The sequence below is a fragment of the Microvirga alba genome (genome assembly GCF_015694465.1).
Lineage (GTDB): Bacteria > Pseudomonadota > Alphaproteobacteria > Rhizobiales > Beijerinckiaceae > Microvirga > Microvirga alba.
Map to the genome: position 1 here is coordinate 225453 of NZ_JADQDO010000003.1, position 57671 is coordinate 283123.

The 57671-nt window shown below is 63.2% G+C and carries 45 protein-coding genes, 1 other RNA gene and 1 pseudogene (2 of these 47 cut by a window edge); 13 read left to right on the top strand and 34 right to left on the bottom strand.

The genetic code is table 11. From position 1 onward, the window contains the following. Window positions 1-1917, bottom strand: partial view of an AsmA family protein gene (locus I2H38_RS09285; protein ID WP_196271567.1) — the 5' portion only. The gene continues 1596 nt to the left of window position 1, outside the view; only the first 1917 of its 3513 coding nucleotides appear in the window; it begins with the start codon at window positions 1915-1917; its stop codon lies beyond the left edge, outside the window. 84 nt (window positions 1918-2001) lie between these two features. Then, the gene (locus I2H38_RS09290) at window positions 2002-3417 is read right to left on the bottom strand and encodes an FAD-binding oxidoreductase (RefSeq protein WP_196271568.1); all 1416 of its coding nucleotides are present in this window, start codon (window positions 3415-3417) and stop codon (window positions 2002-2004) included. Between the two features lie 182 nt (window positions 3418-3599). Here I2H38_RS09290 and I2H38_RS09295 point away from each other — a divergent pair, with 182 nt between their 5' ends. From I2H38_RS09295 to I2H38_RS09315, 5 genes are all read left to right on the top strand, one after another. Further along, window positions 3600-4142 carry a thioesterase family protein gene (locus I2H38_RS09295; protein ID WP_196271569.1) on the top strand — a complete coding sequence of 181 codons (543 nt, stop codon included), beginning with the start codon at window positions 3600-3602 and terminating at the stop codon, window positions 4140-4142. A 393-nt stretch (window positions 4143-4535) separates the two neighbouring features. After that, window positions 4536-6917, top strand: a complete 2382-nt coding sequence (locus tag I2H38_RS09300) for an ATP-dependent helicase (RefSeq protein WP_196271570.1) — start codon at window positions 4536-4538, stop codon at window positions 6915-6917. Window positions 6918-7212: 295 nt separating this feature from the next. After that, window positions 7213-8478: an SAM-dependent methyltransferase gene (locus I2H38_RS09305; protein ID WP_196271571.1), complete on the top strand. Its 1266-nt coding sequence runs from the start codon at window positions 7213-7215 to the stop codon at window positions 8476-8478. A gap of 201 nt (window positions 8479-8679) precedes the next feature. Further along, window positions 8680-10374 (top strand): sensor domain-containing diguanylate cyclase, encoded by a 1695-nt coding sequence (locus I2H38_RS09310; protein WP_196271572.1) that lies wholly within the window; start codon window positions 8680-8682, stop codon window positions 10372-10374. 44 nt (window positions 10375-10418) lie between these two features. Continuing rightward, complete coding sequence (locus I2H38_RS09315; protein ID WP_196271573.1) at window positions 10419-11348, top strand: 50S ribosomal protein L11 methyltransferase; 930 nt, start codon at window positions 10419-10421, stop codon at window positions 11346-11348. Window positions 11349-11544: 196 nt separating this feature from the next. On the opposite strand, the gene I2H38_RS09320 is transcribed toward I2H38_RS09315, so the two are convergent. Next, a complete protein-coding gene (locus I2H38_RS09320) occupies window positions 11545-11769 on the bottom strand; it encodes a hypothetical protein (protein ID WP_196271574.1) in 225 nt (74 codons plus the stop codon). 288 nt (window positions 11770-12057) lie between these two features. On the opposite strand from I2H38_RS09320, the gene I2H38_RS09325 reads away from it, so the two are divergent. Continuing rightward, window positions 12058-13878 (top strand): aminopeptidase P family protein, encoded by a 1821-nt coding sequence (locus I2H38_RS09325; protein WP_196271575.1) that lies wholly within the window; start codon window positions 12058-12060, stop codon window positions 13876-13878. Here I2H38_RS09325 and I2H38_RS09330 read toward each other — a convergent pair. From I2H38_RS09330 to I2H38_RS09465, 27 genes and pseudogenes are all read right to left on the bottom strand, one after another. After that, the gene (locus tag I2H38_RS09330; RefSeq protein ID WP_196271576.1) at window positions 13875-14174 is read right to left on the bottom strand and encodes an AzlD family protein; all 300 of its coding nucleotides are present in this window, start codon (window positions 14172-14174) and stop codon (window positions 13875-13877) included. The genes I2H38_RS09325 and I2H38_RS09330 overlap by 4 nt on opposite strands. Next, complete coding sequence (locus I2H38_RS09335) at window positions 14171-14881, bottom strand: AzlC family ABC transporter permease (RefSeq protein WP_196271577.1); 711 nt, start codon at window positions 14879-14881, stop codon at window positions 14171-14173. Before I2H38_RS09335 ends, I2H38_RS09330 begins: the two co-directional genes overlap by 4 nt. A 66-nt stretch (window positions 14882-14947) precedes the next feature. After that, window positions 14948-15142 carry an AraC family transcriptional regulator gene (locus I2H38_RS21485; RefSeq protein ID WP_196271666.1) on the bottom strand — a complete coding sequence of 65 codons (195 nt, stop codon included), beginning with the start codon at window positions 15140-15142 and terminating at the stop codon, window positions 14948-14950. Beyond that, window positions 15049-15813, bottom strand: a pseudogene (locus I2H38_RS21490) (AraC family ligand binding domain-containing protein); the annotation flags it as partial. The gene I2H38_RS21485 and the pseudogene I2H38_RS21490, both read right to left, overlap by 94 nt. 162 nt (window positions 15814-15975) lie before the next feature. After that, window positions 15976-17811: a dihydroxy-acid dehydratase gene (ilvD, locus tag I2H38_RS09355; RefSeq protein ID WP_196271578.1), complete on the bottom strand. Its 1836-nt coding sequence runs from the start codon at window positions 17809-17811 to the stop codon at window positions 15976-15978. A gap of 124 nt (window positions 17812-17935) precedes the next feature. Further along, a complete protein-coding gene (ligA, locus tag I2H38_RS09360; RefSeq protein ID WP_196271668.1) occupies window positions 17936-20092 on the bottom strand; it encodes an NAD-dependent DNA ligase LigA in 2157 nt (718 codons plus the stop codon). A 279-nt stretch (window positions 20093-20371) separates the two neighbouring features. Beyond that, window positions 20372-22045, bottom strand: coding sequence for a DNA repair protein RecN (gene recN, locus I2H38_RS09365; protein ID WP_196271579.1), 1674 nt, complete (start codon window positions 22043-22045; stop codon window positions 20372-20374). A gap of 12 nt (window positions 22046-22057) precedes the next feature. After that, window positions 22058-22924, bottom strand: a complete 867-nt coding sequence (locus I2H38_RS09370; protein ID WP_407664053.1) for an outer membrane protein assembly factor BamD — start codon at window positions 22922-22924, stop codon at window positions 22058-22060. Window positions 22925-23187: 263 nt separating this feature from the next. Continuing rightward, window positions 23188-24135, bottom strand: coding sequence for a UDP-3-O-acyl-N-acetylglucosamine deacetylase (lpxC, locus tag I2H38_RS09375; protein WP_196271581.1), 948 nt, complete (start codon window positions 24133-24135; stop codon window positions 23188-23190). Between the two features lie 279 nt (window positions 24136-24414). Continuing rightward, entirely contained in the window at window positions 24415-26145 is a 1731-nt protein-coding gene (ftsZ, locus tag I2H38_RS09380) for a cell division protein FtsZ (RefSeq protein ID WP_196271582.1), read from the bottom strand. A gap of 102 nt (window positions 26146-26247) precedes the next feature. Next, the gene (gene ftsA / locus I2H38_RS09385; RefSeq protein WP_196271583.1) at window positions 26248-27570 is read right to left on the bottom strand and encodes a cell division protein FtsA; all 1323 of its coding nucleotides are present in this window, start codon (window positions 27568-27570) and stop codon (window positions 26248-26250) included. Then, the gene (locus I2H38_RS09390) at window positions 27567-28550 is read right to left on the bottom strand and encodes a cell division protein FtsQ/DivIB (RefSeq protein WP_196271584.1); all 984 of its coding nucleotides are present in this window, start codon (window positions 28548-28550) and stop codon (window positions 27567-27569) included. The genes ftsA and I2H38_RS09390 overlap by 4 nt, the downstream gene beginning before the upstream one ends. Beyond that, on the bottom strand, window positions 28517-29440 hold the full coding sequence (locus I2H38_RS09395) for a D-alanine--D-alanine ligase (protein WP_196271585.1): 924 nt from the start codon (window positions 29438-29440) through the stop codon (window positions 28517-28519). Before I2H38_RS09395 ends, I2H38_RS09390 begins: the two co-directional genes overlap by 34 nt. Before the next feature lie 54 nt (window positions 29441-29494). After that, window positions 29495-30418, bottom strand: coding sequence for a UDP-N-acetylmuramate dehydrogenase (gene murB, locus I2H38_RS09400; protein WP_229426637.1), 924 nt, complete (start codon window positions 30416-30418; stop codon window positions 29495-29497). Continuing rightward, window positions 30415-31830 (bottom strand): UDP-N-acetylmuramate--L-alanine ligase, encoded by a 1416-nt coding sequence (gene murC / locus I2H38_RS09405; protein ID WP_196271587.1) that lies wholly within the window; start codon window positions 31828-31830, stop codon window positions 30415-30417. The genes murB and murC overlap by 4 nt, the downstream gene beginning before the upstream one ends. Continuing rightward, window positions 31827-32945, bottom strand: a complete 1119-nt coding sequence (gene murG, locus I2H38_RS09410) for an undecaprenyldiphospho-muramoylpentapeptide beta-N-acetylglucosaminyltransferase (protein WP_196271588.1) — start codon at window positions 32943-32945, stop codon at window positions 31827-31829. Before murG ends, murC begins: the two co-directional genes overlap by 4 nt. Then, window positions 32942-34087, bottom strand: a complete 1146-nt coding sequence (locus tag I2H38_RS09415; RefSeq protein ID WP_196271589.1) for an FtsW/RodA/SpoVE family cell cycle protein — start codon at window positions 34085-34087, stop codon at window positions 32942-32944. The genes murG and I2H38_RS09415 overlap by 4 nt, the downstream gene beginning before the upstream one ends. Before the next feature lie 4 nt (window positions 34088-34091). Then, window positions 34092-35480: a UDP-N-acetylmuramoyl-L-alanine--D-glutamate ligase gene (gene murD / locus I2H38_RS09420; protein WP_196271590.1), complete on the bottom strand. Its 1389-nt coding sequence runs from the start codon at window positions 35478-35480 to the stop codon at window positions 34092-34094. A 4-nt stretch (window positions 35481-35484) separates the two neighbouring features. Next, the gene (mraY, locus tag I2H38_RS09425) at window positions 35485-36570 is read right to left on the bottom strand and encodes a phospho-N-acetylmuramoyl-pentapeptide-transferase (RefSeq protein WP_196271591.1); all 1086 of its coding nucleotides are present in this window, start codon (window positions 36568-36570) and stop codon (window positions 35485-35487) included. Window positions 36571-36573: 3 nt separating this feature from the next. Next, window positions 36574-38007: a UDP-N-acetylmuramoylalanyl-D-glutamyl-2,6-diaminopimelate--D-alanyl-D-alanine ligase gene (locus tag I2H38_RS09430; protein ID WP_196271592.1), complete on the bottom strand. Its 1434-nt coding sequence runs from the start codon at window positions 38005-38007 to the stop codon at window positions 36574-36576. Next, window positions 38004-39461: a UDP-N-acetylmuramoyl-L-alanyl-D-glutamate--2,6-diaminopimelate ligase gene (locus I2H38_RS09435; protein ID WP_229426626.1), complete on the bottom strand. Its 1458-nt coding sequence runs from the start codon at window positions 39459-39461 to the stop codon at window positions 38004-38006. Before I2H38_RS09435 ends, I2H38_RS09430 begins: the two co-directional genes overlap by 4 nt. An 11-nt stretch (window positions 39462-39472) precedes the next feature. After that, entirely contained in the window at window positions 39473-41236 is a 1764-nt protein-coding gene (locus I2H38_RS09440) for a peptidoglycan D,D-transpeptidase FtsI family protein (protein WP_407664050.1), read from the bottom strand. A 5-nt stretch (window positions 41237-41241) separates the two neighbouring features. Beyond that, a complete protein-coding gene (gene ftsL, locus I2H38_RS09445) occupies window positions 41242-41619 on the bottom strand; it encodes a cell division protein FtsL (RefSeq protein ID WP_196271594.1) in 378 nt (125 codons plus the stop codon). Next, window positions 41616-42665: a 16S rRNA (cytosine(1402)-N(4))-methyltransferase RsmH gene (gene rsmH, locus I2H38_RS09450; RefSeq protein WP_196271595.1), complete on the bottom strand. Its 1050-nt coding sequence runs from the start codon at window positions 42663-42665 to the stop codon at window positions 41616-41618. The genes ftsL and rsmH overlap by 4 nt, the downstream gene beginning before the upstream one ends. After that, window positions 42662-43159, bottom strand: a complete 498-nt coding sequence (gene mraZ, locus I2H38_RS09455; protein ID WP_196271596.1) for a division/cell wall cluster transcriptional repressor MraZ — start codon at window positions 43157-43159, stop codon at window positions 42662-42664. Before mraZ ends, rsmH begins: the two co-directional genes overlap by 4 nt. A gap of 311 nt (window positions 43160-43470) precedes the next feature. Further along, an RNA gene (gene rnpB, locus I2H38_RS09460) (RNase P RNA component class A) lies at window positions 43471-43863 on the bottom strand. Window positions 43864-43909: 46 nt separating this feature from the next. Next, a complete protein-coding gene (locus I2H38_RS09465; RefSeq protein ID WP_196271597.1) occupies window positions 43910-44713 on the bottom strand; it encodes a lytic transglycosylase domain-containing protein in 804 nt (267 codons plus the stop codon). 311 nt (window positions 44714-45024) lie between these two features. Between I2H38_RS09465 and I2H38_RS09470 the strand changes: the two genes are divergently transcribed. From I2H38_RS09470 to I2H38_RS09495, 6 genes are all read left to right on the top strand, one after another. After that, window positions 45025-45303, top strand: a complete 279-nt coding sequence (locus I2H38_RS09470; protein ID WP_167672295.1) for a hypothetical protein — start codon at window positions 45025-45027, stop codon at window positions 45301-45303. Window positions 45304-45387: 84 nt separating this feature from the next. After that, window positions 45388-46113: a TerB family tellurite resistance protein gene (locus I2H38_RS09475; RefSeq protein ID WP_196271598.1), complete on the top strand. Its 726-nt coding sequence runs from the start codon at window positions 45388-45390 to the stop codon at window positions 46111-46113. A gap of 5 nt (window positions 46114-46118) precedes the next feature. Continuing rightward, window positions 46119-46892 carry an N-acetylmuramoyl-L-alanine amidase gene (locus I2H38_RS09480; RefSeq protein ID WP_196271599.1) on the top strand — a complete coding sequence of 258 codons (774 nt, stop codon included), beginning with the start codon at window positions 46119-46121 and terminating at the stop codon, window positions 46890-46892. 79 nt (window positions 46893-46971) lie between these two features. Then, window positions 46972-48405 (top strand): efflux RND transporter periplasmic adaptor subunit, encoded by a 1434-nt coding sequence (locus I2H38_RS09485; RefSeq protein ID WP_196271600.1) that lies wholly within the window; start codon window positions 46972-46974, stop codon window positions 48403-48405. Between the two features lie 12 nt (window positions 48406-48417). Beyond that, entirely contained in the window at window positions 48418-49143 is a 726-nt protein-coding gene (locus tag I2H38_RS09490; RefSeq protein WP_196271601.1) for an ABC transporter ATP-binding protein, read from the top strand. Further along, window positions 49140-50372, top strand: coding sequence for an ABC transporter permease (locus tag I2H38_RS09495; RefSeq protein ID WP_196271602.1), 1233 nt, complete (start codon window positions 49140-49142; stop codon window positions 50370-50372). Before I2H38_RS09490 ends, I2H38_RS09495 begins: the two co-directional genes overlap by 4 nt. Window positions 50373-50505: 133 nt before the next feature. Here I2H38_RS09495 and metH read toward each other — a convergent pair whose 3' ends face one another. From metH to I2H38_RS09510, 3 genes are all read right to left on the bottom strand, one after another. After that, window positions 50506-54261, bottom strand: a complete 3756-nt coding sequence (metH, locus tag I2H38_RS09500; protein ID WP_196271603.1) for a methionine synthase — start codon at window positions 54259-54261, stop codon at window positions 50506-50508. A 95-nt stretch (window positions 54262-54356) separates the two neighbouring features. Beyond that, window positions 54357-55262 (bottom strand): methylenetetrahydrofolate reductase [NAD(P)H], encoded by a 906-nt coding sequence (metF, locus tag I2H38_RS09505; protein ID WP_196271604.1) that lies wholly within the window; start codon window positions 55260-55262, stop codon window positions 54357-54359. Then, window positions 55262-56275, bottom strand: a complete 1014-nt coding sequence (locus tag I2H38_RS09510) for an ArsR/SmtB family transcription factor (RefSeq protein WP_196271605.1) — start codon at window positions 56273-56275, stop codon at window positions 55262-55264. The genes metF and I2H38_RS09510 overlap by 1 nt, the downstream gene beginning before the upstream one ends. 272 nt (window positions 56276-56547) lie before the next feature. Between I2H38_RS09510 and I2H38_RS09515 the strand changes: the two genes are divergently transcribed. Then, the gene (locus tag I2H38_RS09515; protein WP_407664051.1) at window positions 56548-56856 is read left to right on the top strand and encodes a hypothetical protein; all 309 of its coding nucleotides are present in this window, start codon (window positions 56548-56550) and stop codon (window positions 56854-56856) included. A gap of 45 nt (window positions 56857-56901) precedes the next feature. Here the strand turns inward: I2H38_RS09515 and I2H38_RS09520 are convergent, their stop codons facing one another. After that, a protein-coding gene (locus I2H38_RS09520) for a DMT family transporter (RefSeq protein ID WP_196271607.1) crosses the window boundary here: on the bottom strand, window positions 56902-57671 show its 3' portion. It continues 112 nt past the right edge of the window; only the last 770 of its 882 coding nucleotides appear in the window; its start codon lies off the right edge, out of view; its stop codon occupies window positions 56902-56904.

Below are 57671 nucleotides of genomic sequence, written 5' to 3' on the forward strand. Positions count from 1 at the left end.
CCCCTCGAACGTACCGCCCGCGGCGGTTCCCTTCGCGGTCGTGCGGAAGCGTTGCCGCGAGAGATCGGGAACCGCGCCCACGCGCTCGGTCACCACATCCAGATCGAGCGCCCCCTCTCGGAGGAACGATGGTACCAGCTTGGAAATACCCCCGATCCAGACGCTCCCCAACAAATCGACCAAGGGCGCGGCTCGCTGCGCGGTCACCTTGCCGGCGATCCGGCCCGAGCCGTCGGGGGCGATACGTCCGCTCACGCGCGCATTGGCTCCTGCGAGGTCCACGATGTCGAGGGTCTCAACCAGCAAGGCGGGACCATCGGAGAGGACACGGGCTGATATGCGCCCGTTTCCGGAATTCTTGCCGGCGCTGACGCCGCGCGCGTCGAGAATGAACCCGACATCCATGTTCTTCGTCGTCTCGAAGATGCTGGAAACCCGCGGCAATTGATCGAGGTTCAGATTCTGGATGCCGACCTGCGCCTCCAACTTGGCGCGAGCGTCGGCCTCCGGCGCGGTATAGCGCAGGTTTCCGGTCATCACCGCGTCACCCGTCTTCACCCGCATCTTGTTGAAGGACAGGACGGGGCTCACCACGGCGACGTCGGACGAGACTTCGAAGGGACGCCCATCGAGAATTCTTAAAAATGGCGAGTGGATGTTGATGCGGTTGAGGTAGCGCGCCAAACGGTCGGAGGCATTCGAGGCAAGGGCCACCTTGCCGGTGATGCCGCCTTGAACCTTCGAGCCGAACTCGCCTTCCACGGCGACCCGGGTGTCGCCTGGCGCCTTAAACTCGATCCGGTCCATCCGGGCTCGCCCACCTTGAAGCGTCATGCGCAGCGTAGCGTTCGACAGGTCCTCCTGGCCGAGGCCGATGCTATCGATCTTGAGGTCGAGGTCGACGGGAAAGGCGGTCGAGGGGAGGCTCCATTGCTGAAGCCGCGTCATGAAGTCCTGACCGTTGGACGAGAGGATGAAGCTGTCCGCGTCGAGCCGCCGTCCTTCCAGCTTGAGGCTCACATGGGGGTCTTTCAGCCGGACGCTTCCCTCCCCCGTCATGCGCAGGCTCGCTCCCCCCTCCCCGGCCTCGACGCTGACCGGGTCGAGGGCGAGGTTTCCGGCCTCGGTCTTGAACTGCGTTTCGATGACGATGGGGATGGGAATGCCCGCCGCCGCCACCTGCGCGGGCGGCCCGAGCAGGATCTTGGCCTTGCCGGAGATGTTCGGCTCCACGACGTTGCCATCGAGAGCCACCTTCGCGTCCACGTCGAAGCGCGGGTGGATGTCGCCGCCACCCGCGAGCTTGACCTGGATTGTCTTTTCCGGGGTCAACTCTCCCGTGACGAGGCGAAACGGCACCCCGGCGGTCTGGCCCTCGATCCGCCAGGGGCCAATCAGCCTCTGTCCCTCGATCCGCACATTCTCGGCATAGACCTGATCCGTGCGGCCGGTGCTCGGCATTTGGGTGGTCACGAAGAAATGCGCCACGGCCAGGCTGTCGATGGCCCATTCGCGCCCTCGGCCATGACCGGACAACAGGTCGGGCGGCAGCCGCCAGCCACCATCGGACGAGACCGGCACGCGGAGATCGACCCGGCCGATGCGGGTCTGGGTAAACCGCACCTCGCCCCGCAAAAGCGGTGTCAGAGCCATTTCTGCCCACACGAGATCAGCCGTGAGGCTAGGCGATTGCTCCGTTTTTCCGGCCAGGGTCAGGTGTTCGACGCGGATCTTGGGGGATGGCAGCAGACGAACGCCGATCCGTCCTCGCGTCTGGGCTTCCGTACCCGAGGCGCGCGAAATGATCTGATCGATGGCGCCGCGATGGGCCTCCCAGTCGATGAAGGGCGGTGCGGCAACCGCGATCGTGAGGATCAAGATCACGACGGCTGCGATGATCGTCAGAATATCGCGCAAGAGGCAGCCTTTTCTCCGGTTCGTCGCCAGTTGTTTAGCTGAACGACAAGGTTAGCGGGAGCGCGCAGACAGATCCGTCCACTGTCAAAGCGCAACGATCTTGCCCGGATTCATGATGTTGCGTGGGTCAACCGCCTGTTTCAAGATGCGCATAAGGGCAAGAGCCGCCGTTCCATGTTCGATCTCGAGGTATTTCATCTTTTTCTGACCAACCCCATGCTCGCCCGTGCAGGTGCCCTCCATGGCCAGAGCCCGGCGCACCAGCCGATCGACGAAAGCCTCGCAAACTGCAACCTCCGCCGGATCGTCCGTATCGACGAGCGGCTGAACATGGAAATTACCGTCGCCGACGTGCCCGACAATAGGCGCGATCAATCCACTCTCCAAAATGTCACGCTTGGTCTCATCGACGCACTCGGCAAGGCGCGAGATGGGGACGCAGACATCCGTCGCGACGGATTGCGCGCCCGGCCTCAAACCCCTCGCGGCCCAATACGCATCATGGCGGGCCTGCCAGAGCCGCGAGCGATCCTCCGGTTTCGTTGCCCACTCGAAGGGGCCGCCGTCGAATTCGGCCGCGATCTCGCCGAAACGCTCGGCCTGCTCCTTCACACCGGCCTCGGAGCCGTGAAATTCCAGAAGCAAAAGCGGGCTCTCCGGAAGGGTGAGCTTGGAATGCAGGTTTACCGCCCTCACCTGCACCTCGTCGAGAAGCTCAATGCGCGCGACAGGGATGCCGGACTGGATCGTCATGATGACCGCATCGCAAGCAGCCTTGACCGACGGGAACGGGCAGATGCCCGCAGAAATCGCCTCCGGTATGCCGTGAAGCTTCAGGGTGATTTCGGTGATGATGCCGAGCGTCCCCTCGGAACCGATGAAAAGATGGGTCAGGTCGTAGCCTGCCGAGCTCTTCTTCGCACGGCTTGCCGTCTTCATGACCTCGCCGTCCGGCAAAACGACCGTCAGCGAGAGCACCACGTCCTTCATCGTGCCGTAGCGGACCGCGTTCGTGCCCGACGCCCGCGTCGCGACCATGCCGCCGATGGAGGCGTCCGCGCCGGGATCGATGGGGAAGAACAGGCCCTTGTCGCGTAAGGACTCGTTCAACTCCTTGCGCGTCACGCCGGGCTCAACGACACAATCCAGGTCCTCGTCGTGGACCGCGACGATTCGCTTCATCAGGCTTACGTCCACCGAAACCCCGCCGAAGGGTGCGTTGATGTGTCCCTCCAGTGATGTGCCCGCGCCGAAGGGAATGACCGGAACTTCATGCGCCGCGCAGAGCTTGACGATGTCGGAGACCTCCTCCGTCGTTCGCGGATAGACCACGAGATCCGGCGGTTGGTTCTTCACCCAGGTCAGTGAGTGTCCGTGCTGCTCACGAACGGCGACCGAGGTGACGACCCGATCGCCGTAGCGCCCGGAAAGCTCCGCCGAGAGCGAGGCGATAACGGCGTCAGTCGGCTTCGAGCGGGCGGAGGAATGAAGGGCGTTCATAAATGTTTCAGGTCTCGCTGAGATCTTGGATGAACCATAGCTACCAAAAGCGTTGCAAAGACAACACTCTACATGACAAACTCGATCACACCCTTATGCATAGCCGCCGAACATGATCTAATGTTTCACGTTGAGCGAGGGATTGGTGACGTCATGACCGGAATGGGGAGCGAGCGCTGACCATGGAGAAGCGGGCCCCGATCTTTTTCTTCGCGCCCTTCGTCTCCTCGACGATGGCGGTAGCCCCCGCCTGGATTGACTATAACGGCCACATGAACATGGCCTATTACCATGTTCTTTTCGATAAGGCGGTAGAAGAAGGCTTCAGCCTTGTCGGGCTGGGACAGGATTATCTCGAAGAGCGCAAGGGTTCGTTCTTCGCGGCGGAAACCCATACCCTCTACAAGCGGGAGCTGAAGGCGGGCGATCCGGTGCGCGTGACGCTTCAGCTTGTCGATTTCGACGAGAAGCGTGTTCATTTCTACCTGGAAATCCGCCATGCGACGGAAGGCTGGGTGGCGGCGACCTCGGAGGGACTTTCCCTCCACATGGACATGCGGGCGCGCAAGGTCGCTCCATTCCCGGACGACATCATGGCTAATCTCGCAGTCATGAAAGCGGCCCATGGCCGCCTCGCGAAACCTCCGGTGCTCGGCCGCGTGATCGGCATTCCGAACAAAGCCGGGATCAACGAACCCTTACTGGTCTCCGGCACGCGCCACTAACAGCCAACGGATCCTGGCGGGCAGTTGCGGATCCGCGGCGAAGGATTCGAGAAGGTCTGCTGGCGATCCAAATTCTGCCTAAGCTGGTTCCGGTCGATCTGATATTGCTGCTCAAGACCACGAAACCGGTCCTCCTGTTGCAAGGATCGGTTGATGCCCCGCACGTGCCGCTCGGAGGGGCTGGTTCTGGGCAGTTGCTCCTGCGCTTGAACGGGCAGGAGGATACTCATGAAAATGGCGGCCGCCACCATTATACGCATCGGACATCCCTCTAGAGGCGAACAGCTACCATATGGAATGAGCGGAATATCCATTCAATGAGATTCCCCATGCGGCGGGTTTGCCGCCATTCCACCCTCGACGCCGTTCGCCTTTTGATCCATGGTCGCGCCGATGAATCAGCCTGAGTCCAGACCCGAGCCGCAGGACGACCTGACGCACGAGCCCGCATCCGGCTCCTTGAGCGCTCGCGCCCGTGCGGCGGTGGCCCCGCAATCACCCTATCTGTCCGGCCTGAACCCGGAACAGCGCGCCGCCGTGGAGGCCACGGAAGGCCCCGTTCTGGTGCTCGCAGGCGCCGGCACCGGCAAGACCCGCGTGCTGACCACCCGCATCGCCCACCTGATCGCGACCGGCAAGGCTAGGCCCTTCGACATCCTTGCCGTCACCTTCACCAACAAGGCGGCGCGGGAGATGCGCGAGCGCGTCGCCTCCCTCATCGGCCCGGTGGCCGAGGGCATGCAATGGCTCGGCACGTTCCACTCCATCGGCACCAAGATCCTGCGCCGCCACGCGGAGCTTGTGGGCCTGCGCTCCGATTTCACAATTCTCGGCACCGACGACCAGTTGCGCCTGATGAAACAGGTCCTCGAAGCGGAGGGCATCGATGAAAAGCGCTGGCCGGCGCGACAGCTCGCCTCCCTCATCGACGGCTGGAAGAACCGGGGCTTGGGCCCCGCCCAGATACCGGGTGGAGAAGCGGGAGCCTTCGCGAACGGCAAGGGTGGCAAGCTTTACACAGCCTATCAGGACCGGCTGAAGGTTTTGAACGCAGCCGATTTCGGCGACCTGCTGCTGGAATGCCTGCGCCTGTGGCGCGAGCATCCGGACATCCTGCAGCAATACCAGGACCGTTTCCGCTACATGCTGGTGGACGAGTATCAGGACACCAACGTCGCGCAATATCTCTGGCTGCGCCTGCTCGCCCAGGCGCGGAAAAATCTCTGCTGCGTCGGCGATGACGATCAGTCGATTTATGGCTGGCGCGGGGCCGAGGTCGACAACATCCTGCGCTTCGAACACGATTTTCCCGGTGCGACCGTGGTCCGGCTGGAGCGCAACTACCGCTCGACCGGCCACATCCTTGCCGCTGCCTCCTTCCTGATCGCCAAGAACCAGGGACGCCTGGGCAAGACGTTGCGCACAGAGGACGAGCCGGGCGAAAAGGTGACGATCACCGGCGCGTGGGACTCGGAGGACGAGGCCCGCCTGATCGGCGAGGAGATCGAGGCGCTGCATTCCAAGCGCCATCCTCTTTCCGAGATCGCAATTCTGGTCAGGATTTCCGCGCAGATGCGCGAGATCGAAGATCGGCTCGCGAACGTCGGTGTGCCCTATCGCGTCATCGGCGGCCTGCGTTTCTATGAGCGCGCCGAAATCCGCGACGCACTCGCCTATCTTCGAGTCGTGAACCAACCGGCCGACGATCTGGCTTTCGAGCGCATCGTCAACGTGCCGAAACGCGGCCTCGGTGACGCGACGATCCAGGTTTTGCACAACCACGCTCGCGCCGCCCGCGTGCCCCTGACGGAAGCCGCCCGCTTCATCGTCGAGACCGACGAGTTGAAGCCGAAGCCGCGCGGCGCGCTTCGCGATCTTCTCATCTCCTTTGGCCGCTGGGCGAAACTGTCGGAGACGATGACCCAGTCGGAAGTGGCGCAGATCGTGCTCGAGGAATCCGGCTACACCGACATGTGGCAGAAGGACAAATCGGCGGATGCGGCGGGACGATTGGAAAATCTCAAGGAGCTCGTGCGCTCCATGGAGGAATTCCCCGATCTGCAAAGCTTCCTCGAACATGTCTCGCTGGTCATGGAGGCGAACGAAACCGACACGACGGAGCGTGTCAGCCTGATGACCCTTCACGCGGCCAAGGGGCTCGAATTCAACACGGTCTTCCTGCCCGGCTGGGAAGAGGGCCTATTTCCCAACCAGCGGGCGCTTGACGAGAGCGGCCGCGCAGGCCTGGAGGAAGAGCGCCGCCTCGCCCATGTGGGCCTGACCCGCGCGCGCCGTATGGCCAAAATCTACTTCGCGTCGAACCGGCGCATCCACGGTCTCTGGAACTCCACCGTTCCGAGCCGCTTCGTCGACGATCTACCCGAGGCGAGCGTGGAGATCGTCGAGGCCCCCGCGAATTTCTCGCAAGGCGGCTTCGGCGGAGGCTCCCGCTTCGACCGCATGGCGCCCTTCAGCGGCTCGTCCTATCAGACGCCGGGCTGGCAACGGGCACAGGCCCATCGCGCCAACACTGCAAGCGGCAGCGGTTATTCGGCGCGCGGCTCAGGCGACCGCCGCAGCCCTATGCTGATCGAAGGCGAGTTGGTGGCGAAATCCACCGGCGCAGCCTCGGCTTTCTCCGTCGGCGCTCGCGTCCTGCATTCCAAATTCGGCCCCGGCACCGTGGAAGCCATCGACGGCAACAAGCTTACCGTCGAGTTCGACAAGGCCGGGCGCAAGATGGTGCTGGATAGTTTCGTGGAGCAATTGGGGTAAGGTCCAACCAAGCCCTTTGAACTGGCGGCGCAGCTCGCCACCCCCACGCGGTCATTCCGAAGCGAACGCCAGCGAGAACCACAAGGGCTGGCAGCTCCCGAAAAAGACGCATCGGGTTGGGACACTTTGCTTTTTTCTGCCGGCTGGCATGGGCTCCGGCCTCCGCTGCGCGGCCTGAATGACACGCTGGCGTTCGTCCGACCAAGGGACAATGCTCGTCTAAGGTCGCCTACTAGCCACGTGCCTGCAACTGTGAAACCATCCTGCCTCATAGGAAACGTATCCCGAGGTTGTGATGTTCCCCCTATCCCACATGCTGAAAGCCTTCGTCCGCACGGGCACGCTGAAAGTCATCGATGCGGAGGGCAGGATGCATGTCTTTTCGGGCACGCCGAGCCCAACCGTCACAATGCGGCTTTCCGATCGCTCTCTCTATCACAAACTCTTCCTCAATCCGGAACTGCATGCGGGCGAGGCCTATATGGATGGCCGCATGAGCTTCGAGGACGGTTCGACGATCGGGGATTTCCTGACCCTCTTCTCGATGAACCGCTCGACGCTCGCCAATTATCCGCTCCAGAGCGTGCTCAAGGCCATCTCGCGAAATCTGAAGCGGTTCCAGCAGGCGAACCCTGTCGGCAAGGCGCAGAAGAACGTCGCGCATCACTACGATCTCGGGAATGAGTTCTACAAACTCTTCCTCGACGAGGGCATGCAGTATTCCTGCGCCTATTTCACAAGCGATGACGATACGCTCGAAGAAGCGCAGCAGAACAAGCTTCGTCTCATTGCTTCGAAACTTCAGCTGAAACCAGGATTGAAGATCCTCGACATCGGCAGCGGCTGGGGCGATCTCGCGCTCTATCTCGCTGCAACGGAGGATGTGGATGTGACCGGCGTCACGCTCTCGAAGGAGCAGCACGCGCTCTCCAACGAGAAGGCGCGGCGTGCCGGGCTTTCCCACCGGGTCCGCTTCGAGCTGATCGACTATCGAAATGTCGAACAACGCTTCGACCGCATCATCTCGGTCGGCATGTTCGAACATGTGGGCGTTCATCACTACGGAGAGTTCTTCGCCAAGATCAACGCGCTCCTCGACGATGACGGGCTGATGGTGCTGCATTCCATCGGCAAGATGAGCCCGCCCGGCACGGCTAGCCCATGGCTTAGAAAGTACATCTTTCCGGGTGCCTATTCCCCGGCCCTTTCGGAAGTCTTTCCGGTGGTGGAACAGGCAAGTCTTTGGGTGACGGACCTGGAAATCCTGCGCCTTCACTACGCGAAGACGCTCAACCACTGGCATCGCCGCTTCGAGGCCAACCGCGCGAAGATCGCCGCCATGTATGACGAACGCTTCTGCCGCATGTTCGAATTTTATCTCATCAGTGCGGAGACGATGTTCCGGACCGGCAGCCAGCTCGTGTTTCACATGCAGCTCGCCCGCAAGCGCGACGCCGCGCCGATCGTGCGCGACTACGTGACCGACCTGCAGCGCGAATACAAGTCCAAGGAAACTCAACGACTTAAAGCGCTGAACCACACGGAGCTGACGCCCGCCTAAGCATTATTCCAACCGAGCCGAAGGCCTTTCTGCTGAGAGCTCCCGCTCGGCATGAAAAACCGGTAACACAAATCTTTAGTTGACCTTAGGGAATGTCGAGTTAAGACCCGCAAGATTAGGAAAATCTCGGAAGACGCGCCGAAAGCTTCAGCAAAGGACCGCGTGCCAAGATTTTCCGGGAGCAGACCCTGGGGAACGGCCATGGCGATCATGCGGAACCTGTCTTTGCGACGGCAGATCACCATTCTGGTAGGTCTTCTTTGCATCGCGCTGGTTTCCGCCGCAGCCATCGGCGCGGCCTACATCGCGCAGCAGCGGACCCGGGAAATCGTCATGCAGGATGCGGCCGAGACCGCGTTGACCATGGCGTCCATCCTCGATCGAGGCATGCAGGAACGCTTCAGGGAGATCCGGAACATCGCCGAGATGCGGCTTCTGCAGCAGGTTTGGACAAGCGACCCCGCCAAGACCCGACAGCTTCTCGAGCAGCTCCAAGAATCGTTCACCGACTATGCTTGGATTGGCTTTGCCACCGCCGACGGGACCGTGCGGGCAGCAACGCGCGGCATGCTTGAGGGCCAATCGGTCCAAGGGCGGCCGTGGTTTCAGAGCGGCATCAAGGCTCCCATGGTGGGTGACCTCCACGAGGCCGCGCTCCTGGCGAATCTGCTCCCTCCGGCCCCCAACGATGAGCCGACCCGCTTCCTCGACATCGCGATGCCGGTGCGCGACGAGAGCGGCAAACTCATCGGCGTTCTTGGAGCCCATCTGAACTGGTCTTGGGCGAGAGAGCGACGGCGCGCGCTTTTCGCAGACCCCGCGGCGAAGCGAGGCAAATCGGTTTGGATTCTCTCCGGAAACGGGACCGTTCTTCTGGGCCGCGAGCCCGGTCGAAAGCTATTCTCCGAACATCAGGTCGAAGCGATTCGCCAAGAGCGAAACGGCGCCTTCGAGGACACGACCGGCGAAGAGCCTATTCTGACCGGCTTTGCGGTTGCACCGGGCTACCGCGAGTATCCCGGCCTTAATTGGATCGTCATCTCCCGCCAACCGGACAAGACCGCATTCGGGGTCGCGCGCGGACTCGTGTGGACCATCCTGCTTCTTGGGGGAGCTGTTGCCTGCGTCGGTCTCATCTGCGCGCTCGGCATCGCGCGAGGGGTCGCCAGGCCCTTGCAGGCCATCATCGATGCAGCCGATCAGATCGGCCGCGACCCGGAGATCACGGACCTGCCCCGGGCGGGCGGTTCGGCGGAAATCGTGCGCCTCTCCGCCGCGCTTCGCTCGCTTCTGAGGCGCGCGGGCATGGCCGAGCAGCGCGTTGCCGAGGCCTCCTCGAAGCATGAGAAAGACATCACCGCCCTCAGGCACCTCGCCGAAACCGACCCCTTGTCGGGCCTGCTCAATCGTCGCGGCTTCGACCTCCTCGGCACCCAGGCCTTCGAGGCGTTCAAGCGCCGGGGGACCAGCTTCGCGGTGTTGATTATCGACCTGGATTTCTTCAAGACCGTCAACGATACCTACGGCCATGGCGCGGGTGACGACGTCATCCGGACTGTAGGCCAGGCCATGAAGAGGGCATTGCGGCCAACCGACAGGGTGGCCCGGTTCGGCGGCGAGGAGTTTATCGTTCTCGTCGGCGATATCGCCCGGGACGACATCATGGCGGTCGCGCAAAAACTCCGCCGCGCCATCGAGACAACCTCGACGCTGCACGGCGGGAACTGGCTCTCCGTCACCGCAAGCGTGGGCGGCGGTATCGTACGCGACAGCGACCGCGACCTCCAGGATATCATCGAGCGCGCGGACACGGCGCTCTATCAAGCCAAGGCCGGAGGCCGAAACCGGGCCGTCATCGATGGGTTGCAATTGCAATTGGCCACATCCGCCGCCTGACGCAAATGGGTGACCTCCGGCGCGAGCAGTGATAAGCGGATGCCATGCTTGAAGGACTGCACCCCAACCGACCGACCCATGTCTTCCGGATCACCACCGACGGCCGCTCCGCGCGCGCCATGACGGAGTTGATCGGCGAGATTTTCGATCCCGCCGAGACGGCCGTGGCCGCCTTCGAAACCGAGGATGACGGGCCGTGGATGCTCGAGGCCTATTTCGCCCGCCAGCCGGACGAGGCCGCCATCCGCGACCTGCTCCGTCCCATCGTCGGGACCGAGGCGGACAAGGGCGTGTTTCTGCCGCTTGAGCAACAGGATTGGGTCAAGTCCTCGCTCGAGGGGCTGAAACCCGTGCGGGCCGGGCGCGTGCTCGTTCACGGGTCGCACGACCGCGACCAGCGCCGCCCGAACGACATCGCCATCGAGATCGAGGCCGCGCTGGCCTTCGGCACGGGTCATCACGGCACCACCAAGAGCTGCCTTCTCGCCTTCGTCGATGAGCTGAAGCTGCGCACTCCGCGCCACGTCCTCGATGTCGGCACCGGCACGGGGATCCTGGCCTTTGCAGCCGCGAAGATCCTCAAACGGACGGTGGTTGCGGGCGATATCGACCCGGTGGCGGTACGAGTCGCGCGCGAGAATGCGCGGCTCAACGGCATCGGATCGTGGATGAAGCTCTATGTCGGCCCCGGCGTCCGCCATGCAGACGCCAATCGCCCCGGCCATTTCGACCTGATCTTCGCCAACATCCTGGCAAAGCCGTTGCGGGTTCTCGCGCCGTCTTTGGCGCATGTCGCGGCCAATGATGGAACGCTGATCCTGTCGGGACTGCTCGGCCGCGATGTTCCCGGGGTGCTCTCTGCCTATGACGCGCAAGGCTGGCATCTTCAGCGGCGCTACGACCTGGAGGGCTGGGCGGCTCTGGTGATGAAGCGGGGCGGCGCGCATCCGCGGCCCCGCCGGAAATTGTCTTAGAGCTTGATCATGTCTCTTTGGACCCTGATCGAGTGATCCGGGCGCACAACCGGTTTCCACTTGTTCTGAGCATGCTCTAGTCGATCCCGACTTGTGGATAGCGCCGGGACAGCATCTGCCGAAGCTCAAAGGTTTCGACGCAGATCTCGCGCAATGCTTTCATGACAGCAACGATCATGGTGGCTGTTCTCCCGTGTTAGATCTTGAAAGGCAGGACATCGTCCTGTCTGAGGAAGCGGGATGAATGGTCCTGCCGGCGGCAGAGATCCTCGATGAGCGCTTCATGGCGGCGCAGCTCGATCTCGACTCTTCTGATGCGGCTTTCGACGAGGGCGTTGACGATGCGCTTGAACAGGCTCGAAGCGTCGAAAGAGGTCTGCATGCCGCGCGCAAGGGCGGGGGTAAAAACGGCTGTGGTCATGGGTCCATCTCCAACAGGTTGGTATGAAGACCCTTCAGCGTTCCTCGTTTATTGTTCCTAGGAAGGTAAGCCATTCTAACCTTTTCCGGCAGAGCTTGGCAGGCATGAGACCCATGTCCCTTTTGCAATTCTCTTTCAGTAAAGCTCAAGCACGAGGCGCTCGGCGCATAAGGATGAGGCAGAAAGCCTCCAGCGCAGCAGCCGCGGGCACACCATGACAGTTGCAGCCGTGAGCTCACGCGCCTAGCGTGTCGCCCTTCCCATCACTGACCCCTGGTTATTTTCAGAATGGCCCTCTTCCAGCACTTCGACGACACCACCTCCCCGTCTCAAGGCCCGGCGCGCATTGCGAAATTGCGAACCGAACTCATACGCCGCGGCTTCGAGGGCTTCGTGGTGCCACGCGCCGACGAGCACCAGGGCGAGTATGTTCCGAAGAGCGCCGAGCGGCTTGCCTGGCTAACGGGCTTCACCGGCTCGGCCGGAACAGTCGTCGTGCTCCAGCACAAGGCAGCCCTCGTCGTCGATGGGCGCTACACGGTGCAGGCGGCCGAACAGGTGGATACCTCCGTCATCACGCCGGTTCAGTTGGCCGAGATGTCGGCAGAGGATTGGATCGCAGCCAATCTGCCCGTCGGGACGGTGCTGGCCTATGATCCATGGCTGCTCACGAACGACGGCTTGAAGCGGCTGGAGCAGGCGGTGACCCGCGCAGGCGGCCAGCTCGCTCCCGTCGACCTCAATCTGATCGATGTGATCTGGATTGACCGCCCTGCCCCGCCGCAGGCTCCGGTCCGGCCCCATCCGATCGAGTATGCGGGCGAAGACGCCCGCTCCAAACTTACGCGCATCCGCAAGAAAATGACTGAGGCGAAGCTCGATGCCATCGTGGTGTCGGATCCTCACAATCTTGCCTGGGCCTTCAACCTGCGCGGCGGCGATGTGGGCCACACCCCCCTGCCTCTCGGTTACGCGATCATTCCCGCTGAGGGTCCGGCAAGCCTCTTCTTCGATCCGGCCAAGATCACGAACGAGGCCGGCGCAGCCGTCGGCGACCTCGCGCATTTCGTCGAGATCAGTGCGTTCCCGGGCGCGCTCGACAGGCTCGGGCATGAGGGGGGCAAGATTCGCATCGATTCCACGACCGGTGCCGTCGCCCTCGCCCGGCGCATCGAAGCGGCTGGCGGCAAGGTCGATGTGGGCGCTGATCCGATTGCACTGATGAAGGCGGTCAAGAACCAGGCGGAGATCGCCGGCTCCCACGCGGCTCATTTGCGAGACGGCATCGCCGTCGCCCGCTTCCTGGCTTGGCTCGACAAGGAAGCGCCGAAAGGCGCTTTGACCGAAATCGACGCGGTCGAAGCGTTGGAAGCATTCCGGGTCGAGACCGGTGCACTGAAGAATGTCTCGTTCCCAAGCATTTCTGGCGCAGGTCCCAACGCCGCCCTGCCCCATTACCGCGTTACGCGCTCCAGCAACCGGCCTATCGAGAACAACCAGATTTTCCTGATCGATTCCGGCGCGCAATACGAAGACGGCACCACGGACATCACCCGCACCATCATCGTCGGCGAACCCTCAGCCGAGATGAAGGATCGCTTCACCCGCGTCCTGAAAGGCCACATCGCCATCGACCAGGCGGTATTCCCAAAGGGCACGACCGGCGCACAGATCGATTCCTTCGCCCGCCAGCCGCTTTGGCAGGCGGGTCTCGATTTCGACCACGGCACGGGCCACGGTATCGGCAGCTATCTGTCGGTGCATGAAGGGCCGCAACGCATCGCCAAGACCGGCACCACGCCACTGGAAATCGGCATGATGCTGTCCAACGAACCGGGTTTCTACAAGCGGGGCGACTACGGCATTCGCATCGAGAATCTCATCCTCGTCGAACCCCGCAAGATCGCGGGCGGCGACCGCGAGATGATGGGCTTCGAAACCCTCACCTTCTCCCCCATCGATCTGCGCCTCGTCGAACCGTCCATCATGACGGCTGGCGAGATCGCGTGGCTCAATGCCTATCATGCGCAGGTGCGCGAAAAACTCTCGTCAAAGCTCGATGCTGAAACCCGCACCTGGCTTGAGGAAGCGACCCGCCCGATCGGCTAAAAGACACCGCGCAGCAGGACGACGGAGACCACGCCGACCGCCACCGTCCCGAGCAGCGGAAGCCGAAACGCCGCGGCAGCCGTGATGGCGGCCGCGATGGCTTCCGCCCATCCGGTCGTCAGCGCTGTCGGCGCAATGACTGCCACCAGCACGGCGGGCGGAATCGCGTCGAACGCGGCCTTCGCCCGACCCCTGAGAACCAGACGGTTGGCGACGAAAAGCCCGGCGATGCGGGTGAAATAGGTCACCACCGCCATGGCGATGATGGCGAGAAGAGTCGTTGTATCGATGGTCATGAACGTGCGCCCCTACCGGCGGCGAGATAGGCAGCGGCGATCCCTGCCAACGCGCCCGACGCCACATGCCAGGGCGCGCCGATGAAGCGATGAACCAGCGCGGCAACCGCCGCGCTGACCGCGACCGTCACGAGCGTCACACGGCTTCGCCCGAAACCCGCGATCAGTCCGATGAAGAGGGCTGTAAAGGCAAAATCCGCCCCAAGCCGCGCGGGATCGCCGAGAAACGAGCCGAGCACCGCACCCAAGGTCGTGGAGGCGAGCCAGTTGGCATAGAGCGCCGCCACCATCGCCGCCCAATAAGCGCCGGTTACCGGACGGTCGAGCGCGCGCCGCTCGGAAAGCGCCCAGGATTCGTCGGTCATGAAGAAAAACGAGAGGAATTTCTCCAGCGTCGTCATTCTGATTTTGGGTCCGAGCGATGCTCCCATCAGCACGTGGCGCACGTTGATGAGAAAGGTCGCGAAAGCCAAAGCGGCGATGGGTGCGGGATGAACCCAAGCCTCGATGGCGGCAAATTGCGCACCACCCGCGAAGACCAGCGCCGACATCAACCCGACCTCGGCCGGGGTCAGGCCCTTGGCGGCGGCGACTGCACCGAAAAGCAGACCGATGGGAATGGCCGCGATGGCCGCAGGCGCGATATCGCGCAGGCCGGCCCGCGCCTCGCGCCCGTACGCACCGGAATGTGGGTTTGCTTGATCCATGCTCTTACTCGCTTTGCCGGCCTTATGGGCAAAGGACGAGGAGCCGTCTTGGATGAAAGTGCGGTTTCAGGCCGTGCGAAAAACACCCGGCGTCACGCCCATCCGCGCCTTGAACACGCGGTTGAGGTGGCTCTGGTCAAAGAAGCCGCAGGCGCTGCTACATCGCCCGGCGCGTCGCCGCGCCCCAACAACCGGCTTGCGGCTCGGAAACGCCGGTCGATCAGGTAGGCGTGTGGGGTCAGACCCGTTTCCCGCTGGAATGCGCGAATGAAATGGCTGCGCGACAACCCGGCGAGCTTGGCAAGCTCCGCCAGCTCGGCCTCCTGGCCTAGATTCGCCTCGAGATAATCGCGGACGCGCACGATGCCCTTGGATTCATAGCGAACCGGGGGCAACCCATCGACATCGGCCCAACGGGCAATCAAGCCTGCAAGAAACGCGACGAGCCGCGTGTCCTGCTCCATCTCGCAGGTCCAGACATTGTCGTGGCCCAGGCACGCGTGAAGCTCGGCAAGAGCACACGCGAGGTCGGGATCGACGATGACCGATTGCGGGAACCAGGGCGGGCGGGAGAGCGGACGGCCCACGATGTCCTCGGCAATTTCCCTCATCAGCTCCTGCGAGGGATAAAGGGTCCGATATACGAATCCGCCGCCATAGGGTTCGCCGTCATGGATCTCGTCCGGGCAGACGATGGCGATGGAGCCGGCCTACACATAATGCTGCTCGCCGCGGTGAAAAAAGGTCTCGCACCCCGAAAGGACGGCGGCGATTGCATAGGTTTCATGGGTGTGGCGCGCGTAGCTGTGCCGGCGGAAGGTCGCGCGCAGGCAACCGAGGCCGTGATGGCGCGGCACTCGCCAAAAAAATGTCTCGTCGCCGTATCCCTTCAAACCGGGATCGAGCGAATCCTCGGGAGCCACCATTGTCATTGCCGCAACAATGCCACATCGGCGGCGACAAGTCTTGTATAGGAGTGCGCCTACCTGAAGAGGTGGGACAGCCAGCTTGTCAGCGCCCCGCGCCGCATTCGGGAGGGTCAGGCAAGCCGGCAGGCAGCGGAGCCCGTCAGCCGGGCTCCGCAACCGAGCAGATCATTCCGGCAGGATGCGGACCGCGCCCCTGTCGGCGGAAGAGGCGAAGGCGGCATAGGCCTTCAGCGCCGTGGTCACATTGCGCTCGCGCGGGGCTGCGGGATTCCAGCCGAGCTTGTCCTGTTCGGCGCGGCGCGCCGCCAGTTCCTCATCGGAAAGTGCAAGGTTGATCGTCCGATTGGGAATGTCGATTTCGATGATGTCGCCGTTGCGCACCAGGCCTATCGCTCCGCCCTGCGCTGCCTCGGGCGAGGCATGGCCGATGGAAAGCCCCGACGTGCCGCCCGAGAACCGCCCGTCCGTGATCAGCGCGCAGGCTTTGCCGAGGCCCCGCGATTTGAGATAGCTGGTCGGGTAAAGCATCTCCTGCATCCCCGGCCCGCCTTTGGGGCCTTCGTATCGGATCACCACCACGTCGCCTGCCTTGACCTCCCGGCCAAGGATGCCTTTCACGGCGGCGTCCTGACTCTCATAGACCACGGCCGGGCCCGTGAATTTCAGGATGGATTCATCCACCCCTGCGGTTTTCACGATGCAGCCATCCAGCGCGATATTGCCCTTCAGCACCGCCAGGCCGCCATCCTTCGAGAAGGGATGCTGCACCGAACGGATCACACCCTTTTCGCGATCGAGGTCCAACTCGTCCCAGCGGGCCTCCTGACTGAAGGCGGTCTGGGTCGGAATGCCGCCCGGAGCTGCCTTGAAGAACTTGCGCACGCTCTCGCTTTGCGTGCGGTCGATGGCCCAGCGGTCGATCGCCTCACCCAGAGTGGGCGCGTGGACCGTCGGCGTATCGCGATGGATCAGCCCTCCCGCCTCCAGTTGGCCAAGGATCGCCATGATGCCCCCGGCGCGATGGACGTCCTCCATATGCACGTCCTGCTTGGCCGGGGCGACCTTCGACAGACAGGGCACCTTGCGCGACATCGCGTCGATGTCGTCCATGGTGAAGTCGATCCCACCCTCATGCGCGGCGGCAAGGATATGCAGCACCGTGTTGGTGGAGCCACCCATGGCGATGTCAAGCGACATGGCATTCTCGAAAGCCCGCTTGTTCGCCACGCTGCGCGGCAGAACCGAAGCGTCGTTCTGTTCGTAATAGCGCTTGGCAATGTCTACGATGAGATGGCCTGCCTCAACGAACAGCCGCTTGCGGTCCGCATGGGTGGCAAGGATCGACCCGTTGCCGGGCAGCGACAGGCCCAGAGCCTCGGTCAGGCAGTTCATCGAATTCGCCGTGAACATGCCCGAGCACGAACCACAGGTCGGGCAGGCCGAGCGCTCAATGATCTGCACATCGGCATCCGAGACATTCTCATCCGCAGCGGCGACCATGGCATCTACGAGATCCAGCGCATGCGTCTTGCCATGCAGAACGACCTTGCCGGCCTCCATCGGTCCGCCCGAGACGAAGACGGCGGGGATGTTCAGCCGCATCGCCGCGTTGAGCATGCCGGGGGTGATCTTGTCGCAGTTCGAGATGCAGACCATGGCATCGGCACAATGGGCATTGACCATGTACTCGACGCTGTCGGCGATGATCTCACGCGACGGCAGCGAATAGAGCATGCCGTCATGCCCCATGGCGATGCCGTCATCCACCGCGATGGTGTTGAACTCTTTCGCGATGCCGCCTGCCGCCTCGATCTCCCGCGCGACGAGCTGGCCGAGGTCTTTCAAATGGACATGGCCGGGAACGAATTGGGTAAAGGAATTGACCACGGCAATGATGGGCTTGCCGAAATCGCCGTCCTTCACCCCGGTCGCACGCCAAAGGCCGCGGGCACCAGCCATGTTGCGGCCATGTGTAGTGGTTCTTGAACGATAAGCTGGCATTGGGCTGTCGTCTTTCACTTACATTTCGCTCTGAACCAGAGCAGGATCATTGGGCTTGAGTAAACCTTTGCGCCGCCCGATGCCATAGGCTCAGGCGTTCCAGAGAAATCAATCGGTCCTGAGCCTAGGTCCGCCCCACGAGCGCGAACCAGCCATCCTCGTCCATGACCTGAACGCCGAACTCCGCAGCCTTGGCGAGCTTCGAACCCGCCCCCGGCCCAGCGACCACGATATCAGTCTTCTTCGACACGGAGCCTGCGACCTTGGCTCCCAGACGCTCGGCCATGGCCTTGGCCTCCTCGCGGGTCATCTGCTCCAGGGAGCCGGTGAACACCACGGTCTTGCCCGCAACGGGAGAGTCGGACGTGGCCGCTTCGATCGGCACCGCCGTCACCTCCACCAGCAGCGCGTCGAGCATGTCCTCGTTGTGCTTCTCCTTGAAGAACTCGACGATGGCCTCCGCCACCACCGGCCCGATGCCGCCGATGGAGGTCAAATCCGCGTGGGCTTCCGATGTCGTATCCGCGGCTTGCTTGGCCGCTTCTCGCAAAGCCTCGAAGGTGCCGAAATGACGCGCCAGCAATTTGGCCGACGTCTCACCCACATGCGGAATACCAAGCGCGAAGATGAACCGGTTCAACGGAACCGTCCGGCGCTCGGCGATGGCGGCGAAGAGATTGCGGACGCTCGTCGCGCCCCACCCCTCCTTGTTCTCGAGACGTTTCAGGCTGCGTTCGTTGCGAGCTTCGAGTGTAAAAATGTCCTGCGGGCTTTTGATCAGATCGTCGTCGTAAAGCTCCTCGATGCGCTGCCAGCCGAGCCCTTCAATGTCGAAGGCGTTGCGGGAGACGAAGTGCTTCAAGCGCTCGCGAGCCTGCGCCGGGCAGATGAGGCCGCCCGTGCAACGACGAACGGAATCCTCCCGTCCCGTCCGCGGATTGACCTCGCGCACCGCGTGGCTGCCGCAGGCGGGACAGATGGTGGGGAACACATAAGGCTTCGAATCCGGTGGGCGCTTGTCGAGCACCACGTCGAGCACTTTCGGGATCACGTCGCCCGCGCGCAGCACCACCACCGTGTCGCCGATGCGGATATCGACGCCGTTGCGGATGGGCTCCCCGTTGCCGCCGATGCCGCGAATGTAATCTTCATTGTGCAGGGTCGCATTCGAGACCACCACGCCGCCCACCGTCACGGGCCTCAGTTTCGCGATGGGGTTGAGCGAGCCGGTGCGGCCCACATTGATCTCGATGTCGTCCAGCACCGTCACGGCCTTTTGAGCCGGGAACTTGTGCGCCAGCGCCCAGCGCGGCGAGCGCGAGACGAAACCGAGCCGCTGCTGATAGTTCAGATCGTCCACCTTGTAGACGACGCCGTCGATATCGTAGCCGAGATTGGCACGGTCGGTTTCGATCTCGTGATAATGCTCGAGCAGTTCCGCGACGCTGGAAAGACGCCGCGTCAGCGGGTTGGTCTTGAACCCATAAGCCTTGAAATGATCGATCATGCCATGCTGCGTCTTGGCGGGCATGACGCTCATTTCGCCCCAGGCATAGGCGAAGAACTTCAATGGTCGCGAGGCTGTGATCTTCGGATCGAGTTGGCGCAGGCTGCCCGCCGCTGCATTGCGCGGATTGGCGAAGATTGGCTTTCCCGCCGCCGCCTGGCGCTCGTTGATGGCGGCAAAGTCCGCATGCGAAAGATAGACCTCGCCCCTGACCTCGCAGATCTCGGGAACGCCGGGACCGTGCAATTCATGCGGAATGTCGTGCACGGTGCGTGCATTGACCGTGACATCCTCGCCCTCCTCGCCATCGCCGCGCGTGGCGGCGCTCACGAGTTTCCCATTCTCGTAGCGCAGGCTCAGCGACAGGCCATCGATCTTCGGCTCGGAGGTGAAGGCGAGCGGCGCGTCGGCCTTGATCTGAAGAAAGCGGCGGATGCGCTCGACGAAATCTTCCACATCCTCATCCGCGAAGGCGTTCGCGAGCGACAGCATCGGAACGCGATGCCGGATCTTGGCGAATTTCTCGGAAGGCTTCGCGCCGACCCTCTGCGTGAGGCTCTCGTCCGAGGTCAGTTCCGGGAACTGCGCCTCCAATGCCTCGTAGCGCTGGCGCAGCGCGTCGTATTCCGCATCGGAAACCGAGGGCGCATCTTCCTCGTAATAGCGCTTGTCGTGCTCCGCGATGTCCTGACCGAGCGCATCATGTTCGGCGCGCGCCTGGCGGAGCGTCAATTGGTCAACGGGCGTGGTGGAAGAGTGTCTGTGTGCAGCCATGGTCGAATCGAGAATGAGGTTGAGTGAACCATAGCGCGCGGCGCAAGAGTCTCCAGTGCCGGTAATGGCGCGCCGTGAAGGAAGAACGCTGACCTCCGTCATTCCGGGGCGAGCGTCAGCGAGACCCGGAACCCATAAACGCGGGCGTCCCGAATAAAGCACCGGCGCATACCGCGATATTCTGAAAGTGTGGGTGTTTATGGGTTCCGGGCTCCGCTGTGCGGCCCCGGAATGACAGGCTTCAATCGCGATCCGCGAGGTGCTCACCCGCCGGGGTTCTCAGAGCAGCGTCGCCTCCAGCAGCCGTGCCGCGGCCGCTCGCGCTTCCTCGGTGATCGTTGCGCCCGCCAGCATCCGCGCGATTTCCTCGCGGCGGGGCGTGTCGTCGAGCGGGAGAACGCGGGTCGCGACCCGGTCGGAACCGTGCACGCCTTCCTTGGCGATCAGGAAATGGCTCTCGGCACGAGCGGCGACCTGCGGCGCGTGGGTTACCGCCATGACCTGGACGCGCTGCGCGAGGCGGGCGAGACGCTGGCCGATGGCATCCGCCACCGCACCGCCAACGCCTGTGTCGATTTCGTCGAAGACCAGGGTCGGCGCGGAGCCCTTGTCGGCGAGCACCACCTTGAGCGCCAGCATGAAGCGTGACAATTCGCCGCCCGAGGCCACCTTCATCAGCGGACCCGGACGGGTGCCGGGATTGGTCTGGGCCCAGAATTCGACGCGCTCGAACCCATTGGGATCGCGGCTGTCCTCATCGGTCTGGATTTCGGTGATGAAACGCGCCCGTTCCAGCTTGAGCGGCGGCAATTCGGCCTGCACAGCGGCGTCGAGCGCCTGGGCGGCCTTGCGCCGTTCGGCGGAGAGGCTCTTGGCGGCTGCGATATAAGCCTTGTCCGCGTTCTTGAGCGCGCTTTCCAAACCGCCGAGCTTTTCCTCACCGGCATCGATGGCAGCCACGTCCTCGATGAAGCGCTGCTTCAACGCGGCCAATTCATCGACAGACACATCGTATTTACGGGCCGCCGCGCGGAGGGCGAAGAGACGCTCCTCGACCTGTTCCAGATCGCGGGGATCGAACTCCGTGGCGCGAATCGCCTCTTCGAGAGCCGAGCGCGCCTCATCAATGGCGACCAGGGCCGCATCCAACGCCTTGACGCTCGGATCGACCAAAGCCGGAGCCTGAGCGCTGCGGCGTTCGAGTTTGCGCAGAGCGGCGGACAATTCGGGAATCGGGGATGCGCTGCCGGCGAGGGTCTCGAAGGCCTCGTTCAGGTCCTGCGCCACCTTTTCCGATTGCATCATGACCACGCGACGTTCTGCGAGGGCCTCTTCCTCCCCAGCCTTCGGGGCAAGCTTCGTCAGTTCCTCCACCGCGTGCCGCAGAAAATCGGCTTCCTTGCGTGCCTTCTCAACGCGGTTTTTGTGATCCTGCAGAGCCTGGCGCGCATCGCGAACACGCCGCGCCGCCTCGCTGACGGTCTGAACCTCGCCCGCGAGGCCGCCGAAAGCATCAAGGATGGCGCGATGGGTGACGGGATCGACCAGGGCGCGATCGTCATGCTGGCCGTGAATTTCGACGAGGGCCGCGCCGATGGCTTTCAGAACCTGCACGCTGACGGGCTGATCGTTGACGAAGGCGCGGGTGCGCCCGTCCGCCACCTGAACCCGGCGGAGGATGAGGTCGCCATCCACATCGATCTCGGCGCCCGCCGCGATGCGCCGGGCCGGATGATCGAAGGGGCAGTCGAAGACCGCCGTAATCTGGCCTTGGGCCTCGCCGTGCCGAACGAGGCTGCCGTCGCCTCGTCCGCCCAGCGCCAATGCGAAGGCATCGAGCAGAATGGACTTGCCCGCTCCGGTTTCACCCGTGAGCACGCTTAGTCCCTCCTCGAAATGAAGTTCGAGCTTGTCGATGAGAACGATGTCGCGAATCGCAAGCTGGATCAGCATGGGAGGAAAGGCTTAGCCCGTCTTCTGGCCAACCTGCGGAACGCCACGGAACGCCTTGCTGATCCAGGACTGGGAGTCCTCGCGCGGCTCGACGCCGCCCTTGGTCAGCAGCGCATAGGCATCCTTGTACCAAGGGCTGTCAGGGAAGTTGTGACCGAGAACGGCGGCAGCCGTCTGCGCTTCGTTGACGATGCCCATGGCCATATAGGCTTCGGCAAGACGCTGAAGCGCCTCCTCCACATGCCGGGTCGTCTGATAACGCGAGACGACCATGCGGAAGCGGTTGATGGCTCCCGAATAATTGCGCTTCTGGAGATAGAAACGACCGACCTCGAGCTCCTTGCCGGCGAGCTGATCGCTGGCAACCTGGATCTTCTTCTTGGCGTCGGCGACGTATTCCGATGTCGGATAACGCTGGACCAGCTCCTGCAGGGAGAGAATAGCCCGCTCCGACTTCTCCTGATCGCGGGTGATGTCCGGAATCTGGTCGTAATAGGACGACGCCATCAGATACTGGGCATAGGCCGCATCGGGCGTGTTCGCGTGCCGCTGGAGATAGCGGGTCGACGCCGTGATTGCCTCATCATAAAGGCCGCCCTCATAATTGGCGTAGGCCTCCATGATCATCCCTTTTCGGGACCATTCGGAATAGGGGTGTTGCTTGTCCAGATCGCGAAATTTCTTGGCTGCGCCTTCGAAATCCCTCTTCTGGATACGCGCGAGACCGTCATTGTAGATCTGCTCGCCCGGGACGTCGGCCACGATTTCGGGCTTGTAGACTTCACTCTTGTCGAACGGATTGATCGACGAAAGCGTGTCGCAGCCCGCGAGCGCGAGCCCACAAGCACCAACGGCGAGGGCGCGAACGGTAACGTCCATCATGCCCTTATAAACCTTCGCGAAAGACATACTTCGCGGTCCTCCGAAATACGTGCCCGAGTTGCAATGATGCACTGAAGGTTCTTTAACCTATGCACATGGAAAGCGCCAACCCCATCCGACATGGATTACCTGACGGCTTTGGCAGGGGCCAGACCGAATGGTGCGGCGAATAGGCGTCAGCAAGGAAGGATACGACAGCCAGGAGCATGATTCAGGAACGTGAAATCCGGCTTTCCAGCAAAATCATGCGGCATCAAACTCTAGTGAACCTCAGGCGCGAAAGCCGGCATCGCGATATTGTTGCCGATTTCTGCGTAGCCGGGCTCACGACGAACCGCCCCATCCACGATGGTGTAGTTCGACCGGCTCGAGAACAAAGCTTCGAGCACTGAGAAATTCAGGCGATGGCCGCCGCAATAGGAGCGGTAGGTGCCCAGAAGCGGGAGGCCGGCGAGAGACAGGTCGCCCACGGCGTCGAGGATCTTATGACGCACGAACTCGTCGCTGTAACGCAGGCCTTCCGGGTTCATGATCCCGTCATCGCCGATGGCGACCGTGTTTTCGAGGGACGCGCCCAGGGCGAACCCGGCGCTCCACAGTTTCTCGACATCACGCATGAAGCCGAAGGTGCGCGCGCGGGAGATTTCACGGCGGAACACGGACGGCGTCAGGTCCACGGCCTTGCGTTGACGGCCGATGACCGGCGTGGGGAAATCGATTTCCACGTCCAGGCGGAACGCCCGCTCGTTGGGGACGAGTTCGGCGAAAGCCTTGCCCTGGGTGACGCGAACAGGCTTGAGAACCTTGAGATAGCGACGGGTCGCGCTCTGAACCGAGAGGCCGACCTGATCGATCGCATCGATGAAGGGCGCGGAGCTGCCGTCGAGAATCGGAACTTCGGGGCCGTCGATCTCGACCAGCACGTTATCGATGCCGAGGCCGGCGAGAGCAGCCATCAGGTGCTCGATCGTCGCCACCGCGCCGCTGTCGCGGTCGCCGATCACGGTGCAGAGTTCGGTCGCAGTGACGGCGAGATGCCGGGCGTCGATCAGTCGGTCGAGACCACCGGGAAGACCGGTGCGGAGGAAAGCGATGCCATGGTTCACTTCCGCAGGGTGAAGAATCATCTTCACTTCGTCCCCGGAATGGACGCCGGCCCCCACGAGGGTGGCGGCTGCGCGAAGCGTGGTTTGTTGGCTCTGCTTCATTCTTTTCGGACCTCGGACGTCTCAGCCTCGTGCAGGGATCGGTCTGCTCGAGGAAAATGGCGTCCGCTGTTTCTCTTCCTGATGCACGGGCTCACGATGAACCCGCCCTTTTCGACTTGGGGGAACATAGTCCCCTCATCAGGCTAGGCCAAATCACGCTTGGTTACGGTGTGTTACAAACTCGGCAATTGGTAAACCATTGATTTAACAGCACTTTAAAAACGAAAAACCCCCGGCCGCGAGGCGACCGGGGGTTCTTTTGTAACAAGCTGGGCCTAATCAGTTCGCCTGGCGACGAAGGAAGGCGGGAATCTCCAGCTGATCGTCTTCCATATTCCGCTGCGCCGGAGCCATCCGGCCCTGCGATTCGGGGTGACCCTGCGCCGGGCGGTAGCCCTGCGGAGCCGCCGGGCGCTTGGCGTATTCCGCATGGACCGAAGACATCGGCTGACGCGGTGCTTCCGGGGCCGGACGCTGCATCACCGGCTCCACAGGAGCGGGATGCGCTTCTTCCTTGCGACCGAAGCCCGCCAGGCGTTGCAACAGCGACATGCGCTTGGCGTCGTGAGCGGGCTCCGCCTCGCCGCGGCTGGCGCGGATCTGGTTCTGCGCCGGCATTGGCAGTTCATCGATCCGCGGCATGCGGGCCGGACGCATGGCGCGCTCGGCCTGCGGGGGAATGAACGACGTCTGCTCGACTGGCTCGTGATAGACCGGTTGCTGCGCGACCGGCGCCTCGAAGGACATGACCGGCTTCGGCTGAGCCGGGGTCAGCACAACCTCGTCGCGGATGACCGGCTGCGGGGCAGCCTCCATGCGCGGCTGCTCGATGACCGGGGTCGCCATGGACACGAAGGCCGGAGCGACGGGAGCGGGAGCGGTCTCGATCTCAGCCGCCTTCACCGGAAGGGCTTGGGCGGCGGAGCGAAAGGTGGGGACAGCCTGCGTCTGGGAGGCGCGGGCCCGTGCCTCGGCGCGCAGGCGCTCGGCCACTTCCGAGATGCGCTGCTCGGTCGAGTTCAGATCGCCGCCGTTCGCGAGCAAGGCATGATCGATGCCCGTCGCGACGACCGAGACGCGGATGATGCCTTCCAGGCTCTCGTCGAAGGTCGCGCCGAGAATGATGTTGGCATCCTGGTCCACTTCCTCGCGGATGCGGGTCGCGGCTTCGTCGAGTTCATAGAGGGTCAGGTCGTTGCCGCCGGTGATGGAGATCAGCAGGCCGCGTGCGCCCTTCATCGACACGTCATCGAGGAGCGGGTTGGCGATGGCGGCTTCAGCCGCGCGGATGGCGCGCTTCTCGCCGGAGGCTTCTCCCGTGCCCATCATCGCCTTGCCCATGCCGCGCATGACGGAGCGGACGTCGGCGAAGTCGAGATTGATGAGGCCTTCCTTGACCATCAGGTCGGTGATGCAGGCGACGCCCGAATAGAGCACCTGGTCGGCCATCGCGAAGGCGTCGGCGAAGGTCGTCTTCTCGGTGGCGACACGGAAGAGGTTCTGGTTCGGGATGACGATGAGCGTATCGACCGATTGCTGCAGCTCGGTAATGCCGGCCTCTGCAAGACGCATGCGGCGCACACCCTCGAACTGGAACGGCTTCGTCACCACGCCGACGGTCAGTATGCCGAGTTCGCGGGCTGCGCGAGCCACGACCGGGGCAGCGCCCGTGCCGGTGCCGCCGCCCATGCCGGCGGTGATGAACACCATATGGGAGCCGGAGAGCTGGTCGCGGATTTCGTCGAGGACTTCTTCAGCAGCCGCGCGGCCGACTTCCGGCTGCGACCCGGCGCCGAGACCCTCGGTCACCTGCAGGCCCATCTGAATGACGCGCTGCGCCTTGGACGAGGCCAGGGCCTGCGCGTCGGTGTTGGACACCACGAACTCGACGCCCTCGAGACCGGACTCGATCATGTTGTTCACGGCGTTGCCACCGGCGCCACCGACGCCGAAGACGGTGATGTGCGGCTTGAGTTCGCGGATGTCCGGAGCTTGCAGATTGATTGCCATGACCTATTGCCTCTTTGGCCTTTGTACCGACAGCGTTTGGCCGACGCTTACTGTGGTTGACTTGAACTCATGACGGTGGCCGCCGCGCCACCGCCCTACTCGTTAAAAACTGTCGCGAATCCAGCGGCCCACCCGTGAGATGTAGCCGTCGGTTCCCGTACCCTGGAAGAAGCCGCTGGAGCGCGGCTCGAAATACTCGATATGCGCCACCTGGGGATAAACCAGGAGGCCGACCACTGCGGAGAAGGCGGGGCCCTTCGCCGCTTCGGGCAGGCCCTTGATGCCGAGCGGACGCCCGACACGAACCTGTCCCTGAAGGATGCGCCGCGCCGTTTCCGGCAGGCCGACGAGCTGGCTCGCGCCGCCCGTCAAAATGACACGCCGTCCGGCTTGCGCCGCAAAGCCCGCGTTCTTCAACCGGTCGCGCACGAGTTCGAGAACCTCCTCGACGCGCGGCTTGATGATGCGCACGAGATGCGACTTCGGCAGATGGTTCGGAACATCGCGTTCGTCCTCATCGACCTGCGGCACGGCGATCATGTCGCGGTCATCCGCGCTCGAAGAAATCGCGGAACCGTAGAGCGTCTTGAGCCGCTCGGCGGCGGAAACGCGGGTCGTGAGACCGCGCGCGATATCCATGGTGACGTGATGGCCGCCGACCGCGATCGCGTCCGAATGAACGAGGTGGCCATTGGCGAAAATGCCGACGCTCGTCGTGCCGCCGCCCATATCGACCACAGCGCAGCCCATATCCGCTTCGTCATCGACGAGAGCCGACAATCCGGACGCATATGGCGTCGCGATCACCGCTTCGACGCCGAGATGGCAGCGCTCGACCGCGAGCATCAAATTACGGGCAGCCGCGGCTTCCGACGTGACGACGTGAAGATCGACGCCGAGCCGTTCGCCAATCATGCCAGCGGGATCCACGATATGGTTCTGCCGGTCGAGCGAGAAGCCCGTCGGCAGGGCATGAAGGACCGCCCTGCCCCGCCGCATGTCGTGATTGCTTGCGGCATCGAGCACACGATGAACATCGCTCGGGCCGACCGCGCCGCGCACTGGGATCTGGGCATCGAAATGCTCGGAGCCGAGGCGTCCGCCTGTGAGGTTCACGATGACGGATTGGATCTCGACCTTCGCCATCCGCTCGGCCGCGTGCACCGCCTGACGGATCGCGGATTCGGCCGCTTCCAGATCGACGATCACGCCGCCTTTCAGGCCGACCGAACGCTGATGTCCGATGCCGAGGATGCGCGCCACATGGGTGCGGCTGCGCAGCGACTCGATCTCGTCGGCGGGCTTCAATTCCGCCACGATGCAAACGACCTTGCTCGTGCCGATATCGAGAACCGAGAGAATGGCGCTCTTGCGCGCGGACAGCGGCTTCAGGCGCGGTGTCAAACCATGACCTGAGAGACTCATGTGTCGACCCCCTTGCCGCGCATCGGTTTTTTCTTGAGCGCATCGGCTCGCGCCGAGGCTGCTTCTTCCGTCAGACGAACGACGACCCGGTCGGCAATGCGCAGGTCGATCGCCAGCACATCCTTTTCCAAGATCTTCTGTTCCCGTTCGAGCTTCACGAGCCGGGCCAGCGCGTCGGGCGCGCCCTGCTCCGGCAGGCGCACGTCCATCCCGTTGTCCATCTTGAGCGTCCAGCGGCGGCCCGAAACGAGCGTGCCCGCGCGGATGCGGCTCTTAAGCGGCCCTGCTGCTTCGAGCAACGCCAGATATTCCTTGCTGCGCAGGTTGGCACGGTCGCCTACCACGAGAGGCAGATCGACGAAGCGCTCGTCCTGCATCAGGTCGATCACGGTGCCGTCGGCGGCGATGACGAAAAGCTCGCCATTGAGCTGCCAAAGCGCGTTCGGCTCGCGTTCGTTGAGCGTGATCACCAGTTCGTTCGGATAGAGCTTGCGGACCGCCGCGCTCTTGATCATCGGAACCTGTTCCAGACGCTCGCGAACCGCGTTCACATCAAGAAACGCGAGGGAAACCTTCGCATTCAACCCTGCTGCGGCGAGAACTTCCGACTCGCGGATCTGCGAAATGCCGGAGATCGTGACCTGTTCGAGCCCGAGGCCCACCATGCGGGCAATCGCGTGATGGGGCTCGCCGTTATTGCGGATGAACTCGTCGAGATGGCCGCCCTGCCACAGGCCGGTGAAGGTCACGGCGCTGAAAAACGCGAGGGTCAGCCCGGTTCCCAAGAAACGAGGCAGGCGGCGCGCCAGCGGAACGCTGACGGAGCGCCGGCGGCGCACGCCGCGCGAGGAACCGGCGGACTTGGAAAATCCGAATCGGGAAGAGCTGTGCCTTCGATCATCGAAGGAGGTGGCGCGCGCAACCGTGACGCCGGCCGGGTAGGCCGTCATCGGTTGCAGGTAGCGTCCTCCACCATCCATTGCACAAGCTCGCCAAAGGTATAGCCCGCATGGGCTGCCAATTCTGGCACCAAGCTCGTCTCGGTCATTCCGGGTTGCGTGTTGACCTCTAGCACGACGAGTTCCCCGGTTCCCCCAGGAGTATCGTCGTACCGCAAGTCAGCGCGGCTGATTCCCCGACAGCCGAGCGCTTGATGCGCCGTTAACGCTAACTCTTGAACCTTTTGGTAAATATTCGGTTTAATTTCTGCAGGAAGGACGTGAATGGACCCGCCCTTCACGTACTTTGCATCGTAATCATAAAACACGCCGGTCGCCGGGCGGATGTCGATGACGCCCAGCGCACGGTCGCCCATGACCGCGCAGGTCAGTTCGCGGCCCGCAATATATGGTTCGACAAGGACTTTTTCGCCGAACGCCCAATCCTCGCGCATCAATTCCTGGGGTGGATGGCTGCGGTCTTCGCGGACGATGATGACGCCGACGGAGGAGCCTTCATCAACAGGTTTCACCACATAAGGAGCGGGCAGGACGTGACTCTTGGCCGCCTCGAAACGGTTAACGACCACCCCGTGCGGAACCGGCACGCCGGCCGCCTTCATGATGATTTTCGCCCGGTCTTTCTGCATGGCGAGGGCTGAGGCCAGCACGCCGGAATGGGTGTAGGGAATGCGCAGAATCTCAAGCAGACCCTGGATTGTGCCGTCTTCACCCACACGGCCATGGAGCGCGTTGAACACCACGTCCGGGGCGACGGCCTGCAGCACGTTGGAAATGTCGCGTTGAACGTCGACGAGGGTGACCCGATAGCCTTGCCCTTCCAGGGCCTTGGCGCAGGCGCTGCCTGTGGACAGACTGACTGCGCGCTCCGCCGACCAACCGCCATAGAGAACGGCAACGTGCTTGGCCATGATTGGCTCCCTTTGCCTCACCGGCCTTCCGGTCGAGGACTGAACTGATTCGGCTCAGACTCGTGCGAGCCCGACGCGCTTGATCTCCCATTCAAGTTCCACGCCGGAGGTTTCCAGAACCTTACGACGAACCTCTTCGCCCAGACCCTCGATGTCGGCGGCCGATGCCGCGCCGTGGTTGATCAGGAAGTTGCAATGCATTTCGGAGACCTGCGCGTCGCCGCGGCGCAAGCCCCGGCATCCGGCCGCATCGACTAACTCCCAGGCCTTGCGGCCCGGCGGGTTCTTGAAGGTCGAACCGCCCGTGCGCGTGTTGACCGGCTGCGTTGAAGATCGCGCCTCGGTAATGGCGTTCATCTCGGCCAGTATCTCAGCAGGATCGCCCGAACGCCCCTCGAAGAGCGCTTCGGTGAAGATGACGTCATCCGGCACGCTCGAATGGCGGTAGGTGAAGCCCATCCCGGCATTCGTGAAACTGACCTTCTCGCCCCCACGGGTCACGCCCTTGGCCTCAAGGAGCACGTCCTTCGTCTCGCCGCCATAAGCGCCGCCATTCATGCGCAGCGCTCCGCCAATGGTGCCGGGAATCCCGCGCAGGAAAGAGAGCCCCGCAATCCCCGCTTCCGCCGCCGCGCGCGCGACTTTCACATCGGGAGCGCCCGCCCCCGCGCGAACGCGATGCCCTGGCTCGACCGACATCTCGGCGAACCCTTTCGCCAGCCGGATGACAACACCCTCCCATCCGCCATCCCGGATGAGAAGGTTGGAGCCGAGGCCGACCACGAGAACCGGGATCGTCCGGTCGAGATGGACCAGAAAGTAAGCGAGATCATCGACATCCGCAGGCGTGAACAGCACCTGCGCCGGACCGCCCGTGCGAAACCACGACAAAGGTGCTGTCGGCGCATTCGCCTCCAGCTTGCCCCGCAGATCGGGCATCTCTGCCTTGAGTTCGCTTGTCAGGTCCGGAAACATCAGGCCGCCTTGTCGCTCAGCGCCTTGAGTTCGCCTGGCAGAGCATAAGCCCATTGCGTGATGTTGCCTGCGCCGAGGCAGATCACGTAATCGCCCGGCTTTGCGACGCCCTTGATGAGCGCGGCCAGATCTTCCGGTTTGTCGAGAGCCGTGGCGCTGCGGTGGCCGCGCGCCTTCAGGCCGGAGACGAGACCGTCGCGGTCCGCGCCGGGGATCGGTTGCTCACCCGCCGCGTAGACCGGCGCGACGATGACCGCATCCGCGTCATTGAAGCAGGTGCAGAATTGATCGAAGAGCGAGGACAGGCGCGTATAGCGATGCGGCTGCACCACCGCGATGACCTGGCCATCGGTCGAAGCGCGCGCGGCTTTCAGCACCGCCGCGATCTCGATGGGGTGATGGCCGTAATCGTCGAACACCGTGACGCCGTTCCACTCGCCCGTGCGCGTGAAGCGACGCTTCACACCGCCGAACGCGCCAAGCGCCTTGCGGATGGCATCGGGCGAGACGCCGAGTTCATGTGCGACCGCGATGGCCGCCGTGGCGTTGAGCGCATTGTGTGCGCCCGGCATCGGCAGGACGAGGTCTTCCAGCTCCAGCCGGAAGCCGGGGCGACGATCGCGGATCATGACCCGGAACTTGGTCTGCCCGCCGCGCGGATCGATGTCCATGATTCGCACATCGGCCTGCGGGTTCTCGCCATAGGTGATGATGCGGCGATCCTCGATGCGGCCGACGAGGTCCTGCACGATGGGGTGGTCGATGCACATCACCGCGAAGCCGTAGAACGGGATCGAGTCGATGAACGACCGGAAGGCGTCCTTGATTGCATCGAAGGTGCCGAAATGGTCGAGATGCTCGGCGTCGATATTGGTGACGATGGCAACGTCGGCGGGAAGCTTCAGGAACGTGCCGTCCGACTCATCGGCCTCCACCACCATCCACTGGCCGTCGCCCATGCGGGCATTGGTGCCGTAGGCATTGATGATGCCGCCGTTGATGACGGTCGGATCGAGCCCGCCCGCGTCGAGCAGCGTCGCGACGAGCGAGGTCGTCGTGGTCTTGCCGTGCGTGCCGGCAACCGCGACACAGGATTTGAAGCGCATCAGCTCGGCCAGCATCTCGGCGCGACGCACGACCGGCAGGCGCTTTTCGCGGGCAGCGATCAGTTCGGGGTTGTCGCGCTTGATCGCGGTGGAGACCACGACGATCTCCGCGCCCTCGACGTTCTCCGCCTTGTGGCCGATGAAGGTCTTGATGCCCTTATCCGCTAGGCGTTTGACGTTGTAATTGTCGGACGCATCAGAGCCCTGCACCGTATAGCCGAGGTTGTGCATGACCTCGGCGATGCCCGACATGCCGATGCCACCGATTCCGATGAAGTGAATGGGACCAAGCTTCGGCGGCAGTTTCATGGGCTTTTTCCGTTGTTGTTCGAGGGGACCAGCTGAAGGACGGCCTGAGCGAGGCGCTCGGCAGCGTCCGTAATGCTGGCGCTATGGGCGGCGGTTGCGGCCTGGGACAGCCGTTCCGGTTTTTCGAGGAAAGACCGAATCTCCTGAGCCAGGCGCTCCGGAGTGAACTGAACTTGTGGAAGAACGATGGCCGCGCCGATGTCGCCAAGTGTTTTGGCGTTGGCCGCCTGATCCTGATCAAGCGAACCCGGCAGCGGCACGAGGATCGAGGGCCGCCCGATCACGGCGAGTTCGGCCACGGTCGATGCGCCCGAGCGCGAAATCACGAGGTGAGCTTTTGCCAGACGCTGCGGCAGATCCTTGAAGAAGGGCTCGGCCTCGAATTCCACGCCAAGGCGTTCATAGGTACCGCGAACCCGCTCCAGATCCTCGCCGCGCGCCTGCTGGCAGATGGCGAGGCGCGCGTGGACCTCTGCGGGCAGAAGTTCTATGGCGGGCGGCACCACATCGCTCATCACCCGCGCGCCCTGGCTGCCGCCGACGACGAGCAGGCGAAGTTTCCCATTCTTTTCAAGCGCTGGATAAGCAACCCGGGACGCATCGACAACCGATGGCCGGATCGGATTGCCAGTCTGGAGGATCTTGCCAGGAACGCCTGCCGGAATGCCCTTGATGTTCGCGAATCCCGTCGCGATCACGCAAGCCCAGCGGGCAAGAAGGCGGTTGGCGCGCCCCATCACGCCGTTCGCTTCATGAATGACGGTCGGCACGCGCAGCATAGACGCCGCGATGACAGGCGGCACGGTCGGATAGCCGCCGAAACCCACGACGACAGCCGGCTTCAACCGGCGAATGGCCGGGATAGCTTTGAGCGTGCCCGTGCTCAAGAGCAAAGCTGCCTTCGCCATCTGCGGCAGCGAACGGCCGGATGGCGTGGCCGAGGGAATTTCGATGATCTCATCAGCCGGGAACGAGCCCGCATAAGCATTCGCGCGCTTGTCGGTCGCAAGCGCCACACGCGCGCCGGACGCTTTCAGGGCGTTGGCGAGCGCCTCAGCCGGGAAGAGATGTCCGCCGGTTCCACCAGCGGTGAGGAGGATGAGGGGTGAGGTCATCCGCGCGGCCAATCCTGATTGAAGTGCTCCATCATCTCCGAGCGGGGGCGGCGGCGGGTGATCGCAATCAGAAAGCCCATCGCGAGCGCCAGCGAAAGAAGCGACGAACCGCCGTAGGAGATGAAGGGCAGCGTCATGCCCTTGGCAGGCATGAGGTGCACGTTCACCATCATGTTGATGGAAGCCTGCAACCCGAACATCAGCACGAGGCCGGTCGCCGCAAGCCGGCAGAATGTGTCCTCGCTGCGCCGCGCAAGCGAAAGGCCGCGCAGCACGATGAAGGCGAAAAGCAGCAACAGGCCGAGACAGACGATGATGCCGAACTCCTCCGCTGTGACGGCGAAGATGAAGTCCGTATGCGCGTCGGGCAGGATGCGCTTGACCGAGCCTTCGCCCGGACCGCGCCCCAACCAGCCGCCGCGGGCGAAAGATTCCATCGCCGTATCGACCTGGAAGGTGTCGCCGGAGGACTTGTCCATGAAGCGCTCGATACGGGCGCGAACGTGCGGAAGGAATTCATAAGCCGCGACGATGCCGACGAGGCCCGCGCCGCCGAGACCCATGACCCAGAACCAATGCAGGCCCGCGACGAAGAACAAGCCGCACCACACGATGGTGATGAGCATGGTCTGGCCGAAATCCGGCTGCAGGATCAGTGGAACGATGGTTGCGGGAAGGATGAGAAAGGCCAGGAACGCGCCCGGCATGTCCTTGCGCCGCGCGCCCTCTGAGAACGCCCACGCGGCGAGCACGACGAAGGCGGGTTTGACGAATTCGGAAGGCTGAATGCCGAGCGGGCCAATCATGACCCAGCGATGCGCACCCTTGATCTCGGGGCCGAACTGGAAGGCCAGAGCGATCAGCCCCATGCTGACGATGTAGACCAGGAGCGCCAGGCGCCTGACATGGCGCAGAGAGAGAAACGAGACCGGCAACATGATCGCAAGCGCCGGAAGGAGGAAGAGGACCTGACGGTTCACGAAATGGAACGTGGAGAGTCCCAGCCGCTCGGCGACGGGCGGACCACCAGCCATGAGAAACACAAGGCCCGCGAGAACGAGCACGGCGAGCGCCGCGAGAAGCACGCGGTCGACGGTCCACCACCAGTCGCCGAGAGGCGAGCGTTCAACGCGTGACACCATGACTTCAAGCTCCCCTGGTCGGGTTGATGCCGGGCAAGGCGCGGACGAGCGTGCGGAAGTGGTCTCCGCGCACCTCGAAATTCGGATATTGGTCGTAAGACGCGCAGGCTGGCGAGAGCAGGACGACGGAAGGCGCGTTTATCGCCGCCGCATCGTGCGCCGCCTGTTCAACCGCCTTTTCCATCGTGCTTGTGCGGGAATAAGGGACCGCCCCCTCGAGGATTGCTGCGAATTCGTCCGACGCCGCGCCGATCAAATAGGCTTTGCGAACCTTCGGGAAGTAGGGCTTCAGTGGCGTGATGCCGCCATCCTTGGCCTTACCGCCGAGAATCCAGAGGATATTGTCGAAGGACGCCAGCGCCTTCTCTGTGGAATCCGCGTTGGTGGCTTTGGAGTCGTTGATGAACAACGCCTCGCCAAGACGAGCCACCTCCTCCATGCGATGCGGCAGGCCGGGGAAGCTACGCAACGCGCGCTGGATGGCGACGGCGTCAACATCCGACAGAAGAGCGATGGCGATGGCCGCCGCCGCGTTCTGGGCATTGTGGTCACCGCGCAGCGAGCCGATGCCGGTGAGGTCCGCGACCTCTATGACGCGACCGTCGCGGTTGTCGATGATCCGGCTGCCCTGCGCATAGACGCTTCCCGCGTCTCGATCTGTCAGGCCGACGCGGATGGTGTTCGCCTGCGGTCTCCGGGCAATGATCGCGCGGCTTAGTGCGTCATCGGCGCCGAGGATCGCCTTCGCGGCCTTCGCAACCAACCGCTCCTTGATCGCCGCGTACTCCTCCATCGTCCCATGCCGATCGAGGTGATCGGGCGTGATGTTGAGGAGAACGCCGATGCTCGGTGCGAGGGAAGGCGCGAGGTCGATCTGAAACGACGAGCATTCGATGACGTGGATTCGCCTCTCGGATGGCGGCTTCAGCGACAGGATGGCGGTGCCGATATTGCCGCCCATCTGCACGTCGTGTCCCGCCTCGCGCAGAATGTGCGCGATCAGCGCGGTCGTCGTAGATTTGCCGTTCGTGCCGGTGATGGCGATGAAGGGTGCGTTTGGGGCGATCTTCGCCCGCTCGCGGCAGAACAGCTCAATGTCGCCGATGATCTCGACGCCGGCGGCTTGTGCCAGTTTCGCGGACCAATGCGGTTCGGGATGGGTCAGGGGAACACCCGGCGAGAGAATGAGCGACGAGAAGCGCGACCAGTCCGCGCTCCGCAGGTCCCCCGTCTCGACACCCTTGGTTTGCGCCTCCGCCATCTTCGCCGGGTTGTCGTCGCACGCGACCACATGCGCGCCGCCCGCTTTCAAGGCGAGCGCGGTCACCAGCCCCGACCCGCCGAGGCCGAAGAGCGCGACTGCTTTCCCGGAAAAGCTGGTAACGGGCGTCATCGCGTCACCGCAGCTTGAGGGTCGCGAGGCCGACGAGCGCCAGCACCACGGAGATGATCCAGAACCGGATCACGACCTGCGGCTCGGTCCAGCCGAGTTGCTCGAAATGATGGTGGATCGGCGCCATCTTGAAGACGCGCTTTCCCGTGAGCTTGAAGGATGTGACCTGGATGATGACCGAGAGGATTTCCAGCACGAACAGGCCGCCGACGAGGGCGAGAACGATCTCGTGCTTGGTCGCAACTGCAATCGTGCCGAGAAGACCGCCGAGCGCCAACGAGCCGGTGTCGCCCATGAAGATCTGGGCCGGAGGCGCGTTGAACCACAGAAAGCCGAGGCCCGCCCCGATCAACGCGCCGCAAACAACCGCGAGCTCGCCGGTGCCGGGGACGAAGTGGATCTGGAGGTAATTCGCGAAAACGGCGTTACCGGCGAGATAGGCGATGAACCCGAAGGTGCCCGCCGCGATCATCACCGGCACAATGGCAAGACCATCGAGACCGTCGGTAATGTTGACCGCATTACCCGCGCCGACGATCACGAACCCGCCGAAGATCACGTAGAACCAGCCGAGGTTGAAGATCAGCTCTTTCGAGAACGGCAAGGCCAGCTTGTTGGCGAGGCCGGGCGTGCCGAGATAGGAAATCGCGACGCAGGCAGCGCCCGCGATCACCGCTTCGATGGCCAGCCGCGAGCGGCCGGAAAAACCCTTGTGCGACTGCTTCGTGACTTTCAGGAAATCGTCATAGAAACCGATCGCGCCGAAGCCGACCGTGACGAAGAGCACGACCCACACATAATGGTTGGAAAGATTGGCCCAGAGCAAGGTCGAGACCAGCACGCCTGCCATGATCATCAGCCCGCCCATGGTCGGCGTGCCGCGTTTGGTGAGGAGATGGGACTTCGGTCCATCCTCGCGAATTGGCTGCCCCTTGCCCTGGCGCACGCGGAGGAGCGAGATGATCGAGGGTCCAAACAGGAACACGAAGAGAAGCGCCGTCGCCGTCGCGCCACCCGTACGGAACGTGATGTACCGGAAGATATTGAGAGGGCTGAAATAGGGGCTGAGATCAGCCAACCAGGTCAACATCGATCATCCTTTCAGCGCGTGTGCCGCGTGGCTCGCGCCGTAACGTTCTTTCATGGCTTTGACAATCAAAGCCATCTTCATGCTGAGCGAACCCTTCACCATCACGGCATCGCCGGGGCGAAGGACCGCGCAAACCGCATCGGCCAGTTCGGCCGAGGTTGCGGTGTGGGCAGCAATTTTGGCTTTCGGCAGCAGATCGACCAGATTTTGCATCAGTGGTCCAGCGGCAAAGACAAGATCGATGCCATTGGCCTCGACCGCTTCTGCCAGGCCCTCATGCAGGCCGGGAGCCTTGTCGCCGAGTTCCTTCATATCCCCGAGAACCGCGATGCGTCGTCCCTGGGGCGCGAGTTCGACCGCGCCGAGATTGGACAGGGCCGCGCGCACGGAAGCCGGATTGGCGTTATAGCTTTCATCGATCAGGAGGGCCTCGCCCGACCCGACCGACAGCACGGTCCGCTCGCCGCGCCCGACCGGCGGCTTCAATTCGACGAAGGATTGCGCCACCGGAGCCGGATCGACGCCAAGCGCGTGAGAGGCGGCCAGCACGCTTAAGGAATTGAGGGCGATATGCCGTCCCGCCGTGCCGATCCGGTACGTGAGAGGCTCGCCGAAAATCCGCGCTTCCACGATGGAGAAGTCAGGCTTCACGACGATGCGCTCGGCTCGAATATCCGCCGCCTCGCTCTCGCCGAAACTCACCACGCGGCCCGCATTCGACGCCAGCGCATGGGCGCGCAGGCGCTCGAAATAGGGGCTGTCGCGGTTGATGATGGCCGTGCCGCCGGGCTCGATACCGGCAAAGATTTCGCCCTTGGCGTCGGCAATGCCCCAGAGGGAGGGGAAGAACTCGATATGGACCGGTTCGATGGTCGTTATCACCACCACATGCGGACGCACCATGGCGGTGAGCGGCAAGATCTCGCCGGCATGGTTCATGCCGATCTCGAATATGCCGAACTCGGTCTCGCGCGGCATGCGGGCGAGCGTCAGCGGAACGCCCCAATGATTGTTGTAGGACGCAACCGAGGCATGGGTCGCGCCCTGGCGGGAGAGCGCAAGGCGCATGGCCTCTTTCGTGCCGGTCTTGCCGACGGACCCCGTGATCGCGACAATCTTCGCGGTGCTGCGCTTGCGCGCCGCGATGCCGAGCTGGCGCATGGCCTCCAGCACGTCCGGCACCACGATCAGCCGGTCGGAGCCTTCGAAGTGAGGAGCTTTCTCCATCGAGACGACAGCTGCCGACGCGCCCTTCTCCAGAGCGGCGGGCACGAAGTCATGCCCGTCATGCACATCGCCCTTGATGGCGAAATAGAGATCGCCCGGATTGAGCGTACGCGTGTCGATGGAGGCCCCGGACGCTTGCGCAAAGCCGCTGCCGACGCGAGCGCCGGTCGCGGCAACGATCTCATCCAAGGTCCATAAGGGCGCGCTCATGCCTGCCTCTCCGCGATAGCCGCCCGCACCTCGTCATGATCCGAGAACGGCAACGTCCGGTCGCCGATGATTTGGCCGGTTTCATGGCCTTTGCCCGCGACGACGAGAATATCCCCGGGACGCAGGTCCTTGACGGCTGTGCGGATGGCAAGCGCGCGGTCGCCGATTTCCAAAGCACCAGGGGCGGCCTTCAAGACTTCGGCGCGGATCGCAGCAGGATCTTCCGAGCGAGGATTATCGTCCGTAACGATCACCACATCCGATTTCTCGACGGCGATGCGGCCCATGAGCGGACGCTTGCCGCGATCCCGGTCCCCACCGCACCCGACGATGCAGATCAGGCGGCCCGTCGTGAAGGGCCGTAGCGCCTCGAGCACATGGGAGAGCGCATCGGGCTTGTGGGCATAATCGACGATGCAGAGCGCGCCGTTGGTTTCGCCCACCTGTTCCAATCGACCCGAAACGCCTTTCAGCCCGGACAAGCCTTCGATCACCTCGACCGCCCTCGCCTCACCTTCGACCGCAAGCACGAGACCGGCGGCAAGGAGTGCATTCTCAACCTGGAAGGTTCCGAGGAGCGGAAGGGTCGTGCGGATTGTCTTGCCGAAGGCTTCGACTGTTAGTGCCTGCTTGAAGCCTTCCGGACGCGTCTCGACGAGGCGAAGCGTTTCACCCGCACTGCCCGTCGTCATGAGCTTCAAGCCGCGATTCCGCACGCCTTGGAGGAATACATCCGCATAGGGACCATCGGCGTTGATGACGGCGGGCGCGTCGGCAGGGAGCAACGTGTCGAACAGGCGCAGCTTGGCCGCCGCATAGGCTTCCGTCGTGCCGTGATAGTCGAGGTGATCACGGCCGAGATTGGTGAACCCAGCAGCGCTCAGGCGCACCCCGTCGAGCCGTCGCTGATCGATGCCGTGGGAGGAGGCCTCCATCGCCAGGCGACGCACGCCGTCATTGGCCAGATGATCGAGAGTCTCGTGCAGCGAGATCGGATCCGGCGTCGTCAATGAGCCGTAGGCCGTGCCGTCGGACGTGATGACGCCCAGCGTGCCGAGGCTTGCCGATTTATTTCCCAGCACCGCGAAGAGCTGGCGCGTGAAATCCGCGACCGAACTCTTGCCGCTGGTGCCTGTGACGGCGACGACCTTTTCCGGTTGTTTCGGATAGAAGCGCGCGGCTGCAATGGCGAGGGCAAGACGTACATCTGGCGCGCGGGTATAAGCGACATTTGCGGGAAGATCGGACGGGCGCTCCGCCTCTCCGACAATGGCGACCGCGCCTGCGGCGACAGCCTGCGGCACGAAGCTCATCCCATCAACCTTCGTGCCCGGAACGGCGAAGAAGGCCGTGCCCGGCCCGACCTTGCGGCTGTCGGATGCGATCTTCGCGACAGGCGTGGAAGCGGCCGGATCGCCAGCTGCCTCCGGCAAAAGATCACCCAGTCGGATCATGCGCGCACTCATTATTTCGTCCCCCACGCGCCGAGGCGCGTCATCAGGGGGAAGGGCAGCACCGGCGCCTCGAAGCGCGGCGGAACGCCGAGCATCGGCGCGATGCGCTCGATGACGTTTCCGGTGACGGGGCCGGCATTCCAGCCCGCTGTCGAGAAGCCATATGTTCCTTCGACCGCCTGCGGCTCGTCCATGATGGTGAGGAAAACGTATTTCGGCTTGTCGGCCGGAAGAACCGCCGTGAAGGTCGTGAAGTTCTTGTTCTTGGAATAGCGCCCGTTGATGACCTTTTCCGCGGTGCCGGTTTTGCCGCCCACGAAGAAACCGGCGATGGCGGCCGAAGACGCCGATCCGGCAGGGTTGGAGGCGTTCAGGCGCATCACGTAGCGCATCGCCTCGCTGGTCTCGGGCTTGAGCACCTGGACAGCGTTTTGACGAGCAGCCGCTTCGTCACGTTTCAGGAAGGTCGGCGGAATGAGCACACCGCCATTCACGAGCGCGCCCACCGCCATCAATGCCTGAAGCGGCGCGACTGCGAGACCGTGGCCGAAGGCGATCGTCATGGTGTTGAGTTCGCCCCAGCGCGGCGGCACGATGGGCTCTGCGCTTTCAGGAAGCTCCGTCTTCAACCGGGTCAACTGACCCATCTTGCGCAGAAAAGCCTTGTGGCCCTCCACGCCGATGCCGAGCGCCATACGAGCCGTGCCGATATTCGACGAGTGGATGAACACTTCCGGCACCGTGAGAACACGGCGCGTCGCGTGGTAGTCGCCGATGGTGAACTTGCCGTAGCGCAGGCCGGCCCGGGCATCCAAGGTCGAATTGATGTTGTATTTGCCGGAATCGAGAGCCATCGCGGTCGTGAGGGCCTTGAAGGTCGAGCCCATCTCGAAGACGCCGACATTGATGCGATTGATGCGATCGGCCTCCAGTGCGTCGACCGGGTTGTTCGGGTCGAAATCCGGCAACGAGGCGAGCGCGATGATCTCACCCGTGTTCACGTCCAGGATCGCGCCGGCCGTCGCCTTGGCCTTGTACTTCGCCATGCCCTTGGCAAGCTCGTCGCGCAGCGCATGTTGCACGCGCAGATCGAGAGAGAGTTGCACCGGCTTGAGGTCCGCCGCAGAAATGTTGAAGCCCGCGCCGTTGAGATCCTGCAAGCCCTGGCTATCGATGTATTTCTCCATGCCCGCGATGCCGACATTGTCGACATTCGCGAAGCCGAGGACGTGAGCCGCGGCCTGGGCGTTCGGATAGATGCGCTTGTTTTCCGGCAGGAAGCCGATGCCCGGAATGCCGAGGCGATGAACCTCCGCCTGCTGGCGCGGCGTGATCTCGCGTTTGATCCAGACGAAGCCCTTCTTGGTACCGAGCTTGTTACGCAGGTCTGTCGCGTCGAGGTCCGGCAGAACGGCAGTCAGCAGCTCGACAGCCTCGTCTTTGTCGATGATGTTGCGCGGCTCCGCGAAGACGGACACCATCTTCACGTCCGTCGCCAGGATCTCGCCGTTGCGGTCGATGATATCCGGCCGGGCCGCCGAGATTTCCGAGGAGGCCGCGCGGCGCATCGCGCTCGACGAATCGCTGGTCATGGCCAGAAGAACCAGCCGGCCGCCGATGACCCCGAAAAGCCCGATGAAGCAGAACGCGGCAAGGCCGACGCGCGCCGTGCTCTTGTCGACGCGCAGACGGAACAGCTCGCGGACATGACCGAGAAAGCCACGCTTGCGCGGAGCGGATTTGGCCAGCAGGTCTGGATCGGTCTCTTGCAACACGGGCGTTACCGTTTCGGGGTTTGTGTTGTCGGAGTGCGGGCTTCGTTGGTTTTGTCTTTCGGCGTCGCAGTCGGCTCAAGCAAGCGGCCGATCTCGTCCTCCCGAACGGGCCGGTTGGGAAGATCGGACAGTCGCGCCAATTGCTGGATCCTCATCGGTTGAAGATCGAGATGCTGATTGACTGCATCCTGAAGGCGATCAGGGCGGTCGAGATATTGCCATTCCGCCTGAAGGACGGCGATGGCGTCCCGCTCACGCTGCACTTTCGATTTCAGCTTCGCGACCTGCTCCGCGTGATAGAGCGTCTCGTACTTGATCGAATAGGCATAGCCCGCCGACGCGATCAGCGCGGAGATTGCGATCATGTGAAGGAATCGGATCACCGGCGCCCTCCCCGCTTTTCAGCCGTCTGCGGCAGCTCGGCCAGCATGGTGATGGCGCTCAAAGATTCCTGCGCGGGCGCGCTCGTCCGCTCCCCGGCCCGGAGTTTCGCGGAGCGGGCTCGCGGGTTGCGCGAAACCTCGAGATCGCTCGGCCCCACCGGTCCTCTGGTGATGGCGTCGAATGTCGGCTTCGCCATGGCGGCCGTCGGCAGATGGCGCGAACCGGTCGGCGCACGCCCGGTGCGGGCCGCGAAGAACTGTTTCACAATGCGATCTTCCAAGGAGTGGAAGGTGACGACAACAAGACGCCCGCCGGGCTTGAGAATGCGCTCTGCCGCATGAAGCGCGCGCACCAACTCGCCGAGCTCGTCATTCACCGCGATGCGAAGGCCCTGGAAAACCCGCGTCGCCGGATGAATGCCGCCCGGCTCCTGCCGGATCAGCGATGCAACCAGGTCCGCGAGCTGCCGTGTCGTCTCGAAGGGCTGCCGACGGCGCGCCTCGATGATGGCGCGTGCCACCGCGCGGGCGCGGCGCTCCTCGCCGTAATGATAGAAAATATCCGCGAGTTCCGCCTCGGAAGATTCGTTGATGAGGTCGGCCGCGCTCGGGCCCGATTGCTCCATGCGCATGTCGAGCGGCCCCTCGTTGCGAAACGAGAACCCACGCTCGGCTTCATCGAGCTGCATGGACGAAACGCCGATGTCGAGCACGACGCCATCGACGCCCTCGAAACCCTGCGCCCTCGCGATCTCGTCGAGATCGCCAAAGCGCCCCGGCACGAGCATGAGACGTTTTTTGACCTTCGCCGCCAACGCAGCGCCGCCGGCGATCGCATCCGGATCCCGGTCAATGCCGATCACCGCGTTGCGGGGATGACCGTCGAGAATGGCGCGCGTGTATCCGCCCGCGCCAAAAGTGCCATCAATGAAGAGGCCGCCGCGCTTCACATCGAGCGCCGTGCAGACCTCTTCCAGGAGGACGGGAACGTGACGGGTCGGTCCGCCAGCGGCTCCGGCTCCTGGGCCGTCGCCGCGTCCCATCATCGTTCCCGTGCTCCTGGTGAGATATCTTGCACCAAACGTTGTTCCATATTGCGAGTTCCTAAAGCCCTCTTCAGGTCTCTGACCTTCGTGCGCGCCTCCTCCAAGTGCGCACGGAAGCTCTCGGGCTCCCAAATCTGAAACTTGTGACCGAGTCCCACGAACGTCACCGCGTCCGCGATCCCGGCATGACCTTTTACTGAATCCGTCAGGATGACTCGCCCCTCCGGATCGACTTTGAGGATCTCGCTGGTCCCGAACAACGCCGTCGACAGTTGATCCCGCTCGTCCGAATAGGGCGACAGCGTCGACAAGAACGCATCGATCTCGTTCAGAAGCACGTTGCCGCCCGCGTCCAGAGCCGGCGCGTCGAGCGCCGGATGTACGTAGAGCCCCTCGAACCCGTCCGTGACCAAAATGGCCCGGAAAGACGCCGGGATTGAGACCCGGCCCTTCGAGTCCAACTTGTTGGTGAAATTGGACACGAAGCGATTCATCGGCCGCAGCTCGTACGCTCCTGATTGTCAGCCCCTCGGCGGATCGAACAGACCCACCGCCTCCCGAAGCCGGTGACAACGCTACTTTCCGATCAAGGAGATCGACACCAACCGGGTGCCTGATGTCCCCTTCGGAAGAAACCGTCGACGGGATGATTTGGGATAACATGGGATGCTATGGGCGTCAACGGAACTGATTGAGTCGGCAGGCCTTTCGGCATTCGACCCCATCAGAAGCATTTAGGGTTAATGAATCGTAAGCAGCGCAACGGTTTGCGCCCCTCTCTCCACAAAACTTGCGTCGGAAATGAGGTGTCAGCCGGCCTGTAAGCCGGGTTCTGTAGGGCCCAAAGCGTGAGCCTTGGACGTGGCGGCCATTCCTCTGGGACGGTCATTGCTGACCGCCTCAAGCAACCAACCCGGACGACGAGCCTAGAAACCGGCCTGGCGCGAACGCCTGTCGTCCCTATTCGGTTTTGCTCCCGGTGGGGTTTACCTTGCCGTCCGCATTACTGCGTCCGCGGTGCGCTCTTACCGCACCCTTTCACCCTTACCCCGAGGGTCCGAAGACCTTTGCGGGGCGGTTTGCTTTCTGTGGCACTTTCCCTAGGGTCGCCCCCGCCGGACGTTATCCGGCACCGTGCTTCTATGGAGCCCGGACTTTCCTCCCCGAGCGAACTCGGAGCGGCCGCCCAGCCGACTGACGGTTCCGATGTGGTGCAGAAGGCAGGCCTTCGTCAAGGCTGAAGCTCAATTCACCGCCGCAATCAGGGTCTTCACTTTTCCGCAATAGGCCTTTGAGGCCTTGGTCATCGTCTCGGTCCGATGGCCGAACTGATAGCGCAGGATGGTGCCGCATGTGTCGCCGCGCGCCAATTTGTAAGCCTGGGCGAGATATTTTACCCCGTAACGGAGATTAGTCTCGGCATCGAGAAGGCCTGACGCGCCTCCCTGATAGCCGAGGGACTGGGCCGTGCGGACATTGATCTGCGTCAGACCCACATTGGCACCTCGGCGCGCAACAGGGTTATAGCGGCTCTCCAGGCGCACGATCGCATCGACCAGCGCAAACGGCACGTCATTTTCAGAGGCGTGGCGGGCGATCAGCAGCCTGACGGCGCCTGCTCTCGCGACATCGGCTTGCTTCAGCCGGAAACGCGCATCGTCCTGACCCGGCAAAATGGCGGAGGTCACCTCGACGCTCACAGGCTCGTCCTGATCGCCCGGCTGGATTGCGGCCTCGACCGCCGGCTCGGGCTGGGTCGCATCGGCCGGAGCTGTCGCCTGCTCCTGAGCGGCCTTCGGGTTTGATGCCTTCTCCGCCCCGCCTTTCGTGGCGATTTTCGTCGGCTTCTTGGCAGGGACGGCTTTGCCACTTTTTTCTTCGGCATCTGTCGGAGCTTCGGCTCCGGTGCTCACCGCAACGCTTTCAGAGGCTTCGATTTCGGCGCTGACAGGCTCCACAATGCTTGCGCCGTCACCACTTTCAGCGCTGGCCTGGGACACGATGGAAAGTGCAACGACGCCCAAAACCGCGACTGTGATCGTTCTCAAAAAATCCTGCAAAGCTACTCAAACCCTCGGTAGGCAATAGTGTCAGACAAATGGTCGGTGCGTGCCAAATAGGGCAAAGATGTGGCAGAACAAGACTCGACGAATCTGAGCGCCCCTTTAAGCTAGACAATACGTCGCAGCAAGCTTGGCCGCTTTACCTAACGAAATCTTACCGCTGTAGCCTGAGGAATTTTTCTACGCTTTACGCGGCTTCAGAGGAACGGATTCAGGCTTTGCGAGTTGGCGAGAGCGTAAGCTCGGGCTAAGTAGGGCTGGGCGGTCTACAGCCCGTTAGGTACAGGGAAGCTTCCATGAAAAAGATCATCACAGCGATTGCCGCTGGCGCGCTCACCCTCTCGATGGCGGCCTGCAACACCCCCGGCGAACGTGCGGTCGGCGGCGCCGCTATCGGCGGTCTCGCTGGTGCTGCAATCGGCGGCGCGGCCACGGGTCGTGCGGGTGGCGCTCTTGCGGGCGCGGCGATCGGTGCCGCCGGCGGCGCGATCATCGGCGCGGGCACTGCTCCGGCTCGCCCGGCTTGCCCCTATGGCACCTACCAGGACGTCTACGGCAACATCTACTGCCGCTAATCACGCTCTGAGTGACGTTTTCGGGGCCGGGATCGATCTCGGCCCCTTTTCTTTTGCGCGCACTTGAGCGACCACTCGATCACGATGATTCAATCGATTTGGGGTAAGCTCGGTGGCGCCGGCATCGGTCTGGCGCTAGGCGGGCCGATGGGCGCACTGCTAGGCGGTGTCGCTGGACATATGTTGATCGACCGCGAGGGCGCTATTTTCGGGCGACCACCGCGCGATGTCGTATTCACGATGGGCCTGGTGGCTCTGGCCGCCAAAATGGCGAAAGCCGATGGCGTCGTCGTGGATCGCGAAATCAAGGCTTTCGAGCAGATCATCGACGTCTCGCCCGACGACCGCGAGCGTGTGCAACGCCTGTTCGAACTTGCCATGAAAACCTCCGACGGCTTCGAGGCTTATGCCCGTCAGATCGGCGAGGAATTCAACGACGAACCAGCCTTGCTCGAGGACGTGCTCGACGGGCTGTTTCACATCGCCAAGGCGGATGGGGCGGTGCATGACGCCGAATTCGCCTATCTCCAGAACGTGGCGACGATTTTCGGTTTCTCCGAAGTGGAATTCGAGCGCATCGCCGCACGTCATGTCAGGCGGGCGGATGATCCTTATCTCGTTCTCAAGGCAGACCGCTCGTTCAGCGACGATGAGCTGAAAAAGCACTATCGAAAGCTCGTCGCGGAGCACCATCCGGATCGGGAAATCGCACGGGGCTTGCCGCCGGAAGCGGTCAAGATCGCAACCGAGCGACTGGCCATCATCAACGCTGCCTGGGAACGCATCGCAGCCGAGCGAAACATCAGGTGATCCGAATGAACGCCTCCCTTTCTCCCGAAAGCCCTGTTGCCGCGAAGGTTTTTCCTTCGCCCAACCATGGAGAGAGAAAGGACGGTCAGCGCCCGAACATGCTCGTGTTGCATTACACCGGCATGCCCGACGAGGGTGAGGCCCTGCAGTGGCTGTGCAATCCGGTCTCCCAGGTTTCGGCGCATTATTTCGTTTTCGGAGATGGACGCGTTCTGCAACTCGTTCCGGAATCCCGGCGCGCCTGGCACGCGGGCGTGTCTTTCTGGGATGGCGACGCCGACATCAATTCCTGCTCCATCGGCATCGAGATCGCCAATCTGGGCCATCCGGGCGGGCTGCCGGCCTTCCCTGATGCCCAGATGGAGAGCGTCACCGCCCTCACGAAGGATCTCGCCAGCCGATGGCGCATCCCGGCGACGCGCGTCCTCGGCCACTCGGACGTGGCCCCCGGCCGCAAGCTCGATCCCGGCGAGGTGTTTCCCTGGGAGCGATTGCATCGTGCCGGTGTCGGACACTGGGTGCCCTCCGCCGCTATGAAAGACGGGCGCTTCTTTTCGCGCGGCGATCAGGGCATGCCCATCGAGGCGCTTCAGGCGATGCTCGCCATGTATGGTTACGGTTTGAAGATTACCGGCGTGTTCGACGAGAATACCGAAAAGGTCGTCGCGGCCTTTCAACGTCACTTCCGGCCGGAGCGGGTCGACGGCGTCGCGGATGCCTCGACCATCACCACTTTGCGCGACCTGATCGCCAAGCGGCCCGCAAGCGTTGCCGCATGACAAAGAGTTAACTCGAAACCCGGCGAGATTTCGGCCACAATCGCCGCAAAATCGACGACATGTCCGATGGGGGGATCCGGTGCGGCGTATTTGGTTCTGGTTGGTGGGCTTTGGGATCGCGGCGGGCGCCGCCGGTTTCTTCATCTGGAAACCTGCGGGCGGCAGCGCAGCCGACGCGGCCTACAGGCTGGCAGCCGTCGAACGAGGCCCGGTCACAGCCAGCGTGCGCGCGACCGGAACGCTGAATCCTGTCACCACGGTTCTCGTCGGTTCACAGCTTTCCGGCCAGGTGGTGGAAGTACTGGCCGACTACAACACGCCGGTGAAGGAAGGCCAGGTCGTCGCGCGGCTTTATTCCGAGCAGATCCGCTCCCGTCGCGACGCCGCCATGGCGGATCTCGCGCAAGGCCAGGCCGACCGCGAGACCAAGCGCGCGCAGATCGACAAGGCTCGCTCCCAGCTCCAGAAAGCGGAAGCCGTCGCGGATGATCTGGCGGCGCAGCGCGACCGCGCGACTGCACAACTCGCGGAGGCGCAGCGCAACTTCGAGCGGCAGACGGAGCTCACCGCCCGCGCCGTCGGCACGCAGAACGCACTCGATCAAGCCAAGACCCAACTCGACGTGCAGCGGGCCACGATCGCGTCGGCCGTCGCGCAAATCGCCTCCAACCGCGCCGAGCAAACCGGCCTCAAGGCTGATATTTCTCTCGCGGAAGCGGCCCTGAAATCGGCGGACGCGTTGATCCTGCAGCGCGAAGCAAAGCTCAAAGACATCGAGATCGATCTGGCGCGCACCGATATCCGTTCGCCGGTCGAGGGTGTGGTCGTGAAGCGCGACATCGAACTCGGTCAGACAGTCGCTGCATCTCTGTCCGCGCCGACGCTTTTCACCATCGCGCAGGACCTGCGTGAGATCGACATCTATGCCAATATCGACGAAGCGGATGTGGGCCGCCTGAGGCCGGACCAGAAAGTCACGTTCACCGTCAATGCCTATCCCAACCGCACTTTCGGCGGCACTGTTCGCCTCGTTCGCCTCGGCGCGCAGACCGTGCAGAACGTGGTGACCTATACGGCGGTCATCAGCGTGAAGAACGGCGATCAGGCGCTGCTTCCCGGCATGACCGCCAATCTTCAGATTGTGACAGACGAGCGTGACAACGCACTGCGCATTCCAAACGCCGCCTTGCGTTTTCGGCCGGCCGGCGCACCGGCTGTTGCAGCGACGAAGGCCCCCGATTCAGAGGGACAGGGCGGCAAGCGGCAAGCGCGCAACAAAGAAGCGCGGGCGGATTCCGAAAACTGGACGGCCGGCCGGGTTTACCAACTCGACTCCGATGGCAATCCGCAAGCGGTGGTGCTGCGCCTCGGCGTGACGGACGGCAATTACACCGAGGTGATCCGTGGCGACCTGAAGGAAGGCGCGCCGATCGTCGTGGGCATCGGCTCGCGCAATGGCGGCGACGCCGCTGGCGCACCCGTGCCGCGCCAGCGCGCTCCTCGTCTGTTCTAGAGGATCGCGCCCGTGTCGCTCATTGAAACACACGACCTTCGGCGGGTGTACGAACTCGATTCAGGTCGAGTCGTGGCGCTCGATCACGCCTCACTCAGCATCGAAAAAAGCGATTTCATCGCTGTCATGGGACCGTCCGGCTCCGGCAAGTCCACCTTCATGAATCTCATCGGCTGCCTCGACAAGCCGACCAGCGGTCACTACCGGCTGGCCGGAACGGCCGTTGAAAGCCTTGATGCGAACGGACTTGCCCGGTTGCGCAACCGCGAGATTGGATTCGTCTTCCAGCAATTCAACCTGCTTCCCCGGATCGACGCGCTCAGCAATGTCGAACTGCCGATGATCTATGCCGGTTTCGACAAGAAGACGCGCCGCGACCGCGCTTTGCACGCGCTCGGCCGCGTGGGCCTGGCGGAGCGCGCCCACCATCGCCCGATGCAGCTATCCGGCGGACAGCAACAACGCGTCGCCATCGCGCGGGCGCTCGTCAACAGCCCGAGCCTTCTTCTCGCCGACGAACCCACCGGAGCCCTGGACAGCCGGACGGCGATCGAAATTCTGGCGCTGTTTCAGGAACTCAACCGCGAAGGCGTCACCATCGTCCTCGTGACCCACGATGCGGATGTCGGCCGCCACGCGCGGCGTCTCATTCGCTTCAAGGACGGAAAGATCCTCGACGATCATCGCCAGACCCCGCTCGATGCTCGCGACCTTCTTTCCGCGGAGGTCGCGGCATGACATTGATCGAAGCCATCCGCTCAGCGCTTTCCGCCATCACCGCCAACGCGCTTCGCAGCCTCCTCACCATGCTCGGCATCGTCATCGGCGTCGCCGCCGTCATCGCGATGGTGGCCATCGGTTCGGGCGCGCGCAACCTCGTCGATCAGCAGATCCGCTCGCTCGGCGCGAACCTCGCCATCGTCACGCCGGGGAACGTCACACAAGGCGGCGCGCGGCTTGGCGCAGGCGCTTCATCGACGCTCACCGACGAGGATGCGGACGCGATCCGGCGCGAGGTCGACGGCGTCGTGGCGGCAGCGCCCTTCGTGCAAGGCACGACCCAGGTCATTGCCGGCGGCAATAATTGGGGCACGCGCATCTACGCCATCGACCTCGATTGGTTCGCTGCCCGCGAGTGGGACGTCGCCACCGGCCGCAGCTTCGACCCCGAGGAGGTGCGCCGGGGCGATATCGTCGTCATCCTCGGCCAGACCGTCGCCAAGAATCTGTTCGGCGAAGATGACCCCATCGATCAGGTCGTGCGCGTGCGAAACGTGCCCTTCCGCGTCATCGGCGTCATGGCCACGAAGGGACAATCGGCCTTCGGTCAGGATCAGGACGACGTGATCTTCGTGCCCCTCGATGCAGGCCGCCGCCGCGTCATCGGCCGCAACTACGCCAAGGACAGATCGGTCGGCTCGATCTTCGTGAAATTCGCGAGCGAGGATGACATCGAGCCCGGCATCGAAAGCATGACGACATTGCTGCGCCAGCGCCACCGTGTCATCGGCGACCAGGAGGACGATTTCTCCATCCGCAACCTGACCGAGATCGCCAACACGGCGTCCGCCTCCGCCAACACGCTGTCCATGCTGCTCGCCGCGGTCGCGGCCGTGTCGCTTCTTGTGGGCGGCATCGGCATCATGAACATCATGCTGGTGTCCGTGACCGAACGGACGCGCGAAATCGGCCTTCGCCTTGCGGTCGGAGCGCGCCCGCGCGACATCTTGAGCCAATTCCTGATCGAGGCGACGACGCTGTCCACCATCGGCGGCGCACTCGGCGTCGGCTTGGGCGCAGGCGCGGCCTATCTGGTCGCCCGGATCGCGGGTTGGCCCTCGCTGATTTCTCCAAACGCCGTCGTCCTCGCCGTCGGCTTCTCCGCACTCGTTGGCATCTTCTTCGGCTTCTACCCGGCACAGCGCGCCGCGAAGCTCGACCCGATCGAAGCGTTGCGGCGGGATTAGAGCCTAGCGCGCCCTGTCATCCCCGGCGGCCGTCAGGCCGGGAATGACACGCTTGGCGCCCCCCCCCGCCGCTATGGCCTGCAATCTCCCGGATCGCCTTACAGCGTCCGGGATGACTGTGTTGCAGAGGGCCCTATTCCGCTGCAATCACGTTGTACGCGGCTGGATCGTAATTGAGGATCGGCGAGAGCCAGCGTTCCACTTCCCCGATGCTCATACCCTTGCGCGCCGCGTAATCTTCCACCTGATCGCGCTCGACCTTGGCGACACCGAAGTAATAGGCCTCCGGGTGCGACAGGTAGAGACCCGACACGGACGAGCCCGGCCACATGGCGTAGGACTCGGTGAGCGTCACGCCGATCTTGCGCTCGGCGTCGAGCAGGCTGAACAGCGTCGCCTTCTCGGTATGATCGGGTTGCGCAGGATAGCCCGGCGCGGGGCGGATACCCTGATATTCCTCGCGAATGAGATCTTCGTTCGTGAGCGTCTCATCCGCCGCGTAAGCCCAAAATTCCTTGCGCACGCGCTGATGCATACGCTCGGCAAAGGCCTCTGCCAAACGATCGGCGAGCGCCTTTACCAGGATCGACTGGTAATCGTCGTTCGCCCGCTCGAATTTCTCCGCGATGCGGACTTCTTCGATGCCCGATGTCACGACGAAGCCACCGATATAATCCGCCTTGCCGCTTTCAAACGGCGCGACAAAGTCGGACAGGCACATATTGGGCTTGCCGTCGCGTTTCGAGAGCTGCTGACGCAAGCCGTGGAAGGTCGCGAGCTCCTCGGTACGGCTCTCGCCCGTGTAAAGACGGACATCGTCTCCGACCGTATTTGCCGGCCAGAAGCCGATCACCGCCTTGGGGTTGAACCAACGCTCGTCCACGAGGCGCTTCAGCATGGCTTGCGCATCCTCATAGAGCTGGCGCGCAGCCGCACCCTGCTCCGCATCGTCAAGGATCGCGGGGAAGCGACCCTTCAGTTCCCAGGTCTGGAAGAACGGCGTCCAGTCGATATAGGGAACCAGTTCGGCAACATCGTAGCTGCGGAACACGCGAGCGCCCGTGAAGGTCGGCTTCGGCGGCTGATATGGCGTCCAGTCGATCTTCGGCTTGTTGGCGCGGGCTTTTTCCAGCGGCAGACGCTGCTTGTCGGCTTCCGAACGCGCATGGGCATCCGCCACTTTGCGGTACTCGGCCTGGATCGTCTCGACGTAAGCGCCCTTCATGTCGGAAGAGAGCAGCGACGAGACCACGCCGACAGCGCGGCTCGCATCCGTCACGTAGACGGTCTGCCCCTTGTTGTAGTTCGGATGGATCTTCACTGCCGTGTGGACCCGGCTCGTGGTCGCGCCGCCGATCAGAAGCGGAATGTCGAAACCCTCGCGCTCCATCTCGCTCGCCACATACACCATCTCGTCGAGAGACGGGGTGATGAGGCCGGACAGACCGACGATGTCCACGTTCTCCTTGCGCGCGGTCTCCAGGATCTTCTGCGCGGAGACCATGACGCCGAGATCGATGACCTCATAGTTGTTGCAGGCCAGGACCACGCCGACGATGTTCTTGCCGATATCGTGCACATCGCCTTTCACGGTCGCCATCAGCACCTTGCCGGCAGCGGAGCGCATGGCGGCGCCGGAGCCTTCCTTTTCCGCCTCCATGAACGGCATGAGATAGGCGACCGCCTGTTTCATGACGCGGGCGGACTTCACCACCTGCGGCAGGAACATCTTTCCTGCGCCGAAGAGGTCGCCGACCACGTTCATGCCCGACATCAACGGGCCCTCGATCACATGAAGCGGACGCTCGGCATCCAGGCGCGCCTCTTCCGTATCCTGATCGATGAACTCGGTAATGCCGTTGACCAGAGCGTGCTCGAGGCGCTTCGCCACCGGCCACGAGCGCCATTCGAGATCGGCGATCTTGACCGCTCCTGCCCCGTCGCCCTTGAAACGCGGCGCGGCCTCGAGCAGCCGCTCGGTCGCATCGGGGCGGCGATTGAGAACCACGTCCTCGCACAACTGGCGCAATTCCGGATCGATCTGCTCGTAAACCGCCAGCTGCCCGGCGTTTACGATGCCCATATCCATGCCGACCTTGATCGCATGAAACAGGAATGCCGAATGCATCGCCTCGCGCACCGGTTCGTTGCCGCGGAATGAGAAAGACAGGTTCGATACGCCGCCCGAGATATGCGCGTACGGCAACGTCGCGCGGATGATGCGCGTCGCCTCAATGAAGGCGACGCCGTAGCCGTTATGCTCCTCGATGCCCGTGGCAACCGCGAACACGTTCGGATCGAAGATGATGTCTTCCGGCGGGAAGCCGATCTCTTCCGTGAGGATCTTGTAGGCGCGCGTACAGATATCGACCTTGCGCTCCAGCGTGTCCGCCTGCCCCTGCTCGTCGAACGCCATCACGACGACCGCGGCGCCGTAGGACCGGCAAATCTTCGCTTGCTGGATGAAGGACTCGATGCCCTCCTTCATCGAGATCGAGTTCACGATGGCCTTGCCCTGAATGCATTTCAGGCCAGCCTCGATGACGTGGAACTTGGATGAATCCACCATCACCGGAACGCGCGCGATATCGGGCTCGGTGGCGACGAGATTGAGGAACTCGACCATCGCCTTCTCGGAATCGAGCAATCCCTCGTCCATGTTGACGTCGATCACCTGGGCGCCGTTCGCGACCTGATCGCGCGCCACGTCGAGAGCGGCAGCGTAATCGTTATTGGTGATGAGTTTGCGGAACTTGGCGGAACCCGTTACGTTCGTGCGCTCGCCGACATTCACGAAGGGAATGTCGGAGGTGAGGATGAACGGTTCGAGACCGGAAAGCCGCATCATCGGCTTCACTTCGGGCACCCGCCGCGGCGTCTTGCCGGCGACAGCCTGAGCGATGGCCCGGATATGGTCAGGCGTCGTGCCGCAGCAGCCGCCGACCACGTTGACGAGACCTGCATCCGCGAACTCGGCGAGCATATTCGCCGTCGCCTCGGGGCGCTCGTCATAGAGGCCGAATTCATTCGGCAGACCGGCATTGGGATAGGCGCAGACAAAGGTATCCGCGACCTTGCCGATCTCCTGGATATGCGCGCGCATTTCCCGCGCGCCGAGCGCGCAGTTGAGCCCGATCGAGAAGGGATTCGCGTGGCGCACCGAATGCCAGAAGGCGGTCGGCGTCTGGCCGGAGAGCGTGCGGCCCGACAGATCGGTGATCGTGCCGGAAATCATGATCGGCAGCTTCACGCCTTTTTCGGCGAAGACCTGATGCGTGGCGACGATGGCGGCCTTCGCGTTGAGCGTATCGAAGATCGTCTCGATCAGAATGATCTCCGAACCGCCATCGACGAGGCCCCGCACCTGCTCGGCGTAAGCATCGCGCACTTCATCGAAGGTCACGGCGCGATAACCCGGATTGTTCACGTCCGGCGAGAGGGAAAGGGTGCGGTTCGTCGGGCCGATGGCGCCCGCGACGAAACGGCGACGACCGTCTTCCTTTTGCGCGATGAGCGCGGCTTCGCGCGCGAGGCGGGAACCTTCGCGGTTCAGTTCGTAGACGATCTCCTCCATGCCGTAATCGGCCTGGGCGATGGAAGTGCCGGAGAAGGTATTGGTCTCGACGATATCAGCGCCAGCGCGGAAATAGTCCAGGTGAACCGCGCGCACCGCATCGGGTTGGGTCAGGATGAGAAGGTCGTTATTGCCTTTGACGTCCTGCTTCCAATCCTTGAAGCGCGCCCCTCGAAAATCCTCTTCCGAGAACCGGGATCGCTGAAGCTCCGTTCCCATCGCGCCATCGAGCACGAGGATGCGCTTGAACGCGATTTCGCGAAGCGCCTTCAGAACTTCAGCACCATCAGCGGGAGCGGCAATAAACGTCGTCATATCATTTCTCTCGTCTTGGCCGGCTGCCCCGAAACCATCCACCCCTCATGGGTGGCAATAGCAAATGCCCGGATCCAATCCGGGCATGACACAAGTTAAGCGGCGGCCTTCACGCTGTGATCGCGCAATCCCAGCAGGTGACAGATCGCATAGACCAGATCCGCCCGATTCATGGTGTAGAAGTGGAACTCGTTGACGCCGCGATCGACGAGGTCGATCACCTGCTCGGCGGCAACCGCGGCCGCGATCAGTTTGCGGGTGTCGACATCCTGGTCCAGGCCCTCGAAACGAGCGGCGAGCCAATCGGGCACGCTCGCACCGGTCTTGGCGGCGAAATTGGCGGTCTGCTTGAAGTTCTGCACCGGCACGATGCCCGGCACGATAGGGATATTGATGCCGCGCGCGCGGACGCGGTCGAGGTAGCGGAAGTAGAGGTCGTTATCGAAGAAGAACTGGGTGATGGCCCGGTCCGCGCCGCAATCGACTTTCGCCTGCAGCGCGTCGATATCCGCATCGAGAGACGATGCCTCGGGGTGCTTTTCGGGATAGGCAGAGACCGACACCTCAAAGTCGCCGATGGCCTTGATGCCTGCAACCAGGTCGCAGGTCTGCTGATAGCCTTCGGCATGGGGCTCATAGGCCGTTCCTAGCCCGCCAACCGGATCGCCGCGCAGCGCCACCACATGGCGCACGCCGGCTTCCCAATAAGACCGGATCACGCTGTCCACCTCTGCCTTCGAGGCGGCGACGCAGGTCAGGTGGGCGGCAGGCTTGAGGTTGGTCTCGCGAACGAGGCGCGAGACGGTGGCGTGGGTCCGCTCACGGGTCGAGCCGCCCGCGCCATAGGTCACGGAGACAAATTGCGGAGAAAGCGGCGCCAGTCGCTCGATGGACGCCCACAGGGTCGTCTCCATCTCGGGAGTCTTCGGAGGGAAGAACTCGAACGAAACCTTGATCGAACCGGTGCTTTGTCGGCTGGGGCGAAGGGTAAGCGGCGACATCAGGCAACCTCTTTATCGGTTTCAGCCAAAGGCCAATCCGTCGCCACGCGACGGTCCTGACCCAGCCAAAGGGAAACGATCAATTGTTCGGCGCCCTTCTTGGAAGGGGCGATTTCGCGCGTGAGCGTGCAATCAAGCCCGGCCTCGTCGAGCCAACTGGCGACTTGCTCGGGTGCGAAACCGAGGCGGCGATGTGCCTGGGCTTCCCGTAGGAATTCGAGGTTGTGAGGCGCGAAATCGACCACGAGAATGCGCCCGCCCGGCGCAACAAGGCGGGCCGCCTCGCGGATCGCCCGCGCCGGGTCGTCAAGATAATGCAGCACCTGATGGATGACGACGAGATCGAACGTGTCGCGCGGGAACGGAGGCGCATAAATGTCGCCCTGCCGCAGTTCGATGCGCGACACCCCGGCTTTTTCCAGATTGGCGCGAGCGACAGAGAGCATGGCATGGCTGGCATCGAGCCCGACCGTCCGCGAGGCGCGCGGAGCAAGCAACTGAAGCATCCGCCCGGTGCCGGTGCCAAGATCGACGAGGTTGCGGATCGGCTTCGACCCCAGTGCCTCCAGAACGGAAGCCTCGACCACTGCCTCTGGGGCATGAAGCGAGCGTAGGCGGTCCCATTCAGGAGCGAGGCGGGAGAAGAAGGCCTGGGCAGCCTGCGAGCGTTGGGCGCGCACTGTCTCCAGACGTGTCCGGTCCTCCAGCAATTGCGGGTCGGAACGGTCGAGATTGTCCAGCATCGGACGCAGGATGCGCAGACCCGCGCCTCGATCCGTCAGCCGGAAGAACGCCCAGGCCCCTTCCCGATGCCGTTCCACCAGCCCCGCCTCGACGAGCAGCTTGAGATGGCGGGAAATGCGGGGCTGCGACTGGCCCAAAATGTCCGTGAGATCCGAAACCGAGAGTTCTCCCTCGGTCAAAAGCGCAAGGATCCGCAAACGCGTTTCCTCAGCGGCCGCCCGAAGGATGCTGAGCGTTAAATCCAGCGATGGGGCTGCTTTCTCGGCCATATCGAAACACGATCTCACATATAAACATATGTTTATATCCGTTCCGGCAAAACAGCAAGAGCGTCAGGCGGATTTAGCGCGCCACCGCGCGTCGGCCTGCGGCATCTTGACTGTCCCGAGGAAAGAACCGTGAGTATTGACGAAAGTCATGGATGCAAGGGCCATTCTTCTCAGAATTACAGATAGTTGCGAGGTCAGCCGGTGAAGGCTGCGACCGTACCTGTGGGGCCGTTCGACCTATCCTTCATGAGAAGGGACGCGTTATGAGTGCCATGCTGATTAATCTCATTCTCCAGGTTCTTTCGGGCGCTGTCGGCGGCAATATCGTCGGCAAGGCGTCAGACCGGCTCGACCTCGGTCCCTTGGGCAACTCCATCGCCGGTGCGCTCGGCGGCGTCGGTGGCGGGCAGCTTTTGAATATGATGCTTGGTGCCGGAGCGGGCACTGCTGCCACCACGATGAGCGGGATGGATATCGGTGCGATCATCAGCCAGATCGCGGGCGGCGGCGTGAGTGGCGCCGTGCTGACGCTGGTAGTTGGACTGATCCGACAGGCGATGAGCGGAACGCAGGCGCACTAGACTGCTCTGCATTGACGAGTGAGACGTGAGCGACCCCTTTGGGTGTCAGCGTCTCACTTTGGCGCGCCCGGCGGCGAGAACCAGAAGCAGGACTGCCCCCGAAACGAGCCACGCTGTCATGCCGATCGGCTCGCGATTGAGAACGGATGCGATTAGCAACGTGACGAAAGTCTGCAGCAATTGAACCTGGCTCACACGCGCGATGCCGCCAAGGGCGAGACCCGCATTCCAGGCGAAGAAGCCGAGATACTGGCTCATCAAGGTCACGTAAGCAAAGCCGATCCAGCTCCAGGCCGGGACCGATGTCGGTGAGGCCGGCATGAGCCAGAATGCGACGGGGACGGTCACGGGCAAGGCCACCACGAGGACCCACGAGATGACTTCCCATCCGGCAAGCCCGGCGCGGACTAGTTTCGCGGAGAGCACATAGCCTAGAGCGGATGCTGCGACCGCGCCCAGGAGGAAAAGGTCGCCTTGCCTCAGCGAGCCGGCCCCTTCGAGAAAGGTGAAGCCGGTGACAAGCGCCGCGCCCGCCACTGCCGCCAACCAGAAGGCGGCGCTCGGTCGTTCCCCGGCGATCAGGGTGCTGATGACGGAGGTCACAAGCGGCAGGATCCCGAGCACCACCCCACCATGTGCTGCGGGAACGGTTTGCATGGCGAGACCGGTGAAGCCTGGGAACCCCGCGACAAGACACAAGGCGACAAGAACGAGCGTGCCGAGCTGCTTCCGGCTCGGCCATGGCCTACGCAGAACGACCAGTGTCACGCCAGCGAGAAGCCCTGCGAATGCCGCACGTCCTGCCGTGACGAAGA

What these genes read in the sequence shown, in the direction of transcription:
- mraY (WP_196271591.1), bottom strand. Translation starts at nt 36,570, where the DNA reads ATGTTGACCTGGTTGGCTGATCTCAGCCCCTATTTCAGCCCTCTCAAT.
- murC (WP_196271587.1), bottom strand. Translation starts at nt 31,830, where the DNA reads ATGAAACTGCCGCCGAAGCTTGGTCCCATTCACTTCATCGGAATCGGT.
- I2H38_RS09475 (WP_196271598.1), top strand. Translation starts at nt 45,388, where the DNA reads ATGATTCAATCGATTTGGGGTAAGCTCGGTGGCGCCGGCATCGGTCTG.
- I2H38_RS09320 (WP_196271574.1), bottom strand. Translation starts at nt 11,769, where the DNA reads ATGACCACAGCCGTTTTTACCCCCGCCCTTGCGCGCGGCATGCAGACC.
- I2H38_RS09290 (WP_196271568.1), bottom strand. Translation starts at nt 3,417, where the DNA reads ATGAACGCCCTTCATTCCTCCGCCCGCTCGAAGCCGACTGACGCCGTT.
- metH (WP_196271603.1), bottom strand. Translation starts at nt 54,261, where the DNA reads ATGACGACGTTTATTGCCGCTCCCGCTGATGGTGCTGAAGTTCTGAAG.
- ligA (WP_196271668.1), bottom strand. Translation starts at nt 20,092, where the DNA reads ATGGCTGCACACAGACACTCTTCCACCACGCCCGTTGACCAATTGACG.
- mraZ (WP_196271596.1), bottom strand. Translation starts at nt 43,159, where the DNA reads ATGAATCGCTTCGTGTCCAATTTCACCAACAAGTTGGACTCGAAGGGC.
- murG (WP_196271588.1), bottom strand. Translation starts at nt 32,945, where the DNA reads ATGACCTCACCCCTCATCCTCCTCACCGCTGGTGGAACCGGCGGACAT.
- I2H38_RS09305 (WP_196271571.1), top strand. Translation starts at nt 7,213, where the DNA reads ATGTTCCCCCTATCCCACATGCTGAAAGCCTTCGTCCGCACGGGCACG.
- I2H38_RS09310 (WP_196271572.1), top strand. Translation starts at nt 8,680, where the DNA reads ATGGCGATCATGCGGAACCTGTCTTTGCGACGGCAGATCACCATTCTG.
- I2H38_RS09330 (WP_196271576.1), bottom strand. Translation starts at nt 14,174, where the DNA reads ATGACCATCGATACAACGACTCTTCTCGCCATCATCGCCATGGCGGTG.
- ftsA (WP_196271583.1), bottom strand. Translation starts at nt 27,570, where the DNA reads ATGAGTCTCTCAGGTCATGGTTTGACACCGCGCCTGAAGCCGCTGTCC.
- I2H38_RS09495 (WP_196271602.1), top strand. Translation starts at nt 49,140, where the DNA reads ATGACATTGATCGAAGCCATCCGCTCAGCGCTTTCCGCCATCACCGCC.
- I2H38_RS09470 (WP_167672295.1), top strand. Translation starts at nt 45,025, where the DNA reads ATGAAAAAGATCATCACAGCGATTGCCGCTGGCGCGCTCACCCTCTCG.
- I2H38_RS09295 (WP_196271569.1), top strand. Translation starts at nt 3,600, where the DNA reads ATGGAGAAGCGGGCCCCGATCTTTTTCTTCGCGCCCTTCGTCTCCTCG.
- I2H38_RS09300 (WP_196271570.1), top strand. Translation starts at nt 4,536, where the DNA reads ATGAATCAGCCTGAGTCCAGACCCGAGCCGCAGGACGACCTGACGCAC.
- I2H38_RS09430 (WP_196271592.1), bottom strand. Translation starts at nt 38,007, where the DNA reads ATGAGCGCGCCCTTATGGACCTTGGATGAGATCGTTGCCGCGACCGGC.
- I2H38_RS09480 (WP_196271599.1), top strand. Translation starts at nt 46,119, where the DNA reads ATGAACGCCTCCCTTTCTCCCGAAAGCCCTGTTGCCGCGAAGGTTTTT.
- I2H38_RS09435 (WP_229426626.1), bottom strand. Translation starts at nt 39,461, where the DNA reads ATGATCCGACTGGGTGATCTTTTGCCGGAGGCAGCTGGCGATCCGGCC.
- I2H38_RS09415 (WP_196271589.1), bottom strand. Translation starts at nt 34,087, where the DNA reads ATGGTGTCACGCGTTGAACGCTCGCCTCTCGGCGACTGGTGGTGGACC.
- I2H38_RS09335 (WP_196271577.1), bottom strand. Translation starts at nt 14,881, where the DNA reads ATGGATCAAGCAAACCCACATTCCGGTGCGTACGGGCGCGAGGCGCGG.
- rsmH (WP_196271595.1), bottom strand. Translation starts at nt 42,665, where the DNA reads ATGATGGGACGCGGCGACGGCCCAGGAGCCGGAGCCGCTGGCGGACCG.
- I2H38_RS09510 (WP_196271605.1), bottom strand. Translation starts at nt 56,275, where the DNA reads ATGGCCGAGAAAGCAGCCCCATCGCTGGATTTAACGCTCAGCATCCTT.
- I2H38_RS09395 (WP_196271585.1), bottom strand. Translation starts at nt 29,440, where the DNA reads ATGGCCAAGCACGTTGCCGTTCTCTATGGCGGTTGGTCGGCGGAGCGC.
- metF (WP_196271604.1), bottom strand. Translation starts at nt 55,262, where the DNA reads ATGTCGCCGCTTACCCTTCGCCCCAGCCGACAAAGCACCGGTTCGATC.
- lpxC (WP_196271581.1), bottom strand. Translation starts at nt 24,135, where the DNA reads ATGAAGCAGAGCCAACAAACCACGCTTCGCGCAGCCGCCACCCTCGTG.
- murD (WP_196271590.1), bottom strand. Translation starts at nt 35,480, where the DNA reads ATGACGCCCGTTACCAGCTTTTCCGGGAAAGCAGTCGCGCTCTTCGGC.
- ftsZ (WP_196271582.1), bottom strand. Translation starts at nt 26,145, where the DNA reads ATGGCAATCAATCTGCAAGCTCCGGACATCCGCGAACTCAAGCCGCAC.
- I2H38_RS09315 (WP_196271573.1), top strand. Translation starts at nt 10,419, where the DNA reads ATGCTTGAAGGACTGCACCCCAACCGACCGACCCATGTCTTCCGGATC.
- I2H38_RS09325 (WP_196271575.1), top strand. Translation starts at nt 12,058, where the DNA reads ATGGCCCTCTTCCAGCACTTCGACGACACCACCTCCCCGTCTCAAGGC.
- I2H38_RS09370 (WP_407664053.1), bottom strand. Translation starts at nt 22,924, where the DNA reads ATGGACGTTACCGTTCGCGCCCTCGCCGTTGGTGCTTGTGGGCTCGCG.
- recN (WP_196271579.1), bottom strand. Translation starts at nt 22,045, where the DNA reads ATGCTGATCCAGCTTGCGATTCGCGACATCGTTCTCATCGACAAGCTC.
- I2H38_RS09515 (WP_407664051.1), top strand. Translation starts at nt 56,548, where the DNA reads ATGCTGATTAATCTCATTCTCCAGGTTCTTTCGGGCGCTGTCGGCGGC.
- ilvD (WP_196271578.1), bottom strand. Translation starts at nt 17,811, where the DNA reads ATGCCAGCTTATCGTTCAAGAACCACTACACATGGCCGCAACATGGCT.
- I2H38_RS09390 (WP_196271584.1), bottom strand. Translation starts at nt 28,550, where the DNA reads ATGGATGGTGGAGGACGCTACCTGCAACCGATGACGGCCTACCCGGCC.